General features: G+C 59.6%; 51 protein-coding genes, 1 tRNA gene and 2 pseudogenes (1 of these 54 running past the window's edge). 30 read left to right on the top strand and 24 right to left on the bottom strand.

Going from position 1 to position 57,449, the window contains the following annotated elements:
* Positions 1-748, top strand: the 3' portion of a protein-coding gene (locus Enr8_RS11950; protein WP_186767608.1) for a dienelactone hydrolase family protein. It extends 401 nt beyond the left edge of the window; only the last 748 of its 1,149 coding nucleotides appear in the window; its start codon lies beyond the left edge, outside the window; it ends in the stop codon at positions 746-748.
* A gap of 15 nt (positions 749-763) precedes the next feature.
* Positions 764-1,888, top strand: coding sequence for a carbohydrate-binding family 9-like protein (locus Enr8_RS11945; RefSeq protein ID WP_222434859.1), 1,125 nt, complete (start codon positions 764-766; stop codon positions 1,886-1,888).
* A 108-nt stretch (positions 1,889-1,996) separates the two neighbouring features.
* Here the strand turns inward: Enr8_RS11945 and Enr8_RS11940 are convergent, their stop codons facing one another.
* The gene (locus Enr8_RS11940) at positions 1,997-2,908 is read right to left on the bottom strand and encodes a DNA-methyltransferase (protein WP_146431798.1); all 912 of its coding nucleotides are present in this window, start codon (positions 2,906-2,908) and stop codon (positions 1,997-1,999) included.
* Positions 2,909-2,913: 5 nt separating this feature from the next.
* Complete coding sequence (gene argS / locus Enr8_RS11935) at positions 2,914-4,878, bottom strand: arginine--tRNA ligase (protein ID WP_146431795.1); 1,965 nt, start codon at positions 4,876-4,878, stop codon at positions 2,914-2,916.
* Positions 4,879-5,142: 264 nt separating this feature from the next.
* Between argS and Enr8_RS11930 the strand changes: the two genes are divergently transcribed.
* The 8 genes from Enr8_RS11930 to Enr8_RS11895 all read left to right on the top strand — a co-directional run bounded on the left by Enr8_RS11930 (position 5,143) and on the right by Enr8_RS11895 (position 14,822).
* On the top strand, positions 5,143-5,862 hold the full coding sequence (locus Enr8_RS11930; protein ID WP_146431792.1) for a lipoate--protein ligase family protein: 720 nt from the start codon (positions 5,143-5,145) through the stop codon (positions 5,860-5,862).
* 152 nt (positions 5,863-6,014) lie between these two features.
* Positions 6,015-6,617, top strand: coding sequence for an RNA polymerase sigma factor (locus Enr8_RS11925; protein ID WP_146431790.1), 603 nt, complete (start codon positions 6,015-6,017; stop codon positions 6,615-6,617).
* Positions 6,614-8,059 (top strand): serine/threonine-protein kinase, encoded by a 1,446-nt coding sequence (locus Enr8_RS11920; protein WP_146431788.1) that lies wholly within the window; start codon positions 6,614-6,616, stop codon positions 8,057-8,059. The genes Enr8_RS11925 and Enr8_RS11920 overlap by 4 nt, the downstream gene beginning before the upstream one ends.
* A complete protein-coding gene (locus Enr8_RS11915) occupies positions 8,046-11,234 on the top strand; it encodes a hypothetical protein (RefSeq protein ID WP_146431786.1) in 3,189 nt (1,062 codons plus the stop codon). The genes Enr8_RS11920 and Enr8_RS11915 overlap by 14 nt, the downstream gene beginning before the upstream one ends.
* 459 nt (positions 11,235-11,693) lie before the next feature.
* Positions 11,694-12,380, top strand: coding sequence for a ribulose-phosphate 3-epimerase (gene rpe / locus Enr8_RS11910; RefSeq protein WP_146431784.1), 687 nt, complete (start codon positions 11,694-11,696; stop codon positions 12,378-12,380).
* Positions 12,381-12,400: 20 nt separating this feature from the next.
* Positions 12,401-12,985, top strand: coding sequence for a histidine phosphatase family protein (locus tag Enr8_RS11905; RefSeq protein ID WP_146431782.1), 585 nt, complete (start codon positions 12,401-12,403; stop codon positions 12,983-12,985).
* Between the two features lie 52 nt (positions 12,986-13,037).
* Positions 13,038-13,898 carry an acetyl-CoA carboxylase, carboxyltransferase subunit beta gene (accD, locus tag Enr8_RS11900; protein ID WP_146431780.1) on the top strand — a complete coding sequence of 287 codons (861 nt, stop codon included), beginning with the start codon at positions 13,038-13,040 and terminating at the stop codon, positions 13,896-13,898.
* 162 nt (positions 13,899-14,060) lie between these two features.
* The gene (locus tag Enr8_RS11895) at positions 14,061-14,822 is read left to right on the top strand and encodes a hypothetical protein (RefSeq protein WP_146431778.1); all 762 of its coding nucleotides are present in this window, start codon (positions 14,061-14,063) and stop codon (positions 14,820-14,822) included.
* A 232-nt stretch (positions 14,823-15,054) separates the two neighbouring features.
* Here Enr8_RS11895 and Enr8_RS11890 read toward each other — a convergent pair whose 3' ends face one another.
* Positions 15,055-16,020 carry a C-terminal binding protein gene (locus Enr8_RS11890; protein ID WP_146431776.1) on the bottom strand — a complete coding sequence of 322 codons (966 nt, stop codon included), beginning with the start codon at positions 16,018-16,020 and terminating at the stop codon, positions 15,055-15,057.
* An 83-nt stretch (positions 16,021-16,103) separates the two neighbouring features.
* A complete protein-coding gene (locus Enr8_RS11885; RefSeq protein ID WP_146431774.1) occupies positions 16,104-17,201 on the bottom strand; it encodes a DUF1570 domain-containing protein in 1,098 nt (365 codons plus the stop codon).
* Between the two features lie 171 nt (positions 17,202-17,372).
* Here Enr8_RS11885 and Enr8_RS11880 point away from each other — a divergent pair, with 171 nt between their 5' ends.
* Together Enr8_RS11880 and Enr8_RS11875 are read left to right on the top strand one after the other, a co-directional pair.
* On the top strand, positions 17,373-18,710 hold the full coding sequence (locus Enr8_RS11880) for a hypothetical protein (RefSeq protein WP_222434858.1): 1,338 nt from the start codon (positions 17,373-17,375) through the stop codon (positions 18,708-18,710).
* A gap of 111 nt (positions 18,711-18,821) precedes the next feature.
* Complete coding sequence (locus Enr8_RS11875; protein WP_146431770.1) at positions 18,822-19,925, top strand: peptidylprolyl isomerase; 1,104 nt, start codon at positions 18,822-18,824, stop codon at positions 19,923-19,925.
* A 57-nt stretch (positions 19,926-19,982) separates the two neighbouring features.
* Here the strand turns inward: Enr8_RS11875 and Enr8_RS11870 are convergent, their stop codons facing one another.
* Complete coding sequence (locus Enr8_RS11870) at positions 19,983-20,213, bottom strand: hypothetical protein (protein ID WP_146431768.1); 231 nt, start codon at positions 20,211-20,213, stop codon at positions 19,983-19,985.
* Between the two features lie 328 nt (positions 20,214-20,541).
* On the opposite strand from Enr8_RS11870, the gene Enr8_RS11865 reads away from it, so the two are divergent.
* Together Enr8_RS11865 and Enr8_RS11860 are read left to right on the top strand one after the other, a co-directional pair.
* A complete protein-coding gene (locus tag Enr8_RS11865; RefSeq protein WP_146431766.1) occupies positions 20,542-22,302 on the top strand; it encodes a solute:sodium symporter family transporter in 1,761 nt (586 codons plus the stop codon).
* The gene (locus Enr8_RS11860; protein ID WP_146431764.1) at positions 22,302-22,667 is read left to right on the top strand and encodes a cupin domain-containing protein; all 366 of its coding nucleotides are present in this window, start codon (positions 22,302-22,304) and stop codon (positions 22,665-22,667) included. The genes Enr8_RS11865 and Enr8_RS11860 overlap by 1 nt, the downstream gene beginning before the upstream one ends.
* Positions 22,668-22,882: 215 nt before the next feature.
* Here Enr8_RS11860 and Enr8_RS11855 read toward each other — a convergent pair whose 3' ends face one another.
* The 8 genes and pseudogenes from Enr8_RS11855 to Enr8_RS11825 form a co-directional block, all read right to left on the bottom strand.
* Complete coding sequence (locus tag Enr8_RS11855) at positions 22,883-23,245, bottom strand: hypothetical protein (protein WP_146431762.1); 363 nt, start codon at positions 23,243-23,245, stop codon at positions 22,883-22,885.
* Between the two features lie 120 nt (positions 23,246-23,365).
* Positions 23,366-24,427: an IS3 family transposase gene (locus tag Enr8_RS11850; RefSeq protein WP_246119929.1), complete on the bottom strand. Its 1,062-nt coding sequence runs from the start codon at positions 24,425-24,427 to the stop codon at positions 23,366-23,368.
* Positions 24,397-24,498: pseudogene (locus Enr8_RS26160) on the bottom strand (transposase); the annotation flags it as partial. The gene Enr8_RS11850 and the pseudogene Enr8_RS26160, both read right to left, overlap by 31 nt.
* Before the next feature lie 190 nt (positions 24,499-24,688).
* Positions 24,689-25,648, bottom strand: a complete 960-nt coding sequence (locus Enr8_RS11845) for a DUF1559 domain-containing protein (protein WP_146431760.1) — start codon at positions 25,646-25,648, stop codon at positions 24,689-24,691.
* Between the two features lie 333 nt (positions 25,649-25,981).
* Complete coding sequence (locus Enr8_RS11840) at positions 25,982-26,392, bottom strand: carboxypeptidase-like regulatory domain-containing protein (protein WP_146431759.1); 411 nt, start codon at positions 26,390-26,392, stop codon at positions 25,982-25,984.
* Positions 26,393-26,506: 114 nt separating this feature from the next.
* Positions 26,507-27,478 carry a DUF1559 domain-containing protein gene (locus Enr8_RS11835; RefSeq protein ID WP_186767607.1) on the bottom strand — a complete coding sequence of 324 codons (972 nt, stop codon included), beginning with the start codon at positions 27,476-27,478 and terminating at the stop codon, positions 26,507-26,509.
* A 312-nt stretch (positions 27,479-27,790) separates the two neighbouring features.
* Entirely contained in the window at positions 27,791-28,093 is a 303-nt protein-coding gene (locus Enr8_RS11830) for a hypothetical protein (protein ID WP_186767606.1), read from the bottom strand.
* A gap of 24 nt (positions 28,094-28,117) precedes the next feature.
* A complete protein-coding gene (locus tag Enr8_RS11825) occupies positions 28,118-28,357 on the bottom strand; it encodes a hypothetical protein (protein ID WP_146431752.1) in 240 nt (79 codons plus the stop codon).
* A 307-nt stretch (positions 28,358-28,664) separates the two neighbouring features.
* On the opposite strand from Enr8_RS11825, the gene Enr8_RS11820 reads away from it, so the two are divergent.
* On the top strand, positions 28,665-29,108 hold the full coding sequence (locus Enr8_RS11820; RefSeq protein ID WP_146431750.1) for a Dps family protein: 444 nt from the start codon (positions 28,665-28,667) through the stop codon (positions 29,106-29,108).
* A gap of 818 nt (positions 29,109-29,926) precedes the next feature.
* Here Enr8_RS11820 and Enr8_RS11815 read toward each other — a convergent pair.
* The gene (locus Enr8_RS11815) at positions 29,927-30,718 is read right to left on the bottom strand and encodes a sugar phosphate isomerase/epimerase family protein (protein WP_146431748.1); all 792 of its coding nucleotides are present in this window, start codon (positions 30,716-30,718) and stop codon (positions 29,927-29,929) included.
* A gap of 172 nt (positions 30,719-30,890) precedes the next feature.
* On the opposite strand from Enr8_RS11815, the gene Enr8_RS11810 reads away from it, so the two are divergent.
* On the top strand, positions 30,891-33,557 hold the full coding sequence (locus tag Enr8_RS11810; protein WP_146431746.1) for a hypothetical protein: 2,667 nt from the start codon (positions 30,891-30,893) through the stop codon (positions 33,555-33,557).
* A 13-nt stretch (positions 33,558-33,570) separates the two neighbouring features.
* Here Enr8_RS11810 and Enr8_RS11805 read toward each other — a convergent pair whose 3' ends face one another.
* From Enr8_RS11805 to Enr8_RS11785, 5 genes are all read right to left on the bottom strand, one after another.
* Positions 33,571-34,002 carry a hypothetical protein gene (locus Enr8_RS11805; protein ID WP_146431744.1) on the bottom strand — a complete coding sequence of 144 codons (432 nt, stop codon included), beginning with the start codon at positions 34,000-34,002 and terminating at the stop codon, positions 33,571-33,573.
* A 128-nt stretch (positions 34,003-34,130) separates the two neighbouring features.
* Positions 34,131-34,808, bottom strand: a complete 678-nt coding sequence (locus tag Enr8_RS11800; protein WP_146431742.1) for a response regulator transcription factor — start codon at positions 34,806-34,808, stop codon at positions 34,131-34,133.
* Between the two features lie 669 nt (positions 34,809-35,477).
* Positions 35,478-37,208, bottom strand: a complete 1,731-nt coding sequence (gene ilvB, locus Enr8_RS11795) for a biosynthetic-type acetolactate synthase large subunit (RefSeq protein WP_146433297.1) — start codon at positions 37,206-37,208, stop codon at positions 35,478-35,480.
* Between the two features lie 410 nt (positions 37,209-37,618).
* A complete protein-coding gene (locus tag Enr8_RS11790) occupies positions 37,619-38,536 on the bottom strand; it encodes an NAD(P)-dependent oxidoreductase (protein WP_146431740.1) in 918 nt (305 codons plus the stop codon).
* Positions 38,537-38,625: 89 nt separating this feature from the next.
* Positions 38,626-39,084 carry a CbiX/SirB N-terminal domain-containing protein gene (locus Enr8_RS11785; RefSeq protein WP_186767605.1) on the bottom strand — a complete coding sequence of 153 codons (459 nt, stop codon included), beginning with the start codon at positions 39,082-39,084 and terminating at the stop codon, positions 38,626-38,628.
* A 132-nt stretch (positions 39,085-39,216) separates the two neighbouring features.
* Between Enr8_RS11785 and Enr8_RS11780 the strand changes: the two genes are divergently transcribed.
* Positions 39,217-40,788 carry an AEC family transporter gene (locus Enr8_RS11780; RefSeq protein WP_146431736.1) on the top strand — a complete coding sequence of 524 codons (1,572 nt, stop codon included), beginning with the start codon at positions 39,217-39,219 and terminating at the stop codon, positions 40,786-40,788.
* Between the two features lie 89 nt (positions 40,789-40,877).
* Positions 40,878-40,951, top strand: a tRNA-Arg gene (locus tag Enr8_RS11775).
* Positions 40,952-41,024: 73 nt separating this feature from the next.
* Here Enr8_RS11775 and Enr8_RS11770 read toward each other — a convergent pair.
* Entirely contained in the window at positions 41,025-42,050 is a 1,026-nt protein-coding gene (locus tag Enr8_RS11770) for a thioredoxin domain-containing protein (protein WP_146431734.1), read from the bottom strand.
* Positions 42,051-42,455: 405 nt separating this feature from the next.
* On the opposite strand from Enr8_RS11770, the gene Enr8_RS11765 reads away from it, so the two are divergent.
* The 3 genes from Enr8_RS11765 (at position 42,456) to Enr8_RS11755 (ending at position 44,889) form a co-directional block, all read left to right on the top strand.
* Positions 42,456-43,547, top strand: a complete 1,092-nt coding sequence (locus Enr8_RS11765; protein ID WP_186767690.1) for a DUF1559 family PulG-like putative transporter — start codon at positions 42,456-42,458, stop codon at positions 43,545-43,547.
* Between the two features lie 74 nt (positions 43,548-43,621).
* Positions 43,622-44,155: a hypothetical protein gene (locus Enr8_RS11760; RefSeq protein WP_146431730.1), complete on the top strand. Its 534-nt coding sequence runs from the start codon at positions 43,622-43,624 to the stop codon at positions 44,153-44,155.
* Positions 44,134-44,889: a DUF1643 domain-containing protein gene (locus Enr8_RS11755; RefSeq protein ID WP_246120063.1), complete on the top strand. Its 756-nt coding sequence runs from the start codon at positions 44,134-44,136 to the stop codon at positions 44,887-44,889. Before Enr8_RS11760 ends, Enr8_RS11755 begins: the two co-directional genes overlap by 22 nt.
* 211 nt (positions 44,890-45,100) lie before the next feature.
* Here Enr8_RS11755 and Enr8_RS11750 read toward each other — a convergent pair whose 3' ends face one another.
* Positions 45,101-45,811, bottom strand: coding sequence for an N-acetylmuramoyl-L-alanine amidase (locus tag Enr8_RS11750; protein ID WP_186767604.1), 711 nt, complete (start codon positions 45,809-45,811; stop codon positions 45,101-45,103).
* 359 nt (positions 45,812-46,170) lie between these two features.
* Here Enr8_RS11750 and Enr8_RS11745 point away from each other — a divergent pair, with 359 nt between their 5' ends.
* Complete coding sequence (locus Enr8_RS11745) at positions 46,171-47,208, top strand: zinc-dependent alcohol dehydrogenase (RefSeq protein ID WP_146431724.1); 1,038 nt, start codon at positions 46,171-46,173, stop codon at positions 47,206-47,208.
* A gap of 193 nt (positions 47,209-47,401) precedes the next feature.
* Here the strand turns inward: Enr8_RS11745 and Enr8_RS11740 are convergent, their stop codons facing one another.
* The gene (locus Enr8_RS11740; RefSeq protein ID WP_222434857.1) at positions 47,402-48,415 is read right to left on the bottom strand and encodes an isoaspartyl peptidase/L-asparaginase family protein; all 1,014 of its coding nucleotides are present in this window, start codon (positions 48,413-48,415) and stop codon (positions 47,402-47,404) included.
* Positions 48,416-48,773: 358 nt separating this feature from the next.
* Here Enr8_RS11740 and Enr8_RS11735 point away from each other — a divergent pair.
* From Enr8_RS11735 to Enr8_RS11725, 3 genes and pseudogenes are all read left to right on the top strand, one after another.
* Positions 48,774-49,574, top strand: a pseudogene (locus tag Enr8_RS11735) (sulfatase-like hydrolase/transferase); the annotation flags it as partial.
* The gene (locus Enr8_RS11730) at positions 49,571-49,813 is read left to right on the top strand and encodes a hypothetical protein (RefSeq protein ID WP_146431718.1); all 243 of its coding nucleotides are present in this window, start codon (positions 49,571-49,573) and stop codon (positions 49,811-49,813) included. The pseudogene Enr8_RS11735 and the gene Enr8_RS11730, both read left to right, overlap by 4 nt.
* Before the next feature lie 201 nt (positions 49,814-50,014).
* Entirely contained in the window at positions 50,015-51,640 is a 1,626-nt protein-coding gene (locus Enr8_RS11725; RefSeq protein ID WP_146431716.1) for an arylsulfatase, read from the top strand.
* A 4-nt stretch (positions 51,641-51,644) separates the two neighbouring features.
* Here the strand turns inward: Enr8_RS11725 and Enr8_RS11720 are convergent, their stop codons facing one another.
* Entirely contained in the window at positions 51,645-52,889 is a 1,245-nt protein-coding gene (locus Enr8_RS11720) for a hypothetical protein (RefSeq protein ID WP_146431714.1), read from the bottom strand.
* Between the two features lie 175 nt (positions 52,890-53,064).
* Between Enr8_RS11720 and Enr8_RS11715 the strand changes: the two genes are divergently transcribed.
* From Enr8_RS11715 to Enr8_RS11710, 3 genes are all read left to right on the top strand, one after another.
* Positions 53,065-53,970 (top strand): M28 family metallopeptidase, encoded by a 906-nt coding sequence (locus Enr8_RS11715; protein ID WP_146431712.1) that lies wholly within the window; start codon positions 53,065-53,067, stop codon positions 53,968-53,970.
* 214 nt (positions 53,971-54,184) lie between these two features.
* Positions 54,185-54,310 carry a hypothetical protein gene (locus tag Enr8_RS26420; RefSeq protein ID WP_261342441.1) on the top strand — a complete coding sequence of 42 codons (126 nt, stop codon included), beginning with the start codon at positions 54,185-54,187 and terminating at the stop codon, positions 54,308-54,310.
* A 167-nt stretch (positions 54,311-54,477) separates the two neighbouring features.
* Positions 54,478-54,666: a hypothetical protein gene (locus Enr8_RS11710; RefSeq protein WP_146431709.1), complete on the top strand. Its 189-nt coding sequence runs from the start codon at positions 54,478-54,480 to the stop codon at positions 54,664-54,666.
* A gap of 93 nt (positions 54,667-54,759) precedes the next feature.
* On the opposite strand, the gene Enr8_RS11705 is transcribed toward Enr8_RS11710, so the two are convergent.
* Positions 54,760-56,247, bottom strand: coding sequence for an MFS transporter (locus Enr8_RS11705; protein WP_146431707.1), 1,488 nt, complete (start codon positions 56,245-56,247; stop codon positions 54,760-54,762).
* A gap of 378 nt (positions 56,248-56,625) precedes the next feature.
* Between Enr8_RS11705 and Enr8_RS26490 the strand changes: the two genes are divergently transcribed.
* Positions 56,626-56,844 carry a transposase gene (locus Enr8_RS26490; RefSeq protein WP_315851758.1) on the top strand — a complete coding sequence of 73 codons (219 nt, stop codon included), beginning with the start codon at positions 56,626-56,628 and terminating at the stop codon, positions 56,842-56,844.
* Entirely contained in the window at positions 56,841-57,305 is a 465-nt protein-coding gene (locus tag Enr8_RS11700; protein WP_315851757.1) for a hypothetical protein, read from the top strand. The genes Enr8_RS26490 and Enr8_RS11700 overlap by 4 nt, the downstream gene beginning before the upstream one ends.
* Positions 57,306-57,449: the final 144 nt, after the last annotated feature.

Here is a 57,449-nt window from a genome sequence, read left to right as displayed (position 1 = left end):
CGACACGATGTTCAATCGGCTGATCGCCGACCTGATCGTGACGCATGGGGTCAACCCAAACCGCGTCTATCTGCTCGGTTATTCGGCCGGCGGCGACGGCGTCTACCAACTGGCCCCGCGGATGGCCGATCGTTGGGCGGCCGCTTCGATGATGGCCGGGCACCCCAACGGCGTCTCGCTCCTCTCGCTCCGCAACACGCCGTTTTCGATTCACATGGGTGGCAACGACGGCACCTTCGATCGGAACAAGGTGGCGGCCGAGTATGGCAAGAAGCTCGACGAGTTGCAAAAGACGGATCCCGCAGGCTACGTCCACGATGTGCAGATCTACCCGGGAAAAGGGCACTGGATGGATCGGCTCGACGCGCAGGCGTTACCCTGGATGGCCAAGTTCACCCGCGATCCGTTGCCGCAACGGATCGTTTGGCAACAGACCGGTACGCCGCACCAGCAATCGTACTGGCTTGCCGTGCCCGCGGACGAAGCCAAGAATGGCAGCCTGGTCGTCGCCACGCGCGAAGGTCAGAAGTTTGACGTCAGCGAAGCGGAGAACGTGACCAACCTGCTGATTCGCCTGGACGACCGGATGGTCAATCTCGACAAGCCAATCGAAGTCAAACAAGGCTCGCAAACGCTCTTCCAGGGAGAAGCGGAACGCACGATCGGCGTGATGCTGCGAACGTTGCTCAGCTATGGCGATCCGCTGCTGATGTTCAACGCCGAAGTTCAGGTCAAGCTGGCCGACTAACTCTGCAACGCTCTCGTGATTGTCCGCCATTCCCTTCGCAATACGACCGACCTGATGTGCCGCTTGAATTCGCTTTTCGTTCCGGCGGCGCTCGCCGCCTTTGCCGGTCTATTCCTGGCTTCGCCGACGTGGGCCGAATCGCCAGCGAAAATTCAGCCGCGCGGCTATGTCGTTTACCAGACCGCCAAGGCGCCCAAGATCGACGGCAAGCTCAGCGATGGGGAATGGGACAAGATCCCCTGGAGCGAGCCGTTCGTTGATATCGAAGGAACGGACCACCCAACGCCGCCGCGCCACCAAACGCGGATGAAGATGATGTGGGACGATCAAGCGCTCTACATCGCCGCGCAGCTCGACGAGCCAAATGTCTGGGCGACCTTGACCGAACACGACTCCGTCATCTTTTACGACCCCGACTTTGAAGTCTTCATCGATCCCGACGGCGACAACCACATGTACGCCGAGCTAGAACTGAACGCCCTGAACACCACTTGGGATCTGCTGCTGACCATGCCGTACAAAGATGGCGGCAAGGCGGTTAACGGGTGGGAGATCATACGCCTAAAGACGGCCGTTTCGGTCAACGGCACCCTCAACGACCCCAGCGACGTCGACCAAGGGTGGACCGTCGAGATCGCCTGGCCTTGGAAGGGCCTACAGGAACTGTCGACCGCCAAATTTCCGCCGACCGACGGCGATCGACTGCGGATTGACTTCTCGCGAGTTGAGTGGGACGTCGTGGTCGAAAACGGCAAGACGGTGAAGGTCCCCAACCGCCCTGAACACAACTGGGTCTGGTCGCCACAGGGCGTGATCAACATGCATCGTCCCGAGACCTGGGGCGAGGCGTTCTTCTCGACGCAGCCAATCGGCTCGGTCAAGTTCAAGCCAGATCCAGCGCGGGACTACAAGACGCTGCTCCACTCAGTCTACTACGCCCAGAAAGCCTATTTCGAGCAGCACGGAACGTACGCGGCCGAGCTGTCGGATCTCGATCTGGAGAGCGACTTCCTCCAGCAGATCAAGCTGACGGCGACGCCTCTGTCGTTTCACGCTTCGATCCAAACGCCCAAAGAAGCAGGCGGCGAGACTTGGGTGATCGATCAGAACTCGCTGCTGCAACAGCAGACGGCGGAATAGCGGCGCTAGAGCGGTTTTCCTCCATCTGTATCGTTCTGGCTGGTTGTGGTCGCCTTGACCAGCTTGCCTCACTAACGCCAGAAACGCTACTGCTATCAGAAAATCGCTCTAGAACAGCACCCGCTCGGTTTCCTTCGCCAGGCGGCGCCTCGCCATCTCGCAGTACTCGGCCGACTGATCAACACCCAGATAGTGTCGCCCCAGCTTGCGGGCGACCACGCCGACCGTGCCGCTTCCCATGAAGGGATCGAGCGCGATTCCCTCCAGCGGGCAAGTCGCCAGCAGGCAGGTTTCGACCAGCCGCTCGGGGAAGACGGCGAAGTGAGCTTCGCGGAATTTAGAAAGCGGAATCGACCAGACGGTTCGTTTGTTGCGTCCCTGGGGATGAAAGGCCTGATCCCAGCGGCCATCGTGCAAGTTCGACGCCCCCCCGTTCTTGCCTGCCTCGGGCGTGCCGCCGCGCTGGTTGAAGTGGCGGCGGCCTCCCTTCATTTGGCTCTTGTCGCTGAACGTGACGTGCGGCTCGCGAATCGCGTCGGCGTCGTAGTAGTACTCTTTACTCTTGCTGAAGAAAAAGACGTACTCGTGATCGGTGGTGGGGCGGGTCTTCACGCTCGACGGCATCGCATTCGGCTTTTGCCAGATGACGTCGCTCCGCAAGATCCAGCCGGCGTCCTTCATCGCCAGGGCAAATCGCCACGGCATCCCCAGTAGCTCGCCATTCACATACTTGTCGCCCAGCACCACCCAAAGCGAACCGCTGGCCTTCAGCGTGCGCTGCACCTGGGCGAACAAGGCGATAAGACGCTCGATATATTCACCCGGCGTTTTCTCGAGCCCAATCTGATCGTCGCCGGCGTAGTCGCGTTGCTGGAAGTAGGGAGGGCTGGTGATCACCGTATCGATGAACTCATCGGGCCACGCGGCGATGACCTGCGTCGCATCCCCACACGCGATCGAGTCGAGCGGGGGAGGGGAGGGCGACTTCTTCGATTTGGCAGGCGAGTCCCTTCGCGACATACGGCTCACATTTTGTCGACGGTTGAAATCCCGAGTAACGCGAGCCCCTGTTTTATCACCCGAGCGTTCAGATCGCAAAGCAACAGCCGACTTTGCTTCTGCTCTTCGGTCTCCGCCTTCAGCACCGGGCATTGCTCGAAGAAGGTCGAATACGACTTGGCCAGCTCTTCAAACAGGAACATCGTCAGCTGGTTTGGACGATAGTCGACGACCGTGTCATTCAGCGCTTCGGGGAACCGCAACACCTTCATCACCAGCGCCCGCTCGGCTGGCGACGAAACGCGGATCCTGGCGCCACTTTCTCGAAGCGCCGCAATGTCGACTTCGCCCCGGCGGAAGATGCTTTGCACGCGGGCGTAGGCGTACTGCATGTAGGTCGCCGTGTTGCCTTGCAGCGCCAACATTTTGTCGTAACTGAAGACGTAATCGGTCTCGCGGTTTTGCGACAAGTCGCCATATTTCAGGCCGCCGATGCCGACTCGCTGCGCGACGTCCGCGTATTGCTCTGCGGTCAGCTGGCCATCTGTATCGTTCTCGCGGACGATCTTGTCGGCGCGGGCAACCGCTTCATCGAGCAAACCTTCGAGCCCAACCGTATCGCCCGACCGCGTTTTGTACGGCTTGCCGTCGGTTCCCATCACGGTGCCAAAGCTGACATGCTTCAGCTCCACATCGGTATAGCCCCACTTCTTCGCCGCGGCGAACAGCTTGTCGAAGTGATCTCCCTGGCGGAAGTCGACGACATACAAGATCGCATCGGGCGACCATTCGCGCATTCGATACTCGATCGTCGCCAGGTCGGTGGTCGCGTAGAGATAGGCGCCATCCTTTTTGCGGATGATCATCGGCGCCTTGAAGCCTTCCAGGAAGACGCAGAGGGCGCCTTCCGACTCTTCGGCGAACCCTTGCTCGATGAAGTTGTTGACCACTTCCCCCAGCTGGTTGTGATAGAAGCTCTCTCCCAGCTCGTAGTCGAACGTCACATCGAGCCGCTGATAGATCCGCTGGATATCCTCGCGGCACTTCGGCAGAAACTCGTGCCATAGGGCGAGGTTCTCTTCGTCGCCGGCATGCAGTTTGGCCGTTTCGTTGAGCACGGCGCTGGCGATATCGGCATGCTCGGAAGCGACTTTGGCGAACTCGGCGTCGCCGGCCAATGCATTCAGCTTCGCTTCGTCGGTCGTCAGCTCTTTGCTCACCTCTTCGGCCTGACGCTGCAGCTTGTCAAGCTCTTTCTTCGCTTTCTTGTCGGCCGCTTTGTCGCCGGTCGGCGGCATCGCTTTGCGCTCTTCAATCTCGGCCGCCATCTCCATCAGCTTCGCCTTGCGGGCAGGCAGCCCCTTTTGACCATCGACAAAATCAATGATCTTTCGCACTTCGCGATAGAGCCGCGATAGCTCGGCGACCGGCTTCTGGTGATAGGCGTCGTTGTCGCGGAAATGCTTGAAGCCGTAGATGATCATCCCGAACTGCGTGCCCCAGTCGCCGAGGTGATTGTCGGTGATCACCTCATGCCCCAAGAACCGCAACGTGTTGGCGAGCGAGTCGCCGATCACGGTCGAGCGAATGTGCCCCACGTGCATCGGCTTGGCCACATTGGGGGAAGAGAAGTCGAGCACGTACTTTTTGGGGTTCTCGACCAGCGGCACGCCGATCCGCTCGTCGGTCACGGCGGCGGCCAGTTGCTCTTCGATCCAGGCATCCTTCAACTTGATGTTGATGAAGCCCGGCCCGGCGATTTCCAGGGGCTCGGCCATGTCCGACAGATCGATTTTCTCGACGATCTCGCCAGCGATTTCACGCGGGTTTTTCCCCAACTTTTTGCCCAGCGGCATTGCGCAGTTGGCCTGATAGTCGCCGAACTTCGGGTCGTTGGTCGGCCGAATCATGTCGAGCAGCGGCGCCGTTTCGTCAACCAAGGGGGCCAAGACAGCGTCAAACCGACTTCGCAGGACTTGCAGAATGTTCATACGGCATAAGGAGTTGGGTTCAATCGGACAGAGCGCAAACGGCCATTTTCAGACGTTTGACTCCATTTTACAAGGGCTGAAGAAGGGAACGCGAAAGCCCCGCCCCTGGGCGCTGAAGCGAACAACCACCACACTCAGGTAGTGAGAAAGGGGGCTGGTCTCTTTTTCGCCGCTTGGCTTTGCAACCCGAAACATCTCCCCCGCGAAAAAGCGACCTGGCCCCTTTTTCGCGCACCAGGCTCCCAACAACCTGACACGCCGCCGATGTATTTGTTCGATCTCACGCTACCGACGCCGGAAGAAAATTTGGCCCTCGACGAAGCGCTGCTCGACGCCAACGAGTCAGGCGAGCTGGTCGGCGACGTCCTTCGCCTGTGGGAGCCTCCGGCCACGATGGCCGTCATCGGCCGAGCGTCGAAGATCGCCGAAGAAGCGAACCTGCCAGTTTGCGCGGAGCTGGGCGTGCCGGTCCTCCGCCGCTCCAGCGGAGGCGCCGCCATCGTCGCTGGGCCCGGCTGCTTAATGTACGCAATCACGCTGAGCCTGACCGATCGCGAAGACCTGCGAGCCATCGACCTCTGCCACCGCTACGTGATGGAGAAGATGCTGGCCGCCCTTTCGCCGCATGTCGACGGGATCACCTTCCAAGGAACCTGCGACCTGACCTGGAACAACCGCAAGTTCAGCGGCAACAGCCTGCGGGTAAAGCGCGACCATGCTCTCTACCATGGCACGCTGCTGTACGACTTTCCTTTAGAGCTGATCGCCGACTGCCTCCGCCACCCGCCACGGACGCCTGACTATCGAGAGCAGCGCGACCACACGCAGTTCGTGACCAACCTGCCCATTTCGCGCGAACAGCTGAAGCGCACCCTGACCGAAACCTGGGACGCCGATCAGCAGCTGGTCGATTGGCCGCAAGAGCGTACCGCCAAGCTGGTCGCCGAGCGGTATGCGACGGACGAGTGGAACGAGATGCGCTAGAGTCATCGCATTTTGGCGCCAGGTATTCCACGTTTCCCCGCTTTCAAAAAAACTTTTCCCTACCAGAAAGGTTTTCCGCCGCCGCGTGTCTTACCATAGGAGGGCAATCGCCTCCGCCCGCTCTTCTCGACACGCATGAAGCGACTTAAACCTTGCCGCCACTTCCAGATACGCGCGAAACGCTGATCCGCCGGCTGCCTGACGCCGCCGATGTCGAGGCGTGGGACGCATTTATCGAGCTTTATGAGCCGCTGCTATTCCGGTTGGCTCGCAGCAAGGGGATGCAGCAGGCCGATGCTGAGGACTTCGTGCAGGAGGTGCTAGCCGCGGTCGCCAAAGCGGTCGGTCGGTGGGTCGACAAAGACGACCGGGGCGCCTTCAAGGCGTGGCTCTTTCGGATTGCGCAAAACATGGCGATCAACTTTATGACCCGCCCCAAGCATCAGCGAATTGGCTCGGGCGACAGCCAGATCGCCGGCCTGTTGGCTCAACTGCCCGATCCCAACAGCGAGTCGACGCAGTTATTCGCCCTGGAATATCGCCGCGAGCAGTTTCGCTGTGCGGCCGAGCAAGTTCGCGGCCAAGTCAACGAGCGGCAATGGCAAGCCTTTTGGAAAACCAGCGTCGAGGCGACGCCCATTCCGCAGGTCGCCGCAGAGCTGCAGATGACTGTCGGCAGCGTCTACATTGCCCGTAGCCGGATCACCAAGCGGATCCGGGAAAAGATTTCTAGCCTGGAGGAGCAATCACAATGACGATCGGCTCTTCACATTGCACCGACCAACACTTCCTGCTGCTGCTCGACGGCGACGAAACCTCGGCGCCGTTTCGCGCGGCGGCTGAGCATGTCGAACATTGCCCCGCGTGCCAACAGCGGCTGACCGAACTCTCCGGCGATAACGCCTTCTGGGATACGCAGCGGCAGTTGCTGACCCCGGTCGATGGCGATCAAACCAACAGCGGCGAGATCTATCGCTATCACTCGGTCGAAACGCAAACGGCCGACCGCCGCGGGGCCGTCGAGACCCTCGTCCGCGACATGCTCGAAGCTCCTTCTCATCCCGAGACGCTCGGGCGCCTTGGCCGTTACGAGGTTGAGCGGATCATCGGCGTCGGCGGCATGGGGATTGTGCTAAAGGGGTTTGATACCGAGCTGCACCGCCCGGTCGCGATCAAGCTGCTTGCGCCTCACCTGTCGCGGATCGGCGCCGCCCGGCAACGCTTTGCCCGCGAAGCCCGCGCCGCCGCCGCGGTCGTGCACGAGCATGTCGTCCCGATTCACAACGTCGAGTCAAACGTCGACCATCCTTACCTGGTCATGCAGTACATCGCCGGGCAATCGCTGCAGGCCCGGGTCGACCTATCCGGCCCGTTAAGCGTTTCGGAGATCCTGCGTATCGGTCAGCAAGCCGCCTCCGGCTTGGCGGCCGCCCATGCCCAAGGCCTGGTCCACCGCGACGTGAAGCCCGCCAACATCTTGCTCGAGAATGACGTCGACCGGGCCTACCTGACCGACTTCGGCCTGGCCCGCGCTTCGGACGACGCCAGCTTAACCTACACCGGCGTCGTCGCCGGCACCCCGCACTATATGTCGCCCGAGCAAGCGGACGGCCGCCCGATGGATCACCGTTCAGACCTGTTCAGCCTCGGCTCGGTTCTCTACTTCATGGCGACCGGGCGCCCACCGTTTCGGGCCGAACGCCCGATGGCGGTCCTCAAACGAACCTGCCACGATCCGCACCGGCCGGCGATGCAGGCGAACGCCGAAATCCCGGAAGAGCTTTCGAAGACGATCGATCGCTTGCTCGAGAAACAGCCCGATCGCCGCTTCGCCAATGCGGCGGAGCTACAGAACAAACTGGAACGTTTGCTGGCGGACCTGCAGCAAGGGAAACTGCGTCTGCGCCGGGCGCCGCTGCTGCGTCCGTGGCTACTCGCGGGCGCGGCGGCGTTGGCGCTGTTCGTGCTGGTCGGAGTAACGTTCGTCGTTACAGCCCAACAAACGCGCCGACCGGCCGATCCCCGCCGCCGGGCGCCCATCACACAAGAAAGCGTGGAATCGATTCAGACCCGTTTGCAACAACTCGAAGGCCCAACGCAAGGCGATCTGGATCGTTTGGACGATGAACTAAAGTCGCTCGAACAGCTGCCCCTCCCCGAAATGGATTGGAAGGAAACTAGCGATGCTCAAAAGTAAGTGGATGCGCCGGCTGGCGGCTGCCTCGACGTTGTTGGTGGTAGGGGTCGCGTGTGCGGCGTTGTTTGCCCAGGACGAAAAAGAGGCGAAGCCGGCGGAAGCGAAACCGGCCAAGACTGGGGAGTCGCCGAGAGTCATAATTCGCGCTGATGGCGCCGTCACGGCGGAAACGCGAATGGAGGAAGGGGAAACGAAACAAACATTGCGAGCCCAAGACCTTCAGCTTGAACCGCAGGGGCTGTCGCCAGGCGCCACTCCAGTTCGCCGCCCTTCCGCGCTACAAAAGCGACCAACCAACCACGCCTACTCTTCCGTACGCCTAGAGATCCCGCTGGAAACCGATCGTTATCCACTGGGGGAAATCTATGAAGTCGTGCCGGCCCAGGCGTTTGCCGTGGTCGCCCGGAAGACCAACGACAGTGGCGAGACGACTGAGTCGTTGATCGCCGCCAACTGCCGGCTTGAGCGAGCCGAGATGGAGGTCCGCCCTGGTCCCGATCGCACTCGTCTGATTGTTTCCGCGCCGCTCCCCAACGCCGATGCTCCCCTGCGAACCCAGGCCAAGATCGATCAGCTTGCGAAGGAAGGCTATGAATTTCAGCTGGACGGTCTACGTCTCGAGGCGGCCAAGCCGGAGGAAGTCCGCATCAAGCTCCGCCTGACGCTGAAGACCGACGAGTTTCCGCTGGAACTGTTGCAAGCGAACGTCGGCAACGAAAACGTCTCGATCACGAAGCGTAACGGAGAACCTTCGATTGACGCGATCTACGAAACGGGCTGTCGCATTGAAGAAGTCCGTGACGAGGATGACGGCGAAGCCCAGGCCGAAGTGATCGTTTCGTTCGACAAAGGCGCCCCGCGTCCCAGCCCCAAGTACTTGAAGCAGGCCGACGTCGACAGTGACCTCGCCGATGGAATCAAGTACGCGCTGCACGGGTTGTTCGATCCCAACAATCCCAACCCCGAAAAGACGTTCATGATGCGGCGAGCCGACACGCGTTCCGACGAGCCGGCGCTCGAGTCGTATCGCCTGGTGATGCTGCCGATCGATCGGGCCGACTATCCTCGCGGTCCGGCGACCGTTGATCGGCCGTACGACGTGCAAGTGATCAGCGATTCCGGCGAAGCGGTCCCGTTCGCAACGCAATGCCTGATCCATATCGGCCACGAGCCGCGGGAACTGCAAGACAAACAGATGCTGATCGCCCTGCCGATCGGCTTCGACTACCGCGAGAATCGAAAAGTCAGCCCCAAGCTAATCGAAACGCTGGAGCAACTGGGGAAGAAGTTTCAGCTGACGCCGCATCAAGAAGAATCCAAGGTTGCGGCGGCGCCCGCGAAAGCGACGAACTCACTTGTCGCTCCAACAGCGCCTGCTGGGAATAGCGAACCAAGCGACGCCAATGTTCTGTCGCAGCCCCGTCGCATCGAAGTCCGTCTCGATCCCAAACTCGTCGACGAGGAATTGTTAGAAGCGAATATCGGCAACGGGATGATCCAGGTTCTCGCGATTCGCAGAGGCGCCGATCCAGGCACAGCGGGCCCCGTCGACGTCGCTTATCAAATGGCGACCGGATGCCAGCTGATTGAAGTGAAGCACGTCGGACTCCCCCATCCGACGACGCCGAAGCTGTTTGTGGGACACCCGGTCGCGGTCTTGCTGGTCAGCGAGCCATCGCCGCAAACTGGCAAGCAGCTAACGCAGAAAGAGGTCGATGACGCGCTAGAAGCGGGTGCGCGATTTCGGTTAGTCGGCTTAGTCGATTCCAAGAGTCCGCCGACGTCCAATGCGCTGGCGTTCGATCCGCCGCGTGTGGAAAAAAGCGCCGATGCGCCATCAGTCACCATCCGCGTCCCGCTCGACGCCAACACCTACTCGATGGAATGGCTCAACCACAACAAGCCCAACCAACTCATCCAACTTTTCGCTGGAGGGACCGGCATCACCAAAGCGTCGGAGGGCTTTCATAGCTTTGGTTGCAACTTTGCGATACGCAAATTCTTGCCAGATTCGCTGACCGGCAGAATCAATCTAGTCGACTTGGAAGTTGTCAGTCTGGTCGATCCGACCTCACCTGCCGCCCCTCCGGTCACGGAACAAGCGATGCAGGAGAAAGTCGACGAGTTGCGTGCGAAGAAATTTCGATTCGTGCTGCAGGGGTTGGTCCCGCTGGGCGAACCAGTTCCCAAATACGCGACCGCAACTCCCCATGCCGACACGCGCCCAAATAGTTCCGGTATTGCTCGGTTTGTCCCGGGCTCCGGATACTCCCGCAATCCCTACGGCGCCCCTGGCGGCAACGCGGCGATGCCGAGAAATTCGAGCGCGTTCAATCCAACCGCGCCGGCCCCTTTCGGTTCCCGATTTTCGCTGCCAAATGCCCCCAACGCCAATGGGCCGACACAACGCTTTGGCGTCGGTCCAGCTAACCAATTTGCATCTCCCGCAGCCCCCCCTTCCAACTCCGCGTCAACATCGCCCTATTATGGGAAGGCAACGGCGACTCCGTACGGCGGTGCGTCACTTGCGCCGACCGGATCAGCTCCGTCTCCCTACACACAAGCGGGCAACTCGCAGTTCAAACCCCCAGGCGTTCCCGGCAGCAATGCGTGGGCGCCCGGTTACGCAAACTCCTCGAACCCGCAGGCGGCTGCCCCTGCCGCGGTTCCCGATTCTCCGCCTGGCGCGACCAACGCCTATGTTCCGGCAACCGGTTACTCCAGCGCAGCGAGCCCGCACTTTTCGATCCCTGCTCCCCGGCTGACGGCGCCATCCGGTGCATCGCACAACTATTCTGCGGCGTCGAACTATGCGGTTCCCGCCTATGCGCCAAACGTGATCGCATCTCCCAAATACGCTCCAGCGTCGTCCCAACCTTCGAACGCAAAAATCAATCGCCCGCTGGAGCAAAAGAAGCGACAAGCGCTCGCCAGGCTAGAGAAGGCGAAAACGGATGCGGAAAAGGCCCAGGCTCGCGAAGAGCTTCGTCAGGCGTTAACCGAAGTCTTCACCGCCGACATGAAGCAGCGCGATAATCAAGCGCGAGACATTGAAGCCCGGGTCAAGAAACTGCGCCAGCAGTACGACGCCCGCGAAGACGCCAAAGACGAGATCATCGAGCTGCAACTGAAGTTGCTGGAGAAGCAGGCGGAAGGCTTGGAGTTTCCCCAGTAGCGCCACAGATACAAGATGACGAATGTCGAAGCACGAATGACGAAGTCTTGATCGTTTCGTCAATTCTGGTTTCGGCATTCGTCATTCATCGAAACGCATTCCCTCGGCTTGCGCACTCGGGCTACGATGGGCGGCTTCTCAGAGAATTTAACGGCGCATTTTCTCGCCTCGGACCCCGAACGGGGTGGTCTTCTCAATTATTTGCGCGATTTAACCCATTGTGCTATTGCGGGTTACGCCAATGACCGATTCAGGGCGCTGACTCTGCTGGTGGCCGTTGTTACAATTGCCCGAACCAGTTTTGTCCCGGAGTAACGTAGGCTTTCAATTCCTTTGCGGCGGTTTGCCCTGTCGCCACGACTTCTAACTACAGCGTCCCACAGCCTACAGACCGGATTCGTCACTTGCGGCGAATTGAGCACACTACCATCATCCTGACGCACTAGCTTCTACCAAGATATGTCACGTGACCACCTAGCCCAGCTTCGTGAAGCTGCGCCTGTTATTCTTCCTTCGCTCTTGTTGTGCGACTTCGGCAACTTGGAGCGTGAGGTGGAACGTCTGCTAGCTGCTGGCGTGCAGGCGCTGCATCTGGATGTGATGGACGGCATATTTGTCCCAAACATGACCTACGGGATGCCGATCGTCGCCGCTTTCCGAAAATTGACCGATCTGCCGCTCGACGTCCATTTGATGATCGAGAAGCCGGAGCAATACATCCGACAATTCCAACAGGCAGGCGCCGACGTGATCACCATTCACGCCGAAGCTGTCGATGACGTCGCTAGCACGCTGCGAGACATCCACTCGCTAGGGTGTGGCGCCGGCGTGGCGATTAATCCCGACACGCCGGTCGATGCGATCGTCGACGCCCTGCCCGAGGCGGATCTCGCGTTAATGATGAGCGTCAACGCCGGTTTCGGCGGTCAGGCGTTCAATCCGATCGCTCTCGACAAAATTCGTGAGGTGCGGCGGCTTAATTCCGACGTGCTGATTGAGATCGACGGCGGCGTGAATTTGGATACTATTGGGCGCTGCACGGAAGCGGGCGCAGACTTGTTGGTAGTCGGATCGGCCATTTTCGGCAAACCTGACTACATCACGGCAGTCCGCGACCTGAACTCGGCCGCGGTCGCCGCCTCCTAAAGCATAGGTGTAGCTTTTTTATGTTGCGCGTTGCGCTCATTCGTCCCGGCTGTACCGACTACGACCTGCAAGGCAGGATTCGTGGGACGTTAAACATTCCGTTAAACGACCAAGGAATCGCCCAGGTTCAACATGCCGCCCATGAGATGGCGGACCTGTCGGTCGACGTCGTCTATTGCGGCCCCTGCCAGCCGGCGATGCAAGCGGCCGAAATCGTCGCCAAGGTCCACTCGGCCAAGGTGAAGAAAATCGACAAGTTCCGCAATCTGGACGTCGGTCTCTGGCAAGGAAAGCTGATCACCGAAGTCAAGCAGAACCAGCCGAAAGTCTATCGGCAATGGCAAGAAAACCCGGATGGCATCTGCCCGCCCGAGGGAGAGATGCTAGCGGACGCCCGGACTCGCGTGCGGACCGCTCTGGACAAGATCTGCAAGAAATACCAAAACTCAAAAAGCGTCGCGGCGATCGTGACGCCCGAGCCGATTGCGTCGGTGATTCGCTGCGCCTTGCTGCATCACTGCATCGGCGACCTTTGGAAAGCCGAAGAAGGTAACTGCGGCAGTTGGGAACTGATCGAAATCGCGCCCCAGCCCGCCCTTCGTTAATTAGAATAGAGAGTACCGCCAACTTCGGCGGCAACAGCTAGAAGGAAAACGAATGTCGTCGACTACGCCTGAGTTCGCTGCTGCACCCGCCGCCGCGGAAGGGGTCAAACGAGCCAAACGCGGGGTACCGGAAGGACTGTGGCAACGCTGTCCCGGTTGCCAGGCGGTGATCTTCCGCAAGCAAGCCGAAGAGTTGCTGAGCGTCTGCCCCGAGTGCGAACATCACTGGTACGTCTCGGCGTCGGACCGCATCGAGCAAGTCCTCGACAGCGGCACCTTCGAAGAGTGGGACGCCGAGCTGATGCCGACCGACCCGCTGAAGTTCGCCGATAAGAAAGCGTATGCCGAACGTCTGGTCGCCGAGCAAAAGCGGACCGGTCTGCGTGACGCGGCCCTGACCGGCTGCGGCATGATTCGCGCTCGCCGCGTCGCAATCGGCGTGACCGACTCGGCCTTCATCATGGGCAGTATGGGTTCGGTCGTTGGCGAACGTCTGGCCCGCCTGGTCGAACGAGCCGCCGATCAAAACCTGCCGCTGATCATCATCAGCGGATCGGGCGGCGGCGCCCGGATGCACGAAGGGATTCTCTCCCTGATGCAGATGGCCAAGGTCACCGCCGCGCTGGCTCGCTACAACGAGATGGGGGGCCTGTTCATCTCGGTCCTCACCAACCCGACCATGGGCGGCGTCGCCGCCAGCTTTGCGTCGCTGGGCGACTTGATCTTCGCCGAACCGAAAGCGCTGATCGGCTTCGCCGGCCCGCGTACGATCAAAGCGACCATCCGCATCGAACTGCCGGACGGTTTCCAGACCAGCGAATTTCTGCTGGAACATGGCTTCGTCGACCGCATCGTCCCGCGTGCTCGCCTGAAGAGCGAAATCGCCCGCGCGATCGACTACTGCGGCAAGTAAGAGCAGGGCAGGTGATGCCTGCCAAATGCACAAGCGAAACATAAGGCTGGGTGAGAACCCAGCCTTTTTCTATGCGCGAACTCGTTGATTCCACCAAGAAACCGCAAGCCCCAACCGATGTCTTGCAGGTTGGGGGAAGAGCGTACAATAGAGACCATCGCAATGACTTCGCAACTTCGTGGCTGTGACGCGATGGTTGAAATTACGACCCGCTCGATGAACCAGTCCGAACGGGACATCCTGCAGCAGAAAGGGCGGGCCCTGGGAATGGGCTTCGCCATTGTCTTAACCTTGCTGGCGCTGCTAGGCGGCGGGTTCCTCTCGATGCTCTTGCGCGGGATCGGACAGCATCTGGGACCGGTGTCGGGGCAGTTCGGCTATTGGATCGGCTGGGCGATCGCCGTTATTCTGGGCGCGTTCGCGGCGCGGGCCTATTTCACCAACGAGCGAAAACGGATCGAAGCGGCGACGCTCGACCTGCAGTCGAACCAGGTCGAAGAGATCGTGGTGACTGGCGCCGACGTCGTCGAGATTGGGGTCGACGCCTTGGAAGAGCCGGCGATCGTGTTTCGTCTGGATGGCGACCAATTGCTGCTGATGCAAGGAGGCTGGCTGTTTGATCCGTCGATCTATGGCGACGATCCCGAGCGTGATCTCGTCGACATGGATCCCGAGTTCTTCAATGGACTTCGAATGCCACGGTCGTTCCCCAGCTCTCGCTTCGTCGTCACTCGCTTCCCCCTGTCGAAACAGATCGCCGCAATCCGGGTTGAAGGGGAGTACGTCGCTCCCCGCATCATGAACGTGCGGTACGCCGAAAAGTATTGCGAGCTGCTCGGCGACTGCGAACTGCTGCCGGGCAATTTCGGTTCGCTCGAGCAGTCGCTGCAGACGGCGTTTGCAGCCCAAAGAATCGACGCGTAGTAGGAAGTTGTAACGCGACTGCCCAAGCCAATCGGTTAGCCGCGATAGCTCTCGCTATCGGGGTCGACATCGTCGACAAGAGGCATCAATCCGCGGCCAGAAGAAAACGGCGGCGATCATTTCGCTGTTAGAGAATGGGCGCCTCCGGTGAATGGCTCGTCTCGGCCTGATGCCTCCTGCGGCTGCGCCGCCCCGAAAGCGGAGCTTTCGGGGCTAACCTCCAATGGGAACTCTAACCGAGCACTTCCGGGTTCCGGACGTTCTCGGGCGTGCGGCCTTCCAACAGGTCGACCACTTGTTTGGTCGCGCGGCTGCGGAGGTTTTCTAGCGATTCGACCGAGACGAACGCGGCGTGCGGGGTGACGATCACGCGGGGGTCGTTCATCGGGGCTTTCGACAGATCGGGCGGCTCCGGATCTTGCACGTCGAGCGCGGCGCCGGCCAGCTCTCCGTTTTCGATCGCCGCGGCAAGCGCCGCTTCGTCGATTAGCGCGCCGCGGGCCGTGTTGATCAGATAGGCGGTTGGCTTCATCTTTTGGAACTGTTCGGCGCCAAACATGTGCCGCGTGTCGGGCGTCGCCGGCACCAGCAGGGCGATGTAGTCCGATTCGCTCAACACCCGTTCCAGATCGACCGTCTCGACGCCCGGCATCGTCTTACCGCTGCGACTGGTGGCGAGCACGCGCAAACCAAGCGCCAGCGCTCGTTCGGCCAGCAACGTGCCGATCTGTCCCAGCCCGACAATCCCCAGCGTTTGTCCGCTCACGCGCCGCATCAGCGGACCGGCCTGCAGGTCGTACGTGCCGTTCTGCGTTTCGTGGTGGTACATCGCAATCTTCCGGGCACACGCCAACAGCAGGGCGAGCGTATGCTCGGCCACTTCAATCACGCAATAGTCGGGCACGTTGGTGACCGGGATCTTGTGCTCGGTGCAGTAGGCGACGTCGATATTGTCGAGCCCGATGCCCAGACGCGCGACGATCTTCAAGTTGGGCGAAGCGGCGATCACCTTTTGGGTGACCTTGGCCCAGTTGGTCAGAATCGCGTCGACCTGGTGTTCGGCGGCGAGCGTCGCGAGCGCGTTTTCATTGGTATGGGTGGCGACGATCAGTTCGACATCCGCCTTATCGAGCGTTTCCTGCTCGATCTCGAGATCTTTCCAGGCAAAGTCGGTCAGCAGCGCTTTGAATTTCGGCATGGCTCGCTCAGCAGCGAAGGTAGGAACGGGGTTAGTCCTCCATTCTAACGAATCGAGGCGATCGCTCCTACGCGGCCAGCAGCCTACTTCAGTCCTTGGATGTAGCGGAGAAACCGAGCCTCGAGCATGTCCCAGTTGCTGCCGAAAGCGGCTTCAAAATCGGCGATCCGCTGGGCGGCGGGATAGTCGGAGCCCGGCGGCCGAGCGGCGACGGTCGATAGATAGCGGGCAAAACTGCGGGGATCGGTCTCGACCAGATAAAAGCAGAGAGCCCAAGACTCGCTATAGGCGACGTCAGGACGTCGCGCGAAGATCCTGTCCGATTCGATCAGCGACTTCAGCGAACCAGCAGAGCGCGACTTGGCGGCGTAGTCTTGAAACCAATCGAGTCGCCCGCGGTTGATGCGATCGCTGGCCCGGCGATAGACGGCCGAGTTCCAGACGCCAGGAGCTTCAAACATCGTCGCTAATCCTTCGACGATCCATTTCGGTTGAATGGCGGTGCGGCTATGAATGCCGGCGTTGAAGGCGGTCTGGTGAGTCGCCTCGTGAACCATGGTGGCGGCGTTCTCTTGCGAGAACTCGTCATCCTCGCGACCTGCGACGATGTCGTACATCAACACGCGATTGGTCCGCGAAGAATAATAGCCGACCATCCCCGGCGTCACCCGCACGCCCAGCCTGGCCGAGTGCCGGGCATAATCGTTGAACGTCGGAAAGACGACGGCGACCAGCGGAAACTGGGGGGGCTCGACCCGGAAGCCGCGACTGGTGAAATAGCCTTGAAACGAACGATACAATTCTTCGAAACGGTTGGCCCAGCGATCTCGTTGTCCTGGCGGGTGCACCACCAAGTAGTGCCCGGTGCCGGTTACTTCAAACTGGCCGCCAAACTCGCGGAGCAGCTCTCCACGGACCTGCGATTGGCTGAACGGGGTAAACCCGTCCGAAACCTTGGCGTAGTTCTGAGCCTCGCTGGGAGCGAATTCCCAGATTTGGCCATCGACCCCTAACACCAACACCTTTTCGGGTGAGTTAAACAGGGAGGTTCCCACTACTTCCTGACCGTCCAACTCGAACTTCAGCGTCCAGGCCTGGGCGTGAACCAGCCCATTCATCCCTAATCCGGCGATTAGGGGGAGAATAAGCGACACCCACTTCTGGGGGAGTAGTTTTTTCATGATTTCTAGCTCATTGGACTCGAAGAATCACTTCACAAATGTAGAATGCAAAAAACCCCCTCGAACGGAGTCCTGGGAAACTGCTGGAGAATCGCCACTGCGCCGGTATAATGCGTAATCGTCGACTCCTCTTAATCTCATCTCCTCACCTACCTAATCAGGCCTAAATCTGTGCGCAGTTTTCTGTTAGCGCTCTCCATTGTCTGTAGCTGCGCCGCGTTTGCGGCAGCGGATGAGACGCCGTTGAATGGCGCCGCCGATCCAGATAGCTCGGAAGCCAATGAGTCGCAGGCAAAGCTTTCGAAACAAGTTGCGTATCTCGTACGTCAGCTCGACGCTGGTAGCTTGGCCGAGCGGGACGAAGCCGAAGCCGACCTGATGGACCTGGGCCCGGTCGTACTTGACTGGCTGCCAGAGGTAACCGACCGCACGCCGGCCGAAGTCAAAGCTCGGCTCGAACGGATTACGACGGTCTTGCAGAAACAACAGGCCGACAGCGTGACGCAGCCGCAGCTGGTAACGCTCGACTTCAACCAGGCGCCGCTCAAAGAAGTCTTGGCCGAAATCGAAAAGCAATCGGGCAATCGCATCGTCGACTTCCGCCCGAACTTTGGTCAGCAAACGACCAATCCCCTAATCACGATTCAGTGCGAGAAGACGCTTTTTTGGGAAGCGATCGATCGCGTCTTCGCCGACGCCAATCTCGCCGCCTATCCTTACGCAGGCGAAAAGAACGCACTCGCGTTCATCAATCGTGACGCCCCAGGCTTGCCGCTGAACCTGGCCGCCTACAGCGGCGTCTTTCGGGTCGAGCCGACCCGTATCGAGATGCATCGCAACTTTGTGCCGCCGGCTTCCGATGGCATGCGAGTCAATCTGCAAGTGACCTGGGAACCGCACCTGGCGCCGATCCTGGTCAAGTTCCCCTTTAGCGAGTTGGTGGCCACCGATGATCAAGGTACCGATCTGAAGCTTGCGGATGGTCCCGTCACCTACGACGTCGCCGTCGACAGCGGTCAGACGTCGGTCGACTTTGTGATCCCGCTCAACGTGGCGCCCCGCGGCTCGCAGATGATTCAAGAGCTGAAGGGGGAGCTGGTCTCGCTTGTTCCGGGACGGGTCGAAACCTTCCGGTTTGAACGCCTGGCCAATGCCCGTGGTCTCCGTCAGGAAAAAGGGGGCGTCCAAGTGGCGCTCGAGCAGTTCCGCAAGAACCGCGACTTGTTTGATGCCCGGATCATCGTTCGGTTCCCCGGCGGTTCCGAAGCGCTGCAGTCCCACTTGGGCTGGGTCGACGCCAATGAGGTCTACCTGGAAGCGGCCGACGGCGAGCGTCTGAAACATGCCGGTTACGAGCGATTCCTGGAAGATTCCGACGCGATCGGCATCGCCTACAAGTTCATTCTGGATGACCGCCAACCTGACGACTTTACGTTGGTTTACAAGACGCCAGGTTCGATCGTCTCCTTGCCGGTCGAGTTCCAACTCGACGACATTCCACTTCCGTAAGGGGCCGCTTTCCCCGGCAGGAGTCGCGTTGCTAAAACGACCGCTCCTGACAAACAGGCAACGCGCTTCGTTGGACACTTCATTCCTCGCACTGATGGGCGAGTTTGCTATATGACATTTCAGATTTGGCCGGGTCATCTGGTGCAAATTGCCGTCGTATTCGGGCTGTTGTTCTGCGCCGATACGCTCGGACGTTCCGGACATTCCGAAGGGGGCGTCGACGAGGAGACCGGGTACATGGACCCGCGGTTCGAGTCGATGGATCGTCCGCCCGGCGTCGAGATCGAGGCCTTCGTCAACAATGCGCCGATCTACGACGTGGACGTCGAACGCTCGGCCGCGAAAGCGTTTGGTTCCGGCAGCGGCGACCGCGATCTGCCGTTCGGCCTGAAGTCGTCGGTCCTGAATCGCCTGATCGACCGAGAGCTGGCGCTGCAGTATATCGAGTCGACCGACTTTCGTCCCGCTTCGTCCGAGATCAGTCGTGAAGTCGCTCGGGTAAAGAAAGAGCTGGAAGCTCGCGGCAAGTCGCTCGAATTGTTCCTTGCCGACAACCATACCGACATGCGGATGCTGCGGCGTAAGATCGCCTGGAATCTCGCCTGGCCGCGATATGCCGACGCCTGTCTGACCGACGACAACCTGAAGCGCTACTTCGACCAGCATCGCCACGACTTCGACGGCACGCAGCGGAAACTGTCGCAAATTCTCTTGGCGGCTGATGACGCCGCCCCCAGCCAAGTGGTCGAACGTCAGAGGGACATCGGCGCACGACTACGAGTTCAAATCAAACGAGGCGAGATCGAATTCGCCGAAGCGGCGCGACGCTACTCCAACGCCCCGTCCAGCGAACAGGGAGGCGTCGTCGGTTGGATTGGCCGCCACGATCAGATCTCCGAAGAGATTCACAACGCCGCATTCAACGCCCCGCTGGGCGAAGTCGCCGGTCCGATTCAGACGCCGTTTGGCATTCACCTGATCTGCGTCACTGAAGAGAAGCCGGGCGACATTCCGTGGGAGCAGGTCAAACACGACGTCCGCAAAGCGGCGGAGCGCTACCTCTTTTCCTACACGGCCGATCGGGGAAGGGCTCAAGCCGAAGTGAAGTACCGCAACTCGTACGAGTACCCCGAAGAGTATCGCGACTACATGTCGCCTTACCCGGAACCGCGCCGCATGACGGCGCCGACCACGATGAAACGGAACGACATGTAAGCGCCAGGGCAGAACCTAGCGCCGTCTAGAACTCGAAAGAACCGAAAGCGGGCGAGCTTAGCCCGCTTTGTTCTTTTCTTGCATCTCGCGCAGTTCTTTGCGACGCAACTCTTCGTTCTGACGGTTCGACTGGTAGCAAACCGCAATCACCCCCAGCGTGATGAACAGCCCGACCAAGATGTAGGGGCCCACCCAACTGATCCCCGCTTCTTCTTCTCCATCAGCCTGCGCGAGCAGCGTCGTCGCTGGGCCCAGGACGAACAACGTCGTCAGACAGAATGCGGTCAAAGAAGCCCAGACACGTCGAACTTGTGAGAACATCGGCATTGGGTGCGGCGCCATCAAGGAGCGAAAGGAAGAGGTCCGCGAGTGGCCCGCGGCGTGATCGTTAAGCAACAGTCATTGTACTCTGAGCGGCCCCCGACAGCCAAATGGGGCGGCCCAAAGCCCGCAAAAAAACAAAGTCGCCTACTCATGGCGACCGACTGCGGCAGGGGAAGTGAAGCAAAATTTCTCAATAACGCCAAGGAAAATCTCCTTGCCGTACTGCGTGGATTCATTAGGCTGATACGTTTGCCCCCGCCCCCCCATCTTTTGCGACAGAGCATCCGCCCCCATGGAAACGCTGATCACCACCTTCTCTTTTGTCTTTTTCACCGGACTGGTCGGCATCATTACGGTCCTTTTGACCCGCGGCGACCAACATAGCACTTCGGCCGGTTACTTCCTGGCGGGTCGAACGCTGACCGGCGGCTATATCGCCGGCTCTTTGATGCTGACCAATCTGTCGACTGAGCAATTGGTTGGGCTCAATGGCGCCGCTTACCAAGACGGTATCTGTGTGATGGCCTGGGAAGTGGTCGCCGGTATGTCGCTGGTAATCATGGCCCTCTTCTTCTTGCCCCGCTATTTGAAGAGCGGCATTGCGACGATTCCGGAGTTTTTAGAAAAGCGATTTGACGAGCGAACCCGCTCGATCACTTCATTCATCTTTATCATCGCTTACGCCGGCATTTTGCTGCCGATCATTCTGTATACCGGCGCGACCGGGATGATCGGGATTCTTGATCTTCGCAATATGCTGGGGCTGGGCGACGTGGCCACGGTGATGGGGATCAACACCGATACCTTTCTGTTGTGGGCAGTCGTCTGGCTGATCGGCGTCATCGGTTCGATCTACGCGATCTTTGGCGGTCTGCGAACGGTCGCCGTTTCGGACACGCTCAACGGTTGCGGCTTGCTCGTCGGCGGGGCGCTAATCGTCTGGTACGGCTTGACCGCGATCAACGACAATCCGCTGGCGGCCCTGGAAACCTTGAAGGAAGCGGAGCCGCAAAAGTTCAACTCGATTGGCGGGCCCAACAGTTCCGTACCATTCTCCACACTCTTTACAGGCGTGCTGCTGCTCAACCTGTTTTACTGGACGACCAACCAGCAAATTATTCAGCGGACCTTCGGCGCGTCGAGTCTGAAGGAAGGGCAGAAGGGGGTGTTGCTCGCAGGTTTTCTTAAGATCCTGGCGCCGCTGATTCTCGTGCTGCCGGGCATCATCGCCTATCACATGTTCCACGAAACGTTGCCGATGGGCGATAAAGATCAGGCCTACGGCAAGCTGGTCCAAAAGGTGCTCCCTCCGCAATTCGCAGGATTCTTCGCCGCGGCGATTATGGGCGCAATTCTCAGTTCGTTTAACTCCGCCCTCAATAGCACGGCGACGCTGTTTAGCCTAGGGGTTTATCAACATTTGATCCGTCCGACCGCGTCCGAGCAGGAAGTGATCAGCTCTGGTAAATGGTTTGGTACGATCATCGCGCTGACGTCGATGACCGTCGCGCCGCTGTTGGCCGGGCAGGACAGCATCTTCGGCTATCTGCAAAAGATGAACGGGCTCTATTTCATTCCGATTTTCGCTGTGCTGTTGATCGGTCTTCTGACGAAGCGCGTGCCGGCATTCGCCGCGAACTTCGCCTTGATTGTTGGCTTTCTCACGATCGCATTTGGCTACTTCGGCCCCGGCATTCTAGAGCACCTGGCGGAACGAGCGTTGCAAAACGGAGTCCCGCTTCCCAAGTCGCTGCAGTTCATCTACCCACTAACGATCGAACACTCGGTGCTGAACTTCTCCAGCCTATTGGCCGGACCATTTCGCGAATTTCACTTCCTGGGGGTAGTCTTCGCGTCGCTGATCGGGATGATGATAGTCATTGGACGGATCGCGCCGTTGGCTACGCCGTATGAACAGCAGGACAGCGGTGCGGTCGACATGACCAGTTGGCCGCTCGCGTGGCCGGTCGGGATCGTTTTGGTCCTGGTCGTGTTGGCGATTTACGGCTACTTCGCCGACTTCACCGTCTTGTGGAATGCAGCAGGTACCTGATGGACATATTCAATCTAGACGAAGTCCCCGCGTTTACGACCAAAGACAGCTCCGAGATTCGGGAGCTGTTATCGCATCGCAATTCGGCGATTCGTCAACAGAGTTTGGCCGAGGCCCGCATTCCGATCGGTCGCCAGACGATCGCCCACTATCACAAGAAGACGGAAGAGATCTATTACATCACGCAGGGAACCGCCGAGATGAAAATCGACGGCGAGGTGCAAAGCGTGACGGTTGGCGATGCGATTGCGATTCCGCCGGGCGCCACGCACCAGATCACCAACACTGGGGCGGTCGAACTTCGTTTGCTCTGCTGCTGCGCACCGCCGTATGAAGATCACGATACGGTGCTGCTAGAAGACTAACAGTCCGTTGATTTTCTCAACGGGCTGCTGGATCGCAGGGATGCGATCCCAAAATAGCGACGTAAGTCGTTATTTTGCGAGCCGCGAAGAGCTATGCTCTGAGCCTGGCGAGGTTGGAAAATGCCACGAGGGCATTTTTCAACAGGCAGCTAAGCCGCGCTCCAGCGGCCGGCCCCGATAACGAGTCGATTGGGGGCCAACCTCGGTGGAGATCGTTAGTTCGAGCCCGGAACCAGCGCGTCAGCGGTCGTTTTCAGCGTCTGCATTTGCGCTTTCAACTTGGCGTCTTTCGCCTTCGCTTGGTACATCGACTGCAGCTTCTTGGCTTCGTCCCGCACCTTGGCGAACCCCTCGCCGCGATCGGCAGCGCCGTCCAGCGACTCGAGCATCAGGTCCAGGTTCCCCTTCGCGGCTCGGGGCGATTTCTGCGCCACGGTTACGAAATTCTCGACCTGACTTTGAACGGTCTTACCAACTTCCGGATCGGTCACGCCGACCCCTTCGCTTCCCGGACCGGAAAAGCAGCCGGTGCAGAAAAGAAAACCTACGAGAACCAACAAGAGACGTTGAGTATGCATGGCAGGAGCACCTGAAAATAGGACGTGAGCGAGGAAAGGATGTGAGCTGGTCTGAATCCCAAAGGAAAACCCATCTGCACGCTTCAGACGGTGGCCTGCCCCCTTTTTCTGTACCAAGCCTTATGAAAGATCGGTTTGGGAAACAGGTAACGATTGGGTGGGGTCGCTGTGCCGCTGCAGCGGAAGGAGCGCAGCGACTGGAGTGGAAGCGGCACAGCGACGCGCGAACTCGGACGGGGTCAGGTAGCCCAAGCTGCTGTGCGGGCGTCGCTCGTTGAAGTCTTCTCGCCAGGCCCGAGCTTTGATCCTCGCGTCCTCCTCGTTCCGCAGGTCGGTCTGGTGCAGGTACTCATCACGTAGGCGACTATTGAAGCTTTCGCAAAAGCCGTTTTGCCACGGCGAGCCTGGCTCGATGTACAGCACCTCGACGCCGATCAGCACCAGCCACGTCTTGATCGCGCACGAGATGAACTCTGGGCCGTTGTCGCAGCGAATTCGCTTCGGCACGCCATGCATCGAGAAGAGTTCGGCCAGCGTATCGATCGCATCTTCGCTTGTGATGCTGCGGCCCACTTTGATCGTCAGGCACTGCCGCGTGTACTCGTCGACGATGTTCAAAAAGCGGATCGTTCGCCCGTCGATCGTCGACGACTGAATGAAATCCCACGTCCAAACGTCATGCATGAAGCTGGCCGGCTGCACGTGGCAAGCGTTCGTTGAAACGCCGGTCGCCCGCTTTTTCCGGCGTTTTTGCGGAACTTTCAGCCCGGCCGCTTTCCAGAGTCGGTGCATCTTTTTCATGTTCAAGGTTTCCCCCTCGCGTCGCAACAGCTGACAGATCTGGCGATAGCCCCAACGCGGACGCTCGCGCACCAGCTCCAAAATTCGCTTGGTCAGGCGGGCGTCTTCGTCCCTCGGCTTCCCCTCAAATCGCTGGCTCGATCGAGGCAGATCGAGCACGCGACAGGCCCGCCGCTCGGAGACCGAATAGTTCTCCTGAAGCTGCTTGACCGCCTCGCGGCGCGACTGAGGGGTGGTCAGTTTCCCTTGGCGATCTCCTTCAGCATCGAGATGTCGAGCGCTTGATCGGCGATGATCCGTTTCAGCCGGTTGTTCTCTTCTTCGAGCGATTTCAGCCGCTTCGCCTCTTCGCTCTTCATGCCGCCGTACTGCGTTCGCCAACGGCTGAGCGTCGCCTCGCTCACTTCCAACGCCTGAAGCACTTCGCCAACGCTCTTGCCAGCCGCCAACATGGCGTCCGCGTCCCGCAACTTCTTGATGATCTGTTCGGCCGAATGCCGACGTCGCTTCTTACTCATAAAAAATCCTTCGCCAGAATTTTGGCTCTGGATCTTTCATAACGAATGGATCAGGATTTGGGGAGCACTCCAACGGCAGATGGGTTTGTTGATTGATACTTCCGCGAAAATGAAGCCGGCCGCCTTACGGCAGCGTGGTCGCATTGCCGTCGGAGATGGCCATCGCATTGGCATAAACGGTCGCGTCGATCGTTTCGCCGACAAAGCGGCAGCTCGCGTCGCCCAGGCACATAATCACGCCGCCGGGGTGAAAACTTCGTGCGGCGACGCCGGCAGCGGTCGCCGCATCAGGATTCGAGTTCTGGCCGTAGACCGTCAGATTGGTCTGGTTCGACGAGTAGTGGCTCGCGTCCATCCGCGTTTTCGTATTCGGCGTCATCACCACTTCGGAGCCCGTCGAATTGCGGCCACAGAAGGTCGCTCCGCTATTCCAACCCCACGCGCCACGGTCATCCGAAGTCGCGGTGTTGTTCATGATTTCGCTCAGCATGATCGAGTTCGATGTTCCGTCGGTCATGTCACGGAACTGCGCTCCGTATTGTCCGACCACGTTAAACGCTCCTTTGCGAGCGCCATTGGTGAAGTCGCTGCGATTCAACAATCGACCGGCGCCCAGGCTGACCGCGTAGTTGGTCTTGGCGAAACCGTCGTAGTCTTGGGTCAGTCGCGCAGTTACCGTCGGGTGACTCGGGCAGAGGTAGGCGTCTGGCTTTTGTCGCGTCACCAGGTTGTTGGTCGTATCGCGGGCAACGTTGCCGAAGTTGTATTGGGCGTGCAGGTTGTTTTGCTCCAGGAATGGCAAAATCATCAAGGCCCAAGTCGCTCCCCAGTTTCCATCGCGTCCGCTTTCGGGTGCGTTTCCAGTGCCGCCCAACCAGACCGCGGCCGGCGGGAACGAACCGAAGGTGTCGTGATAGTTGTGCATCGCCAGACCAATCTGCTTTTGTTGATTGGTGCAGGTCATGCGGCGGGCCGCTTCGCGAGCTTGCTGGACCGCGGGCAACAACAACGCGATCAAAACGCCGATGATCGCAATGACGACAAGCAGTTCAACGAGTGTGAACCCAGCGCGTCGAATACGCATAAGTGAGTGCTCCTGAGAAATAGATGAGATGAAAAGAGGCGCGCCGGAGTCGCAAACAGGAACAAGGGCTAGGCGATCCATTGCGCGGAGTTTGCTTCTATTGTATCGACACTCCTGAGATCCGTTACGGGCAAGAGCAGGGTAATTCTCTATTTTTTTGCATAAACAAAAATTACCGGCCTTTGCGCGGTCATTCAACCACCGGAAAGGCCCGTTAATTTCAATAAAAAGTCTGTGTTTTCTTCCGTTAGTCGCTGCGACACCCGGTCCGACTACCAAAATCCCGTCAAACGCGCTGTTTTTCGCCGCAGTGGTGACCTTCAGCAGCGCGATCTACTGCTTAAGCTCGATGCTGAAATCGTTCTCTCCGGCCACCACCTCTTTGATGAGCGGCGTCGTGTTCATGCTGCGGTACTGCTTCGGCAGATTGGGCATCTCTTTGGGCTGCAGCACCGGCGAGCTGTTGGGCCCCCGCGAGACTTCCACTTCCGGCGGAATGATCGCCACCTTGTACTTACCAGGCTTGATCCCACCAGCGGCGGTAATATCGAACAGGCCCTGATCGTCCAGCTCGTCGCTGATGCTTTCTCCGGTATCGATGTTGCGAAACGAGATGGTCGCCTCGGTCAGGGGTGCGCCATCGCTGGTCACCGTACCGTGAATTGTCCCGAGCGTGGCTTGCGAATTGCAGCCGACCGAAATCGTGAAGGCGGCGGTCAGCAGCAGGGGCAAATAGAATTTCATCGGCGCTCTTCTCCGTGCAGTTTGGGGCAGGTTGGATCGTGAATCATGACAAAGGCCGCCGCGTCATAGCTGAAGCGGCGGCCTGGCATCACAGATTTCAGGGCAGGATTCGCGTTACGGGAGCGTAACGACGTTGCCGTCGTTGCGATCCACGGCGTTCTTCCAGGTCGTCACGTCAATCGTCTCCGCGATGAAGTTGACATGGCCATCCATTCCAAGCGACATAATGCCGCCAGGATGCGCCGAGACGAGCGGCGTGTTGCACTTGTTCGGCCCCATCGTGGTCGCGTCATAGACCCGCACGCCCAGACCGCCGATGACGGTCGTTTCGTTCCAGCAACGATTGGCGTCGCCGGTGACGCTGCCAGGTCCGTTGACCTTCGTCACCGGATTCGTTCCTTGCCAGCCGCCGTCATTGTGCGACGCGCGAATGTCTTGGTTTTGCCCCGACGAGTTCTTGACCCAGTTGCTTTGCTCGGCGACGACGATCGTGTTTGACGTACCGTCGGTGCAAGCCGAGAAATTAAGGGACTGTCCACGCAGGATCATCCCGCCGGCGGAGATCGGCGAGTTGCCGCCGTTGACCGACGTATCGGTCGTCGAGTGGTTGTTCGATCCGGCAAGCGCAACGTACGACGGTTCGATCTGATCGGTGTCGCCGCTGGAGTTCGCCTTGGTCAGAAAGGTCGGCATCGGCGACGAGGGGCAAACCATGTAGACAGGTGCAAACTCGTCGAGCACGTCTTTGTTGTTAACCGCCTGGGGGCTGGTGCTGCCCATCCAAAATCCGCCGGCGTCAACGCGAAGCTGAGCGTAGACGTTCCCCTGTTCGCAGAAGGGCAGGATGTGAATCCACCAGTCGGCGCTGTGGCCTCCCTTGGCGACTTGCGGGGGCAGTACCAGGAACGTGTCATGGTAATTGTGCAGCGCCAATCCGACTTGCTTCATGTTGTTGCTGCAGCTCATGCGGCGAGCCGCTTCGCGGGCTTGCTGCACCGCCGGCAACAACAGGGCGATCAAGACGCCAATAATGGCGATCACCACGAGCAATTCGACCAAGGTAAAACCACGATTTTTGTTTTGCATGTGAAGGGCATCTCCGTATTTGCAGGAAAACGGGGAATGGAAGCATGTCGACAAAGGAAAATATAAACGCATCAACATACGGTTTAGAATAAACTTATTTCCTAACTAAGGTCTAGACATTTGCGCGCTCCAGAGACACACCCCACCGGCCAGCAAAATATCAATGAAAAAACAAGAGCTTTTACGACCGATTTGGCGATCAGAACGGGTCGGATCTGCGCCTAAGTCTTCGGGAAAATTTCTAAAAAAACGCCTAAGAGTGGCAACAAAGGAGAAGCTCATTCCCACCAAAAGTGGCATATCCTGGCCCGATTAGCGTCCGATTGGCTGCCCCAGCTTTTCCGCCAAGGTCTGCATCGCCTGGTACTTGGGAGATTGGGTAGGGTCTTCCTCCAGCGACTGCAGAGCGCCCCAGCTGCCCCATTTCGACCACCCGCCGACCGAAGAGAAGTAGCGGAAGAGGCCGCCGCCGTTGGCTTCCCAGGCGGCGAAGTAACGGGCATGGATCTCCGCCAACCGCGGATCGGCGTTGGCCGCATGCAGCACACGGGTCAGCTGCTCGCTACGTTCGCCACCGCCGACGCCGACAAAGTGCTGACCTCCTTCATACGCCAACAGTTGCAACCGATGCTTGGCGGCCTATTCGCGATTCTTTTCCATCCACTCCGTGCACTGCGGCAGCGAATGCTGCTCGGCATGATCCAAGACTTGGTCGACCGTCCAGCCGGCCACTTCATCCGACGAAGGTTTGCCTTGGGGACTCAGGTTCATGCTCAGATAGGGCGCAATCGCCAGGGCGTCGGCCTGACTGGCGGCATCGTGAAAGCCGAGGATCTTCTGCTGAGCGACATACGGATTGGCGGCTTGCGAAGGCAACACGCGAACCAAACGCTCTCGACCGAACGATGTGCGGTATAGTACAAGGCCGCTTCCCACGCCTTGTCGGAAAAGCCCAGCTTCTGCCCTTGCTTGCCGACGAACGTGTATGGTGGGGCATTCCATCGGTTCGGGATTGGGCAGCTGGATCTTTGTTTCGGCCCGGGCGCCGATCGGTCTCAGGATAGCTGCTCGCAAACAGGAAGTCACGCAAGGTTCGCCGGTCGGCAATTGGCGGCCAGTCAGCACGCTCGTATAATGACGAGTAACCCCGATCTGACCTCAAACGCACCTCTGGAGATCTCCCCCCATGACCGATCATGGCGCCGTCAAAGAACTGGGCAAGTTGTTGGCTGACTTCGCCGTCTTCTATCAAAAGCTACGCGGCTATCACTGGAACGTCGTCGGCAAAGACTTTTTTCCGCTGCACGCCAAGTTTGAAGAGCTGTATGTGGCGGCGGCTGAGTCGATCGACGAAATCGCTGAACGCATTCGCGGGCTTGGCGGTAATCCTCCCTGCACGTTGGCCGAGTTCCTGAAGCTGACGACCTTGGTCGAAGACAACTCGCAAGCTTCGGCCGAAGCGATGGTCGCCAACCTGCACGCCGACATGGGCAAACTAAACGATCACGTGAAAAAGGTGCATACCCATGCCGAAGAGATCGGCGACACCGGCACGGTGATCATCCTGGAAGACTTTATCGTCAGCCTTGAGAAGGAACGCTGGATGCTCAGCTCTTACCTGCAGACTTAGCTGCCTGTTGAAAAATGCCATCGTGGCATTTTCCAACCTCGCCAGGCTCAGAGCATAGCTCTTCGCGGCTCGCAAAATAACGACTTACGTCGCTATTTTGGGATCGCATCCGTGCGATCACGCAGTCCGTCGAGAAAATCAACGGACTGTTAGCTTCGCCGACAGAAGAATGGAACACGGAAGCCACGGATGAATCACGGAAAGTCGCGGTAAGCAAGAGGAAATTATTCGGGAAAGCGAGTTCTATCACGCACCCCGATGATCATTGCTGCGGCGTCCTCTTTCACTTCCTTTTTCTTACCGCGTTCCTCCGTGCTCTTTGCCGTGGCTTCCGTGTTCCTCTTGCTGGGCAAGAACGAAAAAAGGCGATCCGGCCAGCGGGGGCAAACTTGGGGGAATGGCCGGCCGGGATCGCCTAGTGCGGGAAACGTCAATAAGAAGAGTCGCTTTCCTTTGGGCAGGCGGAAAGCGACTGATCCTCTCAACGCCCTAATTGTTCGCCTGCTAGGCAAAGAAGTCCACGTCCTGCGGATGTGGTTTTCCGCAGGCTGACGGTTAAACTGACCGCAAATTTAGAGCGGTTTTCCTCCATCTGTATCGTTCTGGCTGGTTGCGGCCGCGCTGGTCGGCGTTGACCTGTATCGACGAATCTTGAGGATTCGCCTGCTTCGGTCGCCTTGACCAGCTTGCCTCACTAACGCCAGAAACGCTACAGCTATCAGAAAAACGCTCTAGAAAGCAGTGGCATGTCATCGGCGCCAGCCAATCCGATCGACACGATCGTTAAACTTGCAACTTATGTCTGGTGAGAAATCGCACTAACCAGCATGCGGAACCAACTGTCGCAGATACTCCAGCGACTGCTCTACCTCGGCCAAGGGATATTGGGGGTTCTCGCGCACGACCGTTAGCGAGCCGTTGTAGCTGGCGTCATCCAATAGGGACAACAGCAAGGGAAAGTCGGCCGAGCCTCGTCCCAGCTCGACTTCAATGCCGCGGCCGATCGCCAAATCACGGACGCCATCGCGAGCACACACGTGGCGGACATGCGGCAGCAGCGCTTCCAGCGACTCGCGAGCCGAAAAGCCGTTGACGATCAACGCCCCTGGATCGAACTCGACGCCCAACAGTCCATCGGGCAAAACATTCAGCAAACGGTTCAAATCTTCGGCCGATTGCGGCCCGGTCTTGGCGGTCATGAAGACGCCGTTCTGATGGCCGTAGCGACCGAGTTCCGCCATCACGTCTCGCAACAGCGTAAATCGTTCGTCGGTCTCTTCCTCAGGGACCCGTCCGATGTGATTGGTCAGCAGCGGGGCGCCAAGTTTGTAGGCGCAGTCGATCGCCTCTTTGGTGGCGGCGATCCGTCGCTCGAGATCATCCGAGTCGTTGTAGGGGCGGCGCGTCGGGTAGGCGGTCGCCACGACTTTCAGATTCAAGTCGTCGAGCAGCTTCCGCAGTTGGCGCACCCCGGTCTGCGACAGTTCCCGCGGGATGATTTCGCTGCGGAGGTCGATTTCGACGCCGCGAAATCCCAATTCCGAAGCGACCTGCAGCGCTTTACGAACCGGCAGACGGAGGGAGCGGAGTTGAACGCCGAAACGAAACATAGCGATTGTCGCGATTATCAGGATTGTCGATTGGAAAACAGGGCCGCCAGCGCCAGTCGGCGGGAGGTCCGTCTGGCTTTATCCGTGGAATAAGCCAAGTTTTCAAGTACCTGTGCGCCCGGCATTTGCGCGCAGCGCTGATTTTTCGCTCCTTTTGCGTCCTCTTTCCGATATGAATCCGCTTCTGCTACTGCCGCTGTTGATCGTCGCCATGCCCCAGGCCGACGCCCCGATCGACGCGCGCCATCCCGAAGCGATCGAGCTCTATCACTGCGACTTTTCGCAAGACTTTGACCTGAACTACGACGAATGGCCTGACCAATGGACCCGTCGCGGCGGGGTCGGATTTCCCCGCTATCTCGACATCAAGGTAACCGAGGAAGACTCGGTCGTCGGCGATCGCTCGCTCAAGATGACGCTCGACGGCGGATCGGCCGCCATCTACAGCCCGCCGATCGAAGCTCGGGAGATCTTCAGCTATGTGCTGGAAGCTCGGATGCGAACCGAAGGCCTGAAGTACGACAAAGCCTTTCTCTCGATCACCTTCTTCAACGCCAAAGAGCAGCCGATCGAAACGTTCTATTCCGAACGATTTCGGGAAACCGGCGGTTGGATAAAATTGCGAGTCGGACCAGTCGCTCCAAGTTCGACCGAAGTGGCGATGGCGGTGATTGGTCTGCATATCGAACCGGACGGCAAGATCGACGAAGACCTGACCGGCGCCGTCTTCTTTGACGACGTCTGGTTCGCCCGGCTACCGAAAATGACCTTGGCGACGCCCGACGGCAACCACGTCTTCTCGAATCCGGTGGGCATCGAAATCTCTTGCGACGTATCAGGCATCGTCGAACGCGATCCGCGCATCGTATTCGAGCTGGTCGACGTAGGCCGCCAATCGCTGGCCAGGATGGAAAGCCGACTCAACGGCAAAGTGGTGGCTCGTAAATCGAACCTGGCCTCCGAACTTTTCGGCAAGCAGGCGCAGACTACCGAGAACTGGGACATCGGTTACGCCGGCAGGATGCAGTGGAAACCGCCGATTTCGCAGTACGGATTCTACGAAGTGCACGCCACGATGATCGGCAGCACCGGCTTGATGCATCACCGCGTGATTTCGGTCGCGGTCGTCCCGAACGAACTACCGCCATCGTCAGGCGAATTCGGTTGGTCGCTGCGCGACGGCGAAACGCCGCTCGACATGACCAACATGGGCAACCTGCTGACCAAAGTGGGCGTGAACTGGGTCAAGTTCCCGGTTTGGTACGGCGAGAACCAGAAAGATCGGGCCAACGAAGTCGCCCGCTTCGCCGAACGCCTGAAGAAAAACCATATCGAGATGATCGCGCTGGTCGACAAGCCGCCGGAGGACATCCGCTACTTGTTTGGCGAGAACGACGATCTGCTGGTCGCCAGCATCTTCGCCGAGCCGATCTTGTGGCGCCCCTATCTTGAACCGGTCATGACTCGGCTGTCGCTGAAAGTTCGCTACTGGCAGTTGGGGTCGGACGAAGACGTCAGCTTCGTCGGCTATCGCAACCTGCTAGAGAAGCTGGAGCAGATCCATACCGAACTTCGCAAGTCGGGCCAAGACATCCGTCTCGGCGTACCGTGGCGGTGGATGGCCGAAACGCCTCAGGCTCGCGAATTGCCGTGGGAGTTCTTGGCGTACTCGATCATTCCGCAAAACGGCAATGTCAAAGACGTCATCCCGCTGACCAAAGACGAACTGGGCGCTTACCTGGACCACTCGGCCGGCAAGACGAAGCGTTTCGTCACGATCTATCCCTTGGCGCGCTCCAAGTACACAACGAACGAGCGGGCCCGCGATCTGCTCGAGAAGATGCTGTCGGCCAAAATCCATCACGCCGAGGCGGTCTTCATTCCGCGACCGTTCGATCGCGAATATGGCCTGATGAACGAGGACGGCTCGCCCAGCGAATTGCTGCTGCCATGGCGCACGACGGCGCAGATGATCTCCGGCGCCAATTACCTGGGGCAGCTGGAACTTCCCAATGACAGCAACAACCACGTCTTCAGCCGCGACGGCTCGACGACGATGGTGATCTGGAACGATCGCCCGGTGACCGAAACGATCTACCTGGGGGATAACGTGGAGGTGGTCGACCTGTGGGGTCGCCGCATCAAACCGGAACAAGACGACTATCGCCAGGTGATCGAAGTCGGGCCGATTCCGATGTTTATCGTCGGCATGAACGAGTCGGTCGCCAAGATGCGCATGAGCTGCCAGTTCGCCCCAGCGGTCCTCAGCAGCAACTTCGGCATCCCTCAGCGTTTGAAACTGTCGGTGAAGAACGAGTTTCCGCAAAGCTTAAGCGGCGTGGTGCGGATCGTCGGTCCCGACGTTTGGGAAATCACGCCCGACGTCACGCCGTTCAAACTTTCGCGTGGGGGCGAATACGCCAACATGCTGAGCATCTTGTTGCGAAACGACGCTTCAAGCGGATACCAGCGGGTGCAACTCGACTTCGAGATTGAAGCCGACAAGACCTACAAGTTCAGCGATTATCGTCGCATCCTAATCGGCAGCGGCATGCTTAGCGTAGAATCTTCGTGCCACCTCGACGAAGCGACCGGCGATCTGGTTGTCGAAGCGGAGCTATTGAAGCAAGACGACAACTTCTCCACCTTCGACTGCATGCTGTTCGCCCCAGGGCGGAAGCGAATGCAGTTGCGCGTGACCAACATGGCCCGGGGTCGTAAGACGATTACCTATCGCATCCCCAACGGCAGCGACATCATGGGGGCGAATATGCTGTTGCAAATCCGCGAGATCGGCGGCGTCCGCATCTTTAATCACCGCATCGTCGCCGAGAAGTAACCGCCACGCGGCGCTATTGCCAGTTGATCGCGTCCAGCGTCCGCGCCAATCGCACCGCTTCGCGGAAAGGGGACAAAGTCCACCGCGGCTTGTAGCGAAACGCAAAATAGAAATCGACGTCGTACTCCAGCGTTACCACCGTGCAGTCCGCGCCGCCCGGCGTCAGTTCGACGCAAACCGATTGCCGGGCTCGCGATTCGGCGCCGATCAAACTGCCCCACAAGTGCCCGCGACGAAAATGCAAATCGGGGCCGTCGTCCGTCGGGCGAAAACCGACGCTTCGGTAGAATTCGACGATCCGCGGCGCGAGGTTGCCCGCCGGCGCCACTTGAAACTGATAACGGTCGACGAAGCCGCTCCAAACGAACCCCGCAGGGCATTCCGCCCGCACCAACTCTCCTGTCTCCTGCGACTGCGGCGATGCGTAGGGATTTGGCTCTGACATGCGAGGAAACCTTCCTGGCGATGATTGGCGTTCTTCCCTGATCTTAGGCCGATCGTCGATATCGACAAGCAATTGGCGGCGATTTTCGCCGGCAGCAACCGAGCCGACGCCCCGTTTGCCGGCCGGCGTTAATCGTTGGCGTGCGACGACGCGGCTTCCTCGACCGCATGCACCGCCATCAGCGGCACTTCGGCCACCAATTCGTCGAGTAGCCCCGTGGTTACCGCCAGGTCGAAAAGGCGCGACTTCGTCGAGATCTTTAGCTTGCGAAAGATGCTCGAGCGACGAAACTGCACCGTCCGCAGACTGAGCTGGATCTGATCGGCGATCTCTTGATTCGTCCGGCCGGCGATCATCAGCCGCATGACATGCGACTCTTCCTTGGTCAGGCTCTTCAGCTTGCGTCGGCCCGCTTCGGCTTGTTCGCTCTTTTGCTGGCGAGAGTATGCGGCTCCGACCGCCGAGCGAATGGCGGCGAGCAACTCGTCGCTGCGGCACGGCTTTTTCAAGACGGTCGACGCGCCCAAGCGCATGGCCTGAACGAGCAGCGAAACGTCAGCGACGTCGGTTAAGAAAACCGTCTCAATGGTCGCCGACATGTCGCGGACGCGTTTGAGCAGCTCGATATGTTCGACGTTCAATTTGAGCAGTAGGCAACCGCAGGCCCCTTGGTGAAGTAGGTCGAGCAGTTGATCGTTTCTTGGTATCGCGACGAGCGGTAGCGAGATCGATTCGACCAACCTTTGGACCGATTCAATCACCGGAGCGTCGTCTTCAACGAGGTAGAGAGAGAGAACGTTGGTCATGGACTTTCGGCTATGGGCAAAATGTCTCACGCCGCGCAGGACGCCTGCGCTGCCTTCTATGCCAATAGTGTGCTGCCCATAGCTTCGCCAACTCTAGCCAACCGGCTCTCGCTCCGCTTTTGCAAAGATTCCTTGCGGTGCGGTTTCTGACATCCTGCTAAGCCAGAAACCGGAGCGATGAGGTGCTGTTTCTAGAAACGAATTCTTAGTTGCGACAAGTTGAAGTTGGAATGAGACAAAGTTTGTGAATCCACGACAACTATAGCATACGAGCACATTGGCCATAAACCTGAACTCCGGTACAAATACGATCCCTTATTGCGCAAATGTGGTAATTCAGGGGTGCATCGTCTCCCTCTCTTCCAACGCCAACCAGTAAACTGCTGCTGCGGAAAATCTACAAATTTTGAAATTCCTAAGGAATCTAGGGGGAACTTGCGCAGCTGATTCAATTTGCCCCCCTCCTTTTCTGAATCAGCAGCCCTCCAGAGGAATAATCAGCCGCTAGCGCATCAGATAGTAACGGACTGCGGGAAATCGCAAGGTTGCGCTAAAGGAGGCGGATCGGTTCTCAAAAAATTTCACGCGAGCTTCCATGAAAGCGCAAAAAAAAGCTGGTCGCAAGCGACCAGCTTTCGAATTTCTCGCGGAGAGCGGCGCGAAGGACGCTTACTCTTTGATGATATCGTTGACCGTCATGCCCGACGGAATCATCGGCAGCACCTGTTCCTGGTACGGGACCTGGACGTCTAGCACGTACGGACCGTCGTAGTCGATCATCTCTTCCAGGGCGGCACGCAGGTCCGCTTTCTTGCTAACCGTAGCCGCGCCGCAACCGAAGCCCTTGGCGATCATCACAAAGTCGGGGTAACGCTCGGCGGCATATCGTTCCGCCCCGTCACCGGTCGCTTCCGGATGATCCACCGGGCCCAGGTAGGTGTGAGCGCGATTGCCAGCCATGAACCGATCTTCCCACTGCACCACCATGCCCAGGTGCTGATTGTTAAGCAGCATCACCTTGACCGGCAGCTTTTCGCAGAAGCAGGTCGCCAGCTCTTGGATGTTCATCGTGAAGCTGCCGTCCCCTTCGATGTCGATACACAGGGCGTCAGGGAAAGCCGCTTGGGCACCCATCGCCGCCGGCAGGCCAAAGCCCATCGTTCCTAGTCCGCTGCTGCAGAGCCAGGTTCGCGGCTTGGTGAACTTGTAGAACTGGGCCGCCCACATCTGGTGCTGACCGACGCCGACCGAGATGATCGTGTCCCGCTCTTTGCAGAGCTTGTTCAGCTCCGAGATCGCGTGCTGCTGCAGAATGCCGTCAAACGACTCGTCGTACTTCAGCGGATCGTCCTGCTTCCACTTCTGACATTGCTCGACCCAATCCGAAATGTCTTCCGGCTTCTCGACGACGTCGCACAACATCCGCAAGGCAGGCTTCAGGTCGCTGACGACCGGCAAGTGAGCCAGCTTGTTCTTGTTGATCTCCGACGGATCGATATCGATGTGGATGATCTTGGCGCCCTTGGCGAACTCGGCCAGTTTGCCGGTCACGCGATCGTCAAAGCGAACGCCGAGCGAGATCAGCAGGTCGCAGTGCTGCACCGCGTAGTTGGCGTAAACCGTGCCGTGCATCCCGAGCATGTCCATGCTCAGCTCGTCGTCACCCGGATACGTGCCCAGGCCCATCACCGTGGTGGTGATCGGAATGCCGGTCTTGGAGACCAACTCGCGCAGCTCATCCGAGGCGCCCGAGGTGATGATCCCGCCGCCGGCGTAGATCATCGGACGCTTGGCCCGCTTGATCGCCGCGGCGATCTGCTTGATCTGTTCCGGCTTAGCGACGCGCTCTTCCAGGATGTAGCCCGGCAGATTCATCGCGCAGTCCCAATCGGGGACGATCTGCTCCAGCTGGACGTCTTTCGGAATGTCGATCAACACCGGACCCGGACGACCGGTCGAAGCGATATGGAACGCTTCCTTCATGATCCGGGTCAGGTCGGCGATGTCGGTCACCAGGTAGTGATGCTTGGTGATGCCGCGACAAACTTCGACGATCGGCGTTTCCTGGAACGCGTCGGAGCCGATGACGGCTCGCGGCACCTGGGCGGTGATTGCAATCATCGGAATGCTATCGAGCTTAGCGTCGGCGATCGCCGTCACCAGGTTCGTGGCGCCCGGACCGCTGGTCGCCATGCAGACGCCAACCTGGCCAGTCGTGCGGGCGACGCCTTGCGCGGCGAAACCGCCACCTTGTTCGTGTCGCGGCAAGATCGTGCGGATCTTGTCCTTGTAGCGCGTCAGCGATTGGTGCAGCGGCATGCTACAGCCGCCCGGATAGGCGAAAATTACGTCTACGCTGTGCCGTACCAACGATTCGATCATGATGTCGGCGCCAAGCATCAGTCCCGTGTCGGTCGCGGTAGTAGCGTTCACCTAGATAAACTCCGGTAGCAGTAACAGAAAAAAATGGGATCGCCTCTGGCGACCCCAGCCGTATTGGTTGCAACGTACAAGGATAGGCGAGTCGCCCCTTTGGTTCAACCAATTGAAAAACTTCTCTAACCCCTAAAATCAGGGGCCAGCAGAGGCTAAAGCCCTTATATCGACGGCTCTACAGCCGATTCTTCGCTGATACGGCAGCCGGCAGGGGTAGACCGTTTTTGCGGGAAATTAACCCCTGACTCCTGGCCGTTACCGCGTTACCATTCCGTTGATTTTCTCAACGGGCTGCTGGATCGCAGGGATGCGATCCCAAAATAGCGACGTAAGTCGTTATTTTCCAACCTCGCCAGCTACAGCTCAGCCGGCGCCTATCGGTTCTTCCAGTCGACCCCGCTCAGCTGGGCGAGCGTCAAAAACAGGGCCTGGGTCCCGTCTCGGCCATGCCCCTGGGCTTTCACCCCCTGATAGAGCTGCTCAGCCAGCGCCAGACCTGGTAGCGGGATCCCCATTCGCCGCGCTTCGGCCAGGGCGATCCCCATGTCTTTGATGAAGTGCTCGACGAAAAAGCCTGGGTCAAAGTTGTTGCCGATGATCCGCGGGGCCAGATTGCTCAACCCCCAACTGCCCGCGGCGCCCGATCCGACCGACTTCAGCACGGTTTCGAGGTCGAGCCCCGCCTTGTGACCATACAACAGGCCTTCGCAGATCGCGATCATCCCCGAGGCGATCAGCGTCTGGTTGACCATCTTGGTGTGCTGACCGGCGCCAGGTCCTCCTTGGCGGACGATCGTCTTACCCATCGCTTCCCAGCAGGGCGTCAGCGCCGTGACCAACTCTTCATCGCCGCCGATCATGATCGAAAGCCGGGCTTCCTTCGCCCCGACGTCTCCGCCCGAGACCGGCGCATCGACGCTGGCGACTCCCTTTTCCGACGCGATCTTGGCGATTTCGACCGCCAATGACGGCTCGCTGGTGGTCATGTCGACGATCACATCGCCCGATTTGGCGCCCGCCAAGACGCCATCGTCGCCGAGAATCACATGCCGCACGTCGCTCGGAAAGCCGACGATCGTAAACACAACGTCACTCGCGGCAGCGACCTCTTTGGGCGTATCGGCCCACTTGGCGCCTTTATCGAGCAGCCCTTGGGCCTTCGCTTTCGTCCGGTTATGGACGGTCGCCGCAAAACCGGCGTCGATCAAATGACCGCACATGCTGGCGCCCATCACGCCGGTACCGATCCAACCGATGTTCGTCTTGCCAGGAGTGATCGTCACCGCGGACATAGCTTGGTCTCTTTTGCAGGGAAGGGTGGGAAAGGGGTCGCGTGGGGCGCAAGCCTAAAGGATCGCCGGCCGAAAGTACAGCAGCGGCGCTAGTCGAGCAGCTGACACCGCGTCTGCTCGTCGCAAATGCCGCACGTCGCCGCTTCGCCCCGGCATCGGGCCAAACAGACCTCGACCCGCTCGGCCATGATTTCGGCCATCTTGGTATGCAAACCGAGCGGTGCAGTCACCAAATGCCGCACGCCAGGATGATTGGCGGCCGCTTCGGCGGCCAACCGCGGGATATCTTCGCTCCAGTGCCGCCCCGGCGACAGGAAATAGGGATGCACCACGACCAGGGTCGCTCCCTGATCGACGCATCTGGCGAATGCCGCAGCGATCGACGGCTCGGCCAATTCCATGTGGGCCGCTTCGACGATTTCTCGCCCCGTCGTCTGGCGGAAAAGCTGTACCACGTCCAGCAGCAATTCGTTGCTAGCCGCGCGTCGGCTCCCATGATCGACGACAACGATGCCGATCGTTTCGCTATTTGCCGATGTACTCTGCAAACGAATTTCCTTTTGCTTCAGTAAGAAACACAGTCCGATGTCCGATCTTTATCTTCGGCGGATTCCCACACGCTGACAACCGCCAAGGCGCCGTTGTGAAGGTGGGAAAAGAGAACTATTCTGACCTTAGTTATGATCGACCAAATACCAACCATCCTGGGCCTGACCGTCGCCGTTTTTCTGGTGATGGCGATCGGCGGCTCTGCGCGACATCTGGGCTGGCTCACCCGCAAAGCGGATGAGGGGATGCTGAAGCTCTGCATCCGCGTGTTGGTTCCCTGTCTTATCTTTCGCTCGGTCGTCGGCAACCCGGCCTTCGACGACGCCACGAACATCTACATGCCGCCGCTGTTCGGTTTTGTCAGCGTCGCTCTCGGTACGTTAATCGCCGCCTGGATTGCCCGCGTTACGGGCCGATTTACCGGCATGCTCAGCGCCAAGACCTACTGCTCGTTCGGCGTCTGCGTCGGCATCTTTAACTATGGCTTTGTGCCGTTGCCGTTGGTCGAGAACTTGTTCGGCCCCGAGGCGCTCGGCGTCTTGTTCTTGCACAACGTCGGCGTCGAACTCGCCATTTGGACGATTTGCGTCGGGCTGGTCGCCGGCGGGCTGTCGAAGGACTGGTGGAAACATGTCGCCAATCCGCCCAGCATTACCATCGTGGTGTCGCTGACGGTCAACTTCCTCGGGCTGGCTCCATACATTCCCGAGATGATCGACCAGGTGATGCGGACCCTCAGTGCGGCCGCCATCCCGATGATGATGCTGCTGATCGGCGCCAACTTCTTTGATCAAATCACCGGCGCCGGAGCCGACGCGACCGACGGCAAGAACGAAAACCTGTGGGGCACCGCCGGCTTGGCGGTATTGCTGCGATGCGGCGTCTTCCCCGTGCTGTACCTATTGGCCGCGGCGATGCTGCCGATCTCCCGCGAACTGAAACAAGTCGCTGCGATCGAAGCGGCGATGCCGGCCGCCGTCTTTCCGATCGTGCTGACCCGACTGTACGGCGGCGAGCCGCGGATCGCTCTTCGCGTCACCATCGCTACCACGATTGTTGGCCTGGTGACGATTCCGCTTTGGATCTCGTCCGCGATCGGCGTACTCGGCTTGCAAGATACGCTGCTCGACGCCGTCGTGCTGCCGGACGACTTTCCGCCCGAGTCGAAACCGCCGAAGGCGACCGGGCCCGACTCATCGTCGGAGGCGACTCCCACCACCACGACGCCGGCAAACGAAGCGGCGGCGCTCGACCCAGAACTGGTCGAGCTCGACGCCCAAACGATCGCCGGCCTCAAGATCAACACCAACAACCTGATCGAGTCGAACTCGCTGACCGGCAAGATCCGCCAGCTTTACAAACGCTACTTCGCCGAAAAAATCGGGGACCAACTCCCGAACCCATCTCCCCGCTACGCCGTCTATCACAATTACCAGCAGGGAAGCGACGGGGGCTACGCATTGCTGGTCGGCGGCGCCGTCGAAGCGGCCCCCAGCGACCAGCTGGAAACGGCCCAAATCGCCCCCGGCAAATACCTGAAGTTCCAGGCCGCCGGCAAACAGCCGGAAGCGGTCATCCAAGCCTGGCGTCAAATCGCGGCCTATTTTTCCGACAGCCCGCACCGCCGAGCCTACAGGACCGACTTCGAGCGGTACGACGACCAGGTGCCTGAAACGGTCGAGATCTACGTCTCGATCGAGTAAAACGGCCTAGCTCGCAGGGCCAGAGCCCCCATTTTTCCGCCAGCCGCTTCCCGCCACCCCAAACCGCGGGCTATAATCACAACTTGTATGTCCCCGTAGCTCAATTGGATAGAGTGTCGGCCTCCGAAGCCGAAGGTTAGTGGTTCGAATCCACTCGGGGATACTCTTAAAACAAGGAAGCCCACGGATACACATCGTCATCCATGGGCTTTTCTCATGGGTCTTCCGCGAAAACCCTACTGCCCCCCCGCGATCGCCTTCTGCGCTTCCTGCCCATAATAGGACTCCGGATATCGGCTCACGATTCGCCCCATCTGGCGGCGGAGATCAACGGCCGATTTCGCCCGGGCTCGGCCTTGGTCGTACAGTTTTTTGGCCAGCAGCTCTTCTTGGAACGCTTTGTCTTCGTCCAGTTGTTCGACCAGCGTAGCGCACGCTTTGCCTTGTGATGTCGATTTGAAATCGTCGGCCAGTTGGCTGGCCAGTTCGTAGCCTTCGATCTGCTCGGGGATCGTACCGTTGCGGGAGAGTTTGATCTTTTCGATCTGGCCGTTGAGGTAGTCGAGGATCGCGGTGTTGAACTCGGCGGCGAGCGACTCGCCCAGGTTCTTCCGCATCGAGAGCAGCGAACGTTCGTCAAGCCTGGCGCCCAGTTCGGCGGGCCACAAGACTTGCTTCAGGTCGGCCGATTGCTCGGGCTGAATCAGCGAGAAGCTGCCGTCGAGGCCGGTGCCGATCTGCCGGGCGATGGCGTATTCTTTGCTGCCATCGGGCTGTTTGTAGTGGCCGCCGGCCTGGTCGCGGGCCGTTTGCATCCCGTCTTCAAACAGCGAGTAGTAGAACAGCTCGCTCTCGAATCCCATCCGCTGTACGATCGTCGGGTCGTCGCCATGGAAGATGTTGGGGCCGACCAGGTTTCGTTGCAGCGCGTAGTTCGGACCGCGGGTGTTTTCGTCGGCGTTGATCGCGAACAGCACGACCGGCTTGTCTTGAATCGCTTCCCGGATCTGGGCGAACAGGTCGGGAGACCAGACGTTGCACTTGGGGCACCAAGTCGCATAGACCAGCACGACCGGCGTCTTGTCGCCAATGCTGGCCGGCGACGGCACGCGGCCGTGCCAACGCACCGGCGCCAAGGCGGCGTCGAGCGAGATCTTCGGCGCCATCGCCGTGTTCGGTACGACAATCCCCTGCGCGAAGCTTGGCACGCTGATCGCCAGCAGCAACAGACCGTACAAAATGGTAATCGCTTGGCGTCGCATCCAACTCTCCCTGGCAAACGGACAAATCTACTCCTCCATTGAACATCCCTTCGAGGGGTGCGTCAAGTTCCGAAAAAGGGGACGCATTGGTGGTACGCTTCGCAGCGATCGGCTAGGCTGCGGGCGGACCTCTCCTCTGGCACAAAACACGATGCAATCGCCCCGAACTTCTCTGCAAACGCTGCAAGGAATCGCCGCCTGGGCGACGGCGCTGCTGATGTCGAAGGTCCTGGTCTCGATCGTTTGGGAGTACCGCCGCTACGGCAATTGTCGCGGTGGCCTACGCCGTGCGTCGTCAGCTAGATGCGCACCGGCAGTGGGCCAGTCGTTGTTTGCTGCTGTTGGTTTCGCCGCTGGTCGCAGCGCGACTACGCCGCGTCCCGCTCTCTCTTCCGAGTCACTCTCATGAATGCACCACCGAAAATCAAAATGGCTCGCTCACGTCGCGGCTTCACGCTGCTCGAACTGTTGTTCGTCATCGGCATTATCTGCGTACTAGTCGCCCTGCTGTTGCCGGCGACGCGTCGTTCACGCGAAGCGTCCCGGCGGATGCAATGCAACAACAACCTGAAGCAACTCGGTCTGGCGATGCACAACTACCACGACACCTTCGGGACGTTTCCGCCAGCCATGTTGGGAACGACGCTGCCGGATGATCCGCTGGAAAGCAACGTCGGGCGACTCAGCGGGATGGTTTCGATTCTTCCGCAGCTGGAACAGAACGCGCTGTACGAAAAGATCACCTCGCCGCTCGACGCCGACGGTCGCCGCTTTCCCGCTGGGGGACCGGCCCCCTGGATCGCCGACTATCCACCTTGGAAAATAGAACTAGAGGCGTTGCAGTGCGCCAGCGCGCCGCGGGAGTCGAGCGAACTGGGTCAGACGAACTACGCGTTTTGCATCGGCGACCTGGCTCGTGAAGTTCATCAGCCAGCGAAGCGACGCGGGATGTTTGGCGGCAACTTAACATCGACGATTAAAGATGCGAACGACGGAACTGCCAACACCATTCTGCTGGGCGAGATCGCCAATCGCGTCAATCGGCAAATCTTGGGCGACTACATAACCGAGGCGACCGGCGAGGTACTGGAGAAGCCGGCGATGAGCGACACGTTTCGCTCGAAGTTGGACAAAGACGATTACACGGACAAATGGACGCTTAGCAAATATGGTCGCGGCGGTCGCTGGGCCGATGGCTCGGCTGGCGATAGTCAGTTCAACACAATCTTGCCGCCCAACAGTCCCAGCTGCGCCGTGGATGGAGACGAGGCGGTCGACGGGCTCTATTCGCTCGGCAGCTATCATCCCGGCGGCGCGCACATCGTGCTAGTCGATGGTTCGGTTCGCTTCATCGCCAATGGCGTTGACTGTGGCGACCTGACGCAGCCGACGCTCACCGCCGAGCCAATGTCAGGCGAAGCGGTCGCCAGTCTGTACGGCGTGTGGGGGGCGCTGGGCACTGCGTCCGGGGGCGAACCTTCCATCAACGACTTTTAGCGCAACCGACTCCGGTAGGAGGTTTCCGCCGCAAACGTTAAACTGGCGGAATCCTTGTCTACTGGAGTCTTGTCATGATCTCTGCCCTGTTAGTCATCACCGCCGCCACCGTTATCACCACCGTGGCGGCCGATCCCGCAGCGAAACCGCCGCTGACCGCGACGGCCAACCGTAACGATACGCAAATCCGCGTCCTGACCGACGAGAAGCAAACGGTGCTCGACATCGTCTGCCCGAAAGGGATCGACCGCGCGACCATCAAGCGGACCGGCGACAAATGGCCAGAGCCGCTGCTGGTGCGGCTGCACTTGAAGGGGCTCGAGTCGTTTCGCGCCAGTGCTGGAAAGGAAAAGATCAACTGGGCGTTTTCCAGTAGCGATGCCACGAGAAGGAGCACTCCAATCAACGTCGCCGACGGCGGAACGGTCGACCTGCCGCTGTTTGATCTTGCCGAAGGACCACACAACAAAGGGAAGCTGCTGATCGTCGACAGCCCGTACAAGATACCGCTCGCTGAAGGAGGCTATTTTGAAGTTTGGCTGCCGGTCAAGTTGCTGAAAGACAACCCCGCCGAACTCAAACTGTCGTGGGTCGACTTTTATCGCTAGTCGTCAACATGGAAGAAAAGAACTGCAGCATGACGCCATTCTTGCCGGCCGCCGAACTGAAAAAATCGTACGACATCTTTGGGCATTTCTACACGGTCGCCGTTTCGCCCGACGAAGTCGCTTCGTGCCGCAGCGTGCTAGAGATCATCGACAAGCGGCAAACGCCGGGCGACGTCAACATCATCTGCGATCGCCAGCCAGACGCGGTCTTCATCATGATGAACCCTGGCTCATCACAGCCGCTGGTCGAAGTCGACAACCACATCGTCGCCGACGAGATCAGCAAGCTGCCGATCTCGCTGGTACCGACCAAGCCTGACACGACCCAGTACCAGGTCATGCGCGTGATGCGCTACTGCGGCTGGCGGCATGTCCGGGTGCTGAACCTGTCGGACCTGCGCAGCCCGAAGAGCCCGGTCTTTATCAAGACGTTTGAGCGTTTAGAGGCGACCTGCGGCTACGACGCCCACTCAATCTTCGCGCCAGCGCGCCAGAACGAGCTGACCAAGAAGCTGCCGAAGAACCGCGAAACGCCGCTGGTATTCGCCTGGGGACTCAGCGACAAACTGAGCCCGCTAATCGCCCGCTGCCTAAACGCGATCCCACCACAGCAGAACTACACCGGGCTGTTGGCCGAAGGAACCGCAGACAAGTATCGACATCCACTGCCGACGTTACAGCGAGACAAGGAGACCTGGTTTCGGAACATGATCCAGCTGTGCGAACCAGCGTAGGGAACTTTCCTGGTTAGCCGCGACAGATCTTGCTGTCGGGGGGGCGCAGCCGCAGGAAGCATCAATTCGCGGCTGGTCGTCCTTCGAACGCCACCACGCGTGATAGCGTGGGTATCCCCGATGTGCGGCAATCAACGGGCTGATGCTTCCTGCCGACTTCGTCGGCCCCGAAAGCAAGAGCTTTCGGGGCTAACCCGCGTCCGATTAAGCCTTACGACGCCGTCGCCGGCTCCGCTTCCGTCACCGGGCCGATGTGCTTGACGTTTTTCTCTTTCAGCCCCTCGCTAATCTTCTTCCAATCAAAGCCTTCGCCCGGATCGTGCTTGCGGCCTTTGGGGGTCGCGATGTCGCTGTGGCCGGTGATGTGGGTGATGGCGTATTGGTCGATCAAGTAGCTGGAGAGTTTGACCAGCGTCGCGTACTGGGCGTCGGTGTAAGGTTCCCTGTAGCGACCATCGGCCGACTGGATCGGCTCGCCGCCGTTGTACTTCCGGCCGTCGTAGGTGACGAACTTGCCGTCCACTTTCCGCAGCGGCCCCCAATTGCAGATCTCGATGCCAACGCTGAACGCGTTGACGCCGCTCTTGCCCGCCAAGGTGCTGCGGCCGGCATGCCAGGCCGACTTGTCGAGCGGGACCATTTGCACCACCGTGCCGTCGCGACCGACGACGTAGTGCGACGACACCTTGGCGTCGGGGTTACGGAACCAACCGACGGTGCTCGCCTGCGATCCGCCGGCGGTGTAGTGCATGATGATCGCACTGATCTTGGCCCCCCGGCGTTCGCTTTGATGGGGACTCGGATTGAACGTCGCCCAGTCAGGCTGCGCTTTCGCTTGGGGAGAAGTCGATTCTTGCGCGCCGGCCAGGTAAGGAAACGCCGCCAGCAGCAGCAGCGCACCGGCGAGAAACGTTCGATGCATAGGAAGAGCCGCCGAGAGCGAGGAAGTGGGATAGGGAGCAGATCTCCTCTCCATGGTACGTACTTTCTGCGGCCTGGCGAGCAAACCCCGGCATTCGCGGGGGAAAGCGAAAATCTGCCGGCAATCGGGCTACCTCTCATTGCGGCGGAGAGCCGGGCGCATACGATGATTTAACTGCCTGTTGAAAAATGCCATCGTGGCATTTTCCAACCTCGCCAGGCTCAGAGCGTAGCTCTTCGCGGCTCGCAAAATAACGACTTACGTCGCTATTTTGGGATCGCATCCATGCGATCCAGCAGCCCGTTGAGAAAATCAACGGACTGTTAAGGGACCCCATTCCATTTTTAGGCAAGAAAACCATGAAAGCGATGTTGCTGTCGGAATACAAGCAGCTGGATGTTGTCGAGATCGAACAGCCAGAGATCGGCCCGCACGACTTGTTGGTGCAAGTGAAGGCCTGCGGCATCTGCGGCAGCGACATCCATGGCTACGACGGCAGCACCGGTCGCCGGATCCCGCCGCTGGTGATGGGTCACGAAGCGGCCGGCGTCGTCACCCAGGTTGGCGCCGAGGTGACCGGCTTTGCGGTCGGCGATCCGATCACATTTGACTCGACCGTCTCGTGCGGCGTCTGTTTCAACTGCCGCAAGGGTCACATCAACCTGTGCGATAACCGGATGGTGCTGGGCGTATCCTGCGACGAATACCGCCGCTATGGCGCCTTCGCCGAGTATGTCTCGGTGCCGCAGCATATCTGCTACAAGCTGCCGGCCGGCCTTCCGTTTGAACATGCGGCGATGATCGAAGCGGTCTCGGTCGCGGTCCACGCCGCCAATCGGGCGCCGCTGATCTTGGGCGACACGGCGATCGTCGTCGGCAGCGGTATGATCGGACTGCTGGTCGTGCAGGCGATTCGCCTGGCGGGCGCGTCGCAAGTGATTGCGATCGACCTGGATCAAGGACGCTTGGACCTGGCGAAAAAGCTGGGCGCCGACGTTGGTTTGAAGGCGGACGAAGTCGACGTGGTCGCCGAAGTGAAGAAGCTGACCGGCGGCCGCGGTGCGGATGTCGCGGTGGAAGTGGTCGGCGCCACCCGCACGATCGCCACCGCGATCGAAGCGACCCGTAAAGGAGGCTCGATCACGCTGGTCGGCAACTTGTCGCCCAAGGTTGAGATGCCGCTGCAAGCGATCGTCAGCCGCGAGCTGTCGGTCTACGGCAGCTGCGCTTCTAACGGCGAGTACCCGGCCTGCATCGATCTGCTAGAGCGCGGGCTGCTGAAAGTTGATCCGCTGATCACCGCCCAGATCTCGCTGGACGAAGGGCCGGAATGGTTCCAGCGGCTGTACGCTGGCGAACCGGGGGCGATGAAGGTGATCGTCGATCCGACGAAGTAAACCCTTACTGCCTGTTGAAAAATGCCCTCGTCGCATTTTCCAACCTCGCTAGGCTCAGAGCATAACTCTTCGCGGCTCGCAAAATAACGACTTACGTCGCTATTTTGGGATCGCATCCCTGCGATCCAGCAGCCCGTTGAGAAAATCAACGGACTGCTTACCGCCCCCAAGAACGAGAGCCGACAAGAGCCGCTTATTTTTCGAGCGGCTCTTTCCAGATCGCGACGCCCCGATTGCCGCGCCAGTCGGACCAGCCGCGGCTCATCGAACCGGAGTTGTACTGCAGGGCCATGTTGCCGTCGTGATCGATAGCGATAATCCCGCCGTCCCCGGGGTTCAAGACTTTGTCGAGACAATCTTGCACCGCGTCGGCGACCGGCTGCTGGTTCTCTTTGACGCGCCAATTAGTTTGAAACGCGATCGCATGGCGAATGTACTGCTCGCCGACGCCGGTTCCGCTGACCGCGCAGCCGGCGTTGTCGGCGTAGGTGCCGGCGCTCAAGATCGGCGAGTCGCCGACCCGTCCGGGCAACTTGCCGGTCATCCCACCGGTGCTCGTCGCCGCGGCGAGATTGCCGTGTTTGTCCAGCGCCACGCAGCCGACCGTTCCGCAGGTGAAATTAGTGTCGGTCGGTTCCGCAACCGCGGCTGATTCGTTCAGCGGATAGCTGGGCGCTTTGGGGGCGACGCCGTTCTTCTTTTCGCTCCACTGCTGGAACTCGGCCCAGCTCGACGCATCGTAGAAGTAGCCTTGCTCGACCATCTCCAGCCCGTTGGTCTTGGCGAACTGGTCGGCGTCGTCGGCCGTCAACAATACATGCGGCGTCTTCTCCATGACCAGCCGTGCGGCGCGGATCGGATTGCGGACATGCTTGACGGCTGAGACCCCGCCGCCGTCCAGATTGCCGCCATCCATGATCGACGCATCGAGCTGATGAAACGCCTCGGCGTTAAATACGGCGCCTCGTCCGGCGTTAAAGTAGGGTGCGTCTTCCAAGACCATCACCGTCTGCTGGACGGCGTCGACGGCGGTTCCGCCCGATTGCAAAACCTTTTCGCCAGCGGCCAGCGCTTTCTCCAGCGCTACGCGAAATTGCTCGACCTTCTCCGGCGCCATGTCAGGCGACGCAAAGCCTGCGCCGCCATGCAGGGCGATCGCCCACCGCGACTCTTCGGCGCTTGCGGTCGCCGTCAACATTCCCACCATCAACAAAATGCTCCCGAAGAATTCAATACTGAAGAAACCCCGCATCACAGAATCAGCTCCCAACTTCGCCCTGATTTTGGTCTTCGCCGAGAGCGAATCTCTCTATTTTGGCTGAAGCAGGGGAGTGCACAATGACTCTTTGCGAAACTTCCTGAATCAGTTGCCGCGAAAACTAGTACGAAGGGGCTATCTTCGCGGTCGCCGCAGACGGGCAATTTGCCTGTGATTCTTTGCGCGGCGAAGTCGTTTTCCTGTGCCAAAGATCGAGCCCCAAAGTCGAACCGCGGCATACCACGGGTTACGATAGAGAAAAACCTCGTCCAACCCCAGGAATCGCCGTGTCCCGCCTGATCCTGCCGCCGAAGCGCAAAAGCCGAACATCCTGGTGATCCTGGCCGATGATCTCGGCTATTCCGACCTGGGCTGTTACGGCGGCGAGATCCCCACCCCCAACATCGACGCTCTCGCCAAGCGGGGCGTTCGCTTTACGCAAGTCTACAACTCGGCCCGCTGCTGCCCCAGCCGGGCGGCGCTGATGACGGGGCTCTACCCCACCCAAGCCGGCATTGGCGACTTCACCACCGCCCAGCCGAACCCCACCCGCGGTCCCGGCTATCTCGGCCGACTGCGCGAAAACTGCGTCACGATGGCCGAAGTCTTAAAGCCGGCCGGCTATCTGCCTGTTGAAAAATGCCATCGTGGCATTTTCCAACCTCGCCAGGCTCAGAGCGTAGCTCTTCGCGGCTCGCAAAATATCGACTTACGTCGCTATTTTGGGATCGCATCCATGCGATCACGCAGTCCGTCGAGAAAATCAACGGACTGCTATGGTTGCTACTACGTCGGCAAGTGGCGCCTGCACAACGAAACCGGTCCGATCCTCCGCGGCTTTGACGAGTTCTACGGCTACACCTTTGATCACTCGCACGATCAGTACGACGCCAACTATTATGAGCGTCTCCCGGCCGGTCACAACAAAGAAATCGATCCGCCGCAAGACGATTTTTACGCGACCGACGTTTTCAACGGCTACTCGGGCAAACAAAACCCGGCCTGGGATGATCTGCCGCAAGATCGCCGCGACGATCTCGCGCGGCGGATGGCGGTCTTTGCGGCGATGGCCGAGCCGCATTTGATGTTCGCATCCACGGCAAAGTGACGCGGCTGATCGCCCAACGAAAACAGGCCGGCAAACTCCACCTGCGGGCCACGCTGGACGAAAAGACGATGACGCTGCAGATCAATGACGACGCGCCGTTGACGATCGATTCGCCCGGTCTCATTCCCGCTCAGCCGCTTGACCAGTTGTCGCTGGGGCACGATGCAAAATCGGCCGCCGGCGACTACGACGCCCCGAATACGTTCCAGGGAGTCATCCGCCAGTTCTCGATTCGCTAGTTGGCTCGTCCGAATCGGAAATCACAGTTCACCAACCACAAAATCGAGCTGCACTGCGACTCCCAAGCTCAACTCGGCTGAGAGATATTGCCAATGGGCGAAAACCGGTTCGTTTTCGCGCTCCATTCGTGTATCGTGAGAGAGTTCCTCCTCCGCGGCGGTTGCGCCGCCCCCTCTCTCCAGCACACCTGCCAGCGACACATGAAATACGCCGCCACCCTGACTCTGCTGCTGCTCGCTTCCTGCGCATCGACAACCGCCGCCGCCGAGCGCCCCAATATCATCCTGATCATGGTCGATGATATGGGCTTCTCTGATCTTGGCTATCACGGCGGCGAGATCGCGACGCCGAACATTGACGCGCTCGCCCGCAGCGGCGTTCGCTTTTCGCAGTTCTATAACAATGGTCGCTGCTGCCCGACTCGTGCGACCTTGATGACCGGGCTGCAGCCGCATCAAACCGGCGTCGGTCACATGACCGAGTCGCCCGGCGAAATGAATTATGGCGCCGGCAAGTCGCCCGCCTATCAAGGCTTCTTGAACGACAACTGCGTCACGATCGCCGAAGCGCTGAAAGACCAGGGGTACGCCACGCTGATGTCGGGCAAGTGGCACCTGGGCGAAAACGACGAGAGCCGTTGGCCGCTGCAGCGCGGGTTTGAGAAATACTTCGGCTGCGTCTCTGGCGCGACGCTCCACTTCTATCCCGGCGGTGATCGCGGCATGTCGCTGGGGAACGAGCCGATCGAAAAACTGGAAAGCACGACCGATCAGCAGTTCTACACCACCGACGCGTTCACCGACTATGCGATTCAATTCCTCAAAGAAGAGCAAGCGGGCGCCAAGCGGCCGATGTTCCTCTACCTCGCCTACACCGCGCCCCACTGGCCGATCCAAGCGTTTGAGGAAGATATCGCCAAGTACCGCGGCAAGTACAAGATCGGCTGGGACAAACTGCGCGAGCAACGGCTCGCCAAGCAAAAGGAACTGGGACTAATCTCGGCCAATCTTGAGCTTTCGCCCCGCACGCCGAAGATCCCGGCCTGGGACGAACTGGACGCCGACAAGCAAGACGAGATGGATCTAAAGATGGCGGTCTACGCGGCGATGATTGATCGCGTCGATCAAAACGTCGGCAAGCTAATGAGCTACCTGAAGGAATCTGGGATCGAAGATGACACGCTGATCCTGTTCCTGTCGGACAACGGCGGCTGCCAGGAAGGGGGCGTCCTCGGCGGCGGTCAGTTCCGCAATATCGAACAACGCAACCGCCAATACTTCCATGGCTATGGCGAAGCGTGGGCCAACGCCAGCAATACGCCGTTCCGACTCTACAAGCACTTCAATCATGAAGGAGGAACCGCCACGCCGTTCTTCATGCGGTGGCCTGCCAAGATCGCGGCGCAACAAGATTGGTACGCCGAACCGGCCCATCTGATCGACGTAATGCCGACGATCCTGGATGTCGCCGGCGCCACCTATCCAGCCGAATACGACGGGCGGAAGATTCATCCGCTCGATGGCGTGTCGCTGCGATCGGCGATGACCGGCAAGTCGCTCTACCGCCAGCAACCACTCTGCATCGAGCATGAGAACAATGCATCGATTCGCTCCGGCGACTGGAAGCTGGTTGGTCGGAACGTCGCCCGGCCGCGCGGCGTGCGTCCCGAAAACTGGGAACTGTACAACATCGCCGCCGATCGGACCGAAACCAACAACCTGGCCGCCGACAACCCCGATAAGGTGAAGGAGCTGGCGCAGCAGTGGAACGCCTGGGCGAAGCGGGTGGCGGTCTATCCTAAGCTGGCCGAGCCGCCGGCGAAGTAGCCGACTAGTTGTACCAGACGGCGAAGCTCATGAACTGCCCGTTGAAGGCGCGGTTGATGCGACTCCAGAACGCCTGATCGGTGATCGGCCCTTTTTCCAGAAACGGCGTCGCGCCGCTCCCTTGCACCCACATCACCAAGTCAAACGGTTGCGGTTCGAAGAAAACCTTCTTCACATTGATGCCGCGGCCGTCGACAATCCGCGGATGGGGCGCCAGTTTTTCTCCCTGCAAGATCGCTTCCAGTTCGTCTAAAAACTCGCGCCAAGTGGTCACCATCTCTGGCGTCGTCCGTACCCGAGAAACTGGAGACGATTGCTTAGGGCTCGGGATCCACTCCCGATCGTCATCGGTCTCCGCTTCGATCGTATCCCAGGTGCGTCGGCTGAGCGAAATCACCTGCAGGAAGTGAGCGTGGGCGTCTTTCAGCTTGGCCGGCTCTTTCACCGGAAAGTTGATCAAATGAATCAACGCCACCACATCGATAATGTCGACACCGCTGATCGGAAACGTTTTCTTCGCCTCTCCCAGATACGCGTGCGGCGAATCGATCTTCTCGAATAGGACGTAGCCAGCCCGATCATGCAGTTGTTGCATGTCATAGGCCAGCCACGTTTCGGCCAAGCCGCTCAATAGATGACAGTAGCCCCGCAGCCAGAGACAATCGGCGTAGTCGAACGCAACGACCGTTTCGTAGGGGCGATCGACGCCGGCGTTGCCAGGCACATTTTCGATCATCCGCAAGTGCATCGCGACGCCCGCGAGCGTCTCGGCTTCGGTGGTCGTTCCATCGCCGTTGAGATCCAAGCGAATCTGAAACAGCGGCAGCGGCAGCTTCACCTCTTTGTCATCGACTTTGGCCAGCGTTTGTTCCGCCACCGCCAGGTCGTCGACAAAACGCTGCAAGATGTTGCGGACGTCCTGATAGCTAGTCGCTTTGGGATTTGGATTTTCTGCAGCGACGATCCGCAGAAAGGGAATCTGCTGGCGATGGTCGCGCACGCCGCATTCGTAGAACGACTGCGACATCGTCTCGACGGCGCTGGCGAACTGCACCACCCCCAGGCCGAACCGCTGCGAAGCGTCCCCTTCGTTTTCGGCCAGGTAATCTTCCAGCGCCGCTTTGCCGCTCGCCAGGTCATAGCTGACCAGCGACTCTTCAGCCGTCGGCGGCTCAGCGACGCTCGATCGCGTGAAAAACAGAACGGAAAAACAAGCGCCAATCCAAAGCGCAGTTTGCAAACGGGGCATGAGAGTCTCCCAAATTGAAGAGCAGGGGGGCGAAAAGCTTACCCGCGAAGGGACGTTCTTGTTTCTACTACGCGAAAACGAACGCGATAACGGGTAAAAAGAAATCAACTCGCCTGCCGTAGCCGATTTATGCGGGCAAGAAATCGACAATTCGCCATCAACTGGTTCATGCGCAATGCGACAAGCCAACGAATCGACAATCGACAATGCCGCTATCGCCGCGCGTCTGACCAAGCATGTCGATTGCCTGGCCAATCTGATCGGCATTCGCACCCTGCGTCATCCGGCGGCCCTGACGTCGACGATTGGTTACATCACGCAGCAATGGATCGAGATGGGCTATCAGGTGCGGCAGCAGACCTACGACGCCGGCGAGGGGGAAGCGACCAACTTGATCGTCGAAACCAGCGGCAGCCAGCGTCCGGAGCAGATCATCCTGCTTGGCGCCCACTATGACTCAACGCCCTATACGCCAGGCGCGGACGACAACGCCTCGGCGGTGGCGGTGATGCTGGAAGTGGCGCGACTGTTGAAAGCTCACGCGCCGCGGCGGACGCTGCGGTATGTGGCGTTCGCCTGCGAAGAGGCGCCCTATTTCAACCTGGGCGCGATGGGCAGTCAGCACCATGCGCGAACGGCCCGCGCGGCCAACGAGCAGATCCTCGGCATGCTTTGCCTAGAGATGGTCGGTTACTTTCGGGACGATCCCAACTCGCAAAAAATCCCCGACACGATGCCCAAGATCTTTCACCCGCTCTTTCCGACAGTCGGAAACTTCCTGGCGGCGGTCGGCAATCTGAGCAGTTGGAAGCTGAACTGGCAGTTCCGCCGCGGCTTCAAACAAGGCTCCCAGCTGCCACTCTGGTCGCTCAATCTGCCGGAGAAGATCCACGAGATCCGCCGCAGCGATAACAGTTCGTTCTGGGACCAAGGCTACCCGGCGCTGATGCTGACCGACACCAGCTTTTTGCGCAATCCCAACTATCACCAAATGACCGACACGCCCGACACGCTCGACTACGAGCGGATGACCGAGGTCGCCCTCGGCGTCGCCGCCGCGGTCCGCAGACTGGGCGGATAGGCGGCGATAAGACGAAGTGTCGCGCCCAGCCGACTTGGCATGACCACTTGCTAGCCCGGATTACGGCGACATCCACCAACTTGGCGGCCGGCTGACGGAGCGAATTGCGCCAAGTAATGAATCTCCGATTTCACGTTGAATGACCCCTGAACAGTACCTACATTCATGCGGTTCTCTCGGGGTATTCGACCTCGACCACAAAGAACTATTTTTCATGTCCAAAATGCGAGCGACCATGTCGCTGGGACCCGACCAGGAAGTGCCGCCGGAGACCAAGGTCTCGGCCGATGGCAGATGGAGACGGTTGACGCCAGTCAAACCGCCGCTTCTCCCCCGCTGAGCAATCGCGATACCTCGACCCAGGCCACCTCCGACACGGCGGCACAGCCACTCTCGCCCGCCCGGATGCCGCGGCTCCGGCGCCGCCCACCGGCCGACCTGCCGCCCCGGCGGCAAACTAGCTCTAGCAGTCCGTTGATTTTCTCAACGGGCTGCTGGATCGCAGGGATGCGATCCCAAAATAGCGACGTAAGTCGTTATTTTGCGAGCCGCGAAGAGCTACGCTCTGAGCCTGGCGAGGTTGGAAAATGCCACGATGGCATTTTTCAACAGGCAGCTAGCCCGTTCGGCCCGGTACTGATCGTCGTGATGGGACTGCTCGGCCCCGACGAAAAGCTCGGCACGGGCGACGACTAACGCTTTCGCTTCAAAGTCGCCCGCACTGTCGGCAAGTAAGCCTCTCTCGTTCTCGTTGCCGATCACCACCCTACATTCAAGCGTGGCGCTCGCTCACTTCCCAATCTCTTCCAAATTCACCCCGGCCGTTTCGATGCGGGTCAGCCAGGTGACGATCGCGCCCAGCAGCGACGCCGCGATCAAGATATACAGCAACCATCGCACGCCGATGTCGGCCAATAGGATCGGAAACAGAAACGCCGTCAGCACCGCGCCGATCTTGGCGAACGACGCCGACAGCCCAGCGCCTTTGCCGCGGATGTGGGTCGGAAAGACTTCGCCGGCGATCAGGTAAGTCTGCGCGTTCGGCCCCAGGTTGGTCATAAAGCTGAACGTCATGAAGCCTGCGAAGATCAGGTAGAGCCGCGTCGGATCACCCATGTCGACCGACAGCGACGCCAGAAACAGCCCGCCCGCACAGCCGACAAAGCCGAAGATCTGCAGCTTGATTCGCCCGACCCGATCGGCCAACAGCGCCGCCGCCACAATTCCCACGATCAACAGCAAGTCGATCACCGCGGCCCCCTTGGCGGCCGTCATGTCGTTCAGCACGATATCGGCCACCTTGGTCGCATGTTCCTTCTGCGAGCCAACCGCCGCCGCCAAAATCGTCGGCGTAAAGATCCCGATGCCGTAGGTGCTGAGGTCCTGCAAGAACCAAGGAACCGACGTCAAAATCGTTGCCCGGCGGTTCTTCGCCGCAAACAGCTCGGCGTAGCCGCCGCCCCGTTCCGCCTGTTCCAACTCGGCGAACTCGGCCTGTTCTTTCGCCAAGTCGAGCGCCACCTCTTTCGGATACGCTGGCGTCCGGGCCAATAGCCGCAGCGTCTCCCGCTCGGCCGCTTCCACCTTCCCCCGGGCAAACAGCCAATGGGCGCTTTCGGTGATCGTCAGCCGAGCCACGGTCACAATCACCGCCGGCACGATCGCCGTCGCGTACATCCATCGCCACGCGTCCAAGTGCGGGTTCTCATACAAAATCAAAAAGCCGATGCCGGCGCCGGCCAGCGCCCCGATCGCTTGAAAGCCAAAGGCGCCCAGCACAAACTTGCCGCGGCTATTGCTCGGCATGCATTCCGAAATCACCAGGTGAGCCGTCGGATAGTCGCACCCCAGCGCCACGCCCAGCCCAAACAGGCAAACGACCAGCACCCAAAAGTTCGGGCTCAGCGCCACACCCACCAGAAACGCGGTGAAGATCGCCATCTCTAAAATGAAGATCGGCTTGCGGCCGAATCGATCGGCCAGCCCGCCCAAAGCGGTCGCCCCGATCAAGATCCCCAATAGAGACGCCGCGCCGACCACGCCATGCGCGGCCGGCCCCAATTCAAACTGCGCCGCCAGCAGCGGCAGCGCGACGCCGGTCATAAAGACGACCAGCCCTTCAAAGAACTTGCCGGCGGCCGCCAACCACCAGATCCGCCACTGCATCGGCGTCAGCGGCGTGGTCGCCGTCGCGGTCCCGTCCGACCAGATCGGCGCCTCGTCGATATACTGCTGAACCGTCTTGCCGCTGTCGGCAACCTCCGCCGAAGTCGTCATCACCCAGTTCCCTCGCCGCCCCAAGTCCCACACCGCAAATCAGGCTCAATCGCTGCAACAGAACCCGCTCGGCTGAACTATAGCACCCGAGACCGAGGGCACAAGAAAAGAGCCCCCAACGTGAAGAAAGCTTCGCAAAGCGAGCCCGAACCAAAGCGGAAAGCGGAAGGAACCACCCACACTAAGTGCGAGTGCGCAAGCCGAGGGAATGCGGCCAGCAATCACCAACCGGCCCACCCTGCCGCGAACCAAACTCCCTCAACCCTTCACGTTACTTTCTTATCTGCGGTCATCTGCGCCCATCTGCGGTTCAAAATCTCGTGGAAAAAAGGTGTCAGGACTCTTTTTTCCTCCGCCAGCACATGATACCCTGCTGTCATGGGTAGACCAAAGCGAGCCGACGAAGCGGGCGGCATTTATCATGCCTTGAATCGAGGCAACTCTCGGGCGGCGATCTTCGATACGCCGGACGATTTCGATGCGTTCGAGCGTATTTTGGCCGAGGGGCTGTCGCGGTACCCGTGTCAAATTTTAGCCTACCAACTGATGCCCAACCATTGGCATTTGGTCGTCCGTCCCACGCTGACTGTGGCATGAGCGATTTGCTGCGGTGGGTCACCCTGACGCACACGATGCGCCGACACGCGCACCGCCACACTTCCGGCAAAGGGCACATCTATCAAGGGCGGTTCAAGATTTTTCCGGTGCAAGACGACGGGCATTTTCTGGTCGTATGTCGTTATGTCGAACGCAATGCCCGGCAGGCTGGCCTGGTAACTTTGGCCGAAGACTGGAAATGGGGATCGCTCGCCCGTTGGTTGGCCAAGCCGCGGCGAAAGCCCGATCTCCTGACGCCGTGGCCGATCGCCCGACCTAGTCATTGGAAAGACCGAGTCAATCAGGCGATGTCCAAGACAGAAGTCGACGCCGTCCGCCACGCGATCCGCCGAGGCTCCCCCTTCGGCGATCCCGATTGGACCCAGTCCATTGCCCGCCGCCTGAACCTAGATTCCACCCTCCACCCCCGCGGCAGGCCGAAGAAGGTAGCGCCTGGTTGACACAAAGAGTCCTGACCCAATACTGTTCGGCACGCCCAGTCGGCATAAACAGATTTGATCCCGCCGCGAACTCTTCACGCATTTTCGCCCCGCTGCTGGACCGTGCAAGCTGCCGTTCCATTTTCCATCCGCGCAGCATCAACC

Source organism: Blastopirellula retiformator (assembly GCF_007859755.1).
Classification (GTDB): Bacteria; Planctomycetota; Planctomycetia; order Pirellulales; family Pirellulaceae; genus Blastopirellula; species Blastopirellula retiformator.
This window is presented reverse-complemented; position numbering and strand designations above follow the sequence as displayed.

What these genes read in the sequence shown, in the direction of transcription:
- Enr8_RS11940 (WP_146431798.1), bottom strand. Translation starts at nt 2,908, where the DNA reads ATGTCGCGAAGGGACTCGCCTGCCAAATCGAAGAAGTCGCCCTCCCCT.
- argS (WP_146431795.1), bottom strand. Translation starts at nt 4,878, where the DNA reads ATGAACATTCTGCAAGTCCTGCGAAGTCGGTTTGACGCTGTCTTGGCC.
- Enr8_RS11930 (WP_146431792.1), top strand. Translation starts at nt 5,143, where the DNA reads ATGTATTTGTTCGATCTCACGCTACCGACGCCGGAAGAAAATTTGGCC.
- Enr8_RS11920 (WP_146431788.1), top strand. Translation starts at nt 6,614, where the DNA reads ATGACGATCGGCTCTTCACATTGCACCGACCAACACTTCCTGCTGCTG.
- Enr8_RS11915 (WP_146431786.1), top strand. Translation starts at nt 8,046, where the DNA reads ATGCTCAAAAGTAAGTGGATGCGCCGGCTGGCGGCTGCCTCGACGTTG.
- rpe (WP_146431784.1), top strand. Translation starts at nt 11,694, where the DNA reads ATGTCACGTGACCACCTAGCCCAGCTTCGTGAAGCTGCGCCTGTTATT.
- Enr8_RS11905 (WP_146431782.1), top strand. Translation starts at nt 12,401, where the DNA reads ATGTTGCGCGTTGCGCTCATTCGTCCCGGCTGTACCGACTACGACCTG.
- accD (WP_146431780.1), top strand. Translation starts at nt 13,038, where the DNA reads ATGTCGTCGACTACGCCTGAGTTCGCTGCTGCACCCGCCGCCGCGGAA.
- Enr8_RS11895 (WP_146431778.1), top strand. Translation starts at nt 14,061, where the DNA reads ATGACTTCGCAACTTCGTGGCTGTGACGCGATGGTTGAAATTACGACC.
- Enr8_RS11890 (WP_146431776.1), bottom strand. Translation starts at nt 16,020, where the DNA reads ATGCCGAAATTCAAAGCGCTGCTGACCGACTTTGCCTGGAAAGATCTC.
- Enr8_RS11885 (WP_146431774.1), bottom strand. Translation starts at nt 17,201, where the DNA reads ATGAAAAAACTACTCCCCCAGAAGTGGGTGTCGCTTATTCTCCCCCTA.
- Enr8_RS11875 (WP_146431770.1), top strand. Translation starts at nt 18,822, where the DNA reads ATGACATTTCAGATTTGGCCGGGTCATCTGGTGCAAATTGCCGTCGTA.
- Enr8_RS11865 (WP_146431766.1), top strand. Translation starts at nt 20,542, where the DNA reads ATGGAAACGCTGATCACCACCTTCTCTTTTGTCTTTTTCACCGGACTG.
- Enr8_RS11860 (WP_146431764.1), top strand. Translation starts at nt 22,302, where the DNA reads ATGGACATATTCAATCTAGACGAAGTCCCCGCGTTTACGACCAAAGAC.
- Enr8_RS11855 (WP_146431762.1), bottom strand. Translation starts at nt 23,245, where the DNA reads ATGCATACTCAACGTCTCTTGTTGGTTCTCGTAGGTTTTCTTTTCTGC.
- Enr8_RS11845 (WP_146431760.1), bottom strand. Translation starts at nt 25,648, where the DNA reads ATGCGTATTCGACGCGCTGGGTTCACACTCGTTGAACTGCTTGTCGTC.
- Enr8_RS11840 (WP_146431759.1), bottom strand. Translation starts at nt 26,392, where the DNA reads ATGAAATTCTATTTGCCCCTGCTGCTGACCGCCGCCTTCACGATTTCG.
- Enr8_RS11835 (WP_186767607.1), bottom strand. Translation starts at nt 27,478, where the DNA reads ATGCAAAACAAAAATCGTGGTTTTACCTTGGTCGAATTGCTCGTGGTG.
- Enr8_RS11820 (WP_146431750.1), top strand. Translation starts at nt 28,665, where the DNA reads ATGACCGATCATGGCGCCGTCAAAGAACTGGGCAAGTTGTTGGCTGAC.
- Enr8_RS11815 (WP_146431748.1), bottom strand. Translation starts at nt 30,718, where the DNA reads ATGTTTCGTTTCGGCGTTCAACTCCGCTCCCTCCGTCTGCCGGTTCGT.
- Enr8_RS11810 (WP_146431746.1), top strand. Translation starts at nt 30,891, where the DNA reads ATGAATCCGCTTCTGCTACTGCCGCTGTTGATCGTCGCCATGCCCCAG.
- Enr8_RS11805 (WP_146431744.1), bottom strand. Translation starts at nt 34,002, where the DNA reads ATGTCAGAGCCAAATCCCTACGCATCGCCGCAGTCGCAGGAGACAGGA.
- Enr8_RS11800 (WP_146431742.1), bottom strand. Translation starts at nt 34,808, where the DNA reads ATGACCAACGTTCTCTCTCTCTACCTCGTTGAAGACGACGCTCCGGTG.
- ilvB (WP_146433297.1), bottom strand. Translation starts at nt 37,208, where the DNA reads ATGCTTGGCGCCGACATCATGATCGAATCGTTGGTACGGCACAGCGTA.
- Enr8_RS11790 (WP_146431740.1), bottom strand. Translation starts at nt 38,536, where the DNA reads ATGTCCGCGGTGACGATCACTCCTGGCAAGACGAACATCGGTTGGATC.
- Enr8_RS11780 (WP_146431736.1), top strand. Translation starts at nt 39,217, where the DNA reads ATGATCGACCAAATACCAACCATCCTGGGCCTGACCGTCGCCGTTTTT.
- Enr8_RS11770 (WP_146431734.1), bottom strand. Translation starts at nt 42,050, where the DNA reads ATGCGACGCCAAGCGATTACCATTTTGTACGGTCTGTTGCTGCTGGCG.
- Enr8_RS11765 (WP_186767690.1), top strand. Translation starts at nt 42,456, where the DNA reads ATGAATGCACCACCGAAAATCAAAATGGCTCGCTCACGTCGCGGCTTC.
- Enr8_RS11760 (WP_146431730.1), top strand. Translation starts at nt 43,622, where the DNA reads ATGATCTCTGCCCTGTTAGTCATCACCGCCGCCACCGTTATCACCACC.
- Enr8_RS11750 (WP_186767604.1), bottom strand. Translation starts at nt 45,811, where the DNA reads ATGCATCGAACGTTTCTCGCCGGTGCGCTGCTGCTGCTGGCGGCGTTT.
- Enr8_RS11745 (WP_146431724.1), top strand. Translation starts at nt 46,171, where the DNA reads ATGAAAGCGATGTTGCTGTCGGAATACAAGCAGCTGGATGTTGTCGAG.
- Enr8_RS11740 (WP_222434857.1), bottom strand. Translation starts at nt 48,415, where the DNA reads ATGGTGGGAATGTTGACGGCGACCGCAAGCGCCGAAGAGTCGCGGTGG.
- Enr8_RS11725 (WP_146431716.1), top strand. Translation starts at nt 50,015, where the DNA reads ATGAAATACGCCGCCACCCTGACTCTGCTGCTGCTCGCTTCCTGCGCA.
- Enr8_RS11720 (WP_146431714.1), bottom strand. Translation starts at nt 52,889, where the DNA reads ATGCCCCGTTTGCAAACTGCGCTTTGGATTGGCGCTTGTTTTTCCGTT.
- Enr8_RS11715 (WP_146431712.1), top strand. Translation starts at nt 53,065, where the DNA reads ATGCGACAAGCCAACGAATCGACAATCGACAATGCCGCTATCGCCGCG.
- Enr8_RS26420 (WP_261342441.1), top strand. Translation starts at nt 54,185, where the DNA reads ATGTCCAAAATGCGAGCGACCATGTCGCTGGGACCCGACCAGGAAGTG.
- Enr8_RS11710 (WP_146431709.1), top strand. Translation starts at nt 54,478, where the DNA reads ATGCGATCCCAAAATAGCGACGTAAGTCGTTATTTTGCGAGCCGCGAA.
- Enr8_RS11705 (WP_146431707.1), bottom strand. Translation starts at nt 56,247, where the DNA reads ATGACGACTTCGGCGGAGGTTGCCGACAGCGGCAAGACGGTTCAGCAG.
- Enr8_RS26490 (WP_315851758.1), top strand. Translation starts at nt 56,626, where the DNA reads ATGGGTAGACCAAAGCGAGCCGACGAAGCGGGCGGCATTTATCATGCC.
- Enr8_RS11700 (WP_315851757.1), top strand. Translation starts at nt 56,841, where the DNA reads ATGAGCGATTTGCTGCGGTGGGTCACCCTGACGCACACGATGCGCCGA.